52 protein-coding genes and 1 tRNA gene (2 of these 53 cut by a window edge) are annotated in these 56,456 nt (G+C 70.7%); 14 read left to right on the top strand and 39 right to left on the bottom strand.

Going from position 1 to position 56,456, the window contains the following annotated elements:
• Nucleotides 1-990: the beginning of an immune inhibitor A domain-containing protein gene (locus tag ABCR94_RS05795; protein WP_347118474.1), read on the bottom strand. 1,368 nt of this gene lie to the left of the window's left edge; only the first 990 of its 2,358 coding nucleotides appear in the window; the start codon lies at nucleotides 988-990; its stop codon lies beyond the left edge, outside the window.
• A 486-nt stretch (nucleotides 991-1,476) separates the two neighbouring features.
• On the opposite strand from ABCR94_RS05795, the gene ABCR94_RS05790 reads away from it, so the two are divergent.
• Nucleotides 1,477-1,797, top strand: coding sequence for a hypothetical protein (locus tag ABCR94_RS05790; protein ID WP_347117933.1), 321 nt, complete (start codon nucleotides 1,477-1,479; stop codon nucleotides 1,795-1,797).
• Here the strand turns inward: ABCR94_RS05790 and ABCR94_RS05785 are convergent.
• Nucleotides 1,786-2,499, bottom strand: a complete 714-nt coding sequence (locus tag ABCR94_RS05785) for an RDD family protein (protein WP_347117932.1) — start codon at nucleotides 2,497-2,499, stop codon at nucleotides 1,786-1,788. The genes ABCR94_RS05790 and ABCR94_RS05785 overlap by 12 nt on opposite strands.
• A 122-nt stretch (nucleotides 2,500-2,621) precedes the next feature.
• Nucleotides 2,622-4,280: an RDD family protein gene (locus ABCR94_RS05780; protein ID WP_347117931.1), complete on the bottom strand. Its 1,659-nt coding sequence runs from the start codon at nucleotides 4,278-4,280 to the stop codon at nucleotides 2,622-2,624.
• 413 nt (nucleotides 4,281-4,693) lie between these two features.
• Between ABCR94_RS05780 and ABCR94_RS05775 the strand changes: the two genes are divergently transcribed.
• Entirely contained in the window at nucleotides 4,694-5,170 is a 477-nt protein-coding gene (locus tag ABCR94_RS05775; protein WP_347117930.1) for an SsgA family sporulation/cell division regulator, read from the top strand.
• Between the two features lie 2 nt (nucleotides 5,171-5,172).
• Here ABCR94_RS05775 and ABCR94_RS05770 read toward each other — a convergent pair whose 3' ends face one another.
• Nucleotides 5,173-5,553, bottom strand: a complete 381-nt coding sequence (locus ABCR94_RS05770; RefSeq protein ID WP_347117929.1) for a VOC family protein — start codon at nucleotides 5,551-5,553, stop codon at nucleotides 5,173-5,175.
• A 168-nt stretch (nucleotides 5,554-5,721) separates the two neighbouring features.
• The gene (locus tag ABCR94_RS05765; RefSeq protein ID WP_347117928.1) at nucleotides 5,722-7,089 is read right to left on the bottom strand and encodes an FAD-binding oxidoreductase; all 1,368 of its coding nucleotides are present in this window, start codon (nucleotides 7,087-7,089) and stop codon (nucleotides 5,722-5,724) included.
• Nucleotides 7,090-7,187: 98 nt separating this feature from the next.
• Here ABCR94_RS05765 and ABCR94_RS05760 point away from each other — a divergent pair, with 98 nt between their 5' ends.
• Nucleotides 7,188-8,735, top strand: a complete 1,548-nt coding sequence (locus ABCR94_RS05760; protein ID WP_347117927.1) for a tetratricopeptide repeat protein — start codon at nucleotides 7,188-7,190, stop codon at nucleotides 8,733-8,735.
• A 104-nt stretch (nucleotides 8,736-8,839) separates the two neighbouring features.
• On the opposite strand, the gene ABCR94_RS05755 is transcribed toward ABCR94_RS05760, so the two are convergent.
• Together ABCR94_RS05755 and hppD are read right to left on the bottom strand one after the other, a co-directional pair.
• The gene (locus ABCR94_RS05755; protein ID WP_347117926.1) at nucleotides 8,840-9,790 is read right to left on the bottom strand and encodes a phage baseplate protein; all 951 of its coding nucleotides are present in this window, start codon (nucleotides 9,788-9,790) and stop codon (nucleotides 8,840-8,842) included.
• 88 nt (nucleotides 9,791-9,878) lie between these two features.
• The gene (gene hppD / locus ABCR94_RS05750) at nucleotides 9,879-11,024 is read right to left on the bottom strand and encodes a 4-hydroxyphenylpyruvate dioxygenase (RefSeq protein ID WP_347117925.1); all 1,146 of its coding nucleotides are present in this window, start codon (nucleotides 11,022-11,024) and stop codon (nucleotides 9,879-9,881) included.
• A gap of 123 nt (nucleotides 11,025-11,147) precedes the next feature.
• On the opposite strand from hppD, the gene ABCR94_RS05745 reads away from it, so the two are divergent.
• The 7 genes from ABCR94_RS05745 (at nucleotide 11,148) to ABCR94_RS05715 (ending at nucleotide 16,353) form a co-directional block, all read left to right on the top strand.
• Nucleotides 11,148-11,627 carry an Lrp/AsnC family transcriptional regulator gene (locus ABCR94_RS05745; protein ID WP_283516034.1) on the top strand — a complete coding sequence of 160 codons (480 nt, stop codon included), beginning with the start codon at nucleotides 11,148-11,150 and terminating at the stop codon, nucleotides 11,625-11,627.
• Nucleotides 11,628-11,671: 44 nt separating this feature from the next.
• Nucleotides 11,672-12,319, top strand: a complete 648-nt coding sequence (locus tag ABCR94_RS05740) for an ABC transporter permease (protein WP_347117924.1) — start codon at nucleotides 11,672-11,674, stop codon at nucleotides 12,317-12,319.
• A complete protein-coding gene (locus ABCR94_RS05735) occupies nucleotides 12,312-13,556 on the top strand; it encodes a betaine/proline/choline family ABC transporter ATP-binding protein (protein ID WP_347117923.1) in 1,245 nt (414 codons plus the stop codon). The genes ABCR94_RS05740 and ABCR94_RS05735 overlap by 8 nt, the downstream gene beginning before the upstream one ends.
• Nucleotides 13,553-14,431 carry an ABC transporter permease gene (locus ABCR94_RS05730; protein WP_347117922.1) on the top strand — a complete coding sequence of 293 codons (879 nt, stop codon included), beginning with the start codon at nucleotides 13,553-13,555 and terminating at the stop codon, nucleotides 14,429-14,431. Before ABCR94_RS05735 ends, ABCR94_RS05730 begins: the two co-directional genes overlap by 4 nt.
• Entirely contained in the window at nucleotides 14,428-15,408 is a 981-nt protein-coding gene (locus ABCR94_RS05725) for a glycine betaine ABC transporter substrate-binding protein (RefSeq protein WP_347117921.1), read from the top strand. The genes ABCR94_RS05730 and ABCR94_RS05725 overlap by 4 nt, the downstream gene beginning before the upstream one ends.
• 92 nt (nucleotides 15,409-15,500) lie before the next feature.
• Complete coding sequence (locus tag ABCR94_RS05720) at nucleotides 15,501-16,106, top strand: ArsR/SmtB family transcription factor (RefSeq protein ID WP_347117920.1); 606 nt, start codon at nucleotides 15,501-15,503, stop codon at nucleotides 16,104-16,106.
• A 49-nt stretch (nucleotides 16,107-16,155) separates the two neighbouring features.
• Nucleotides 16,156-16,353, top strand: coding sequence for a hypothetical protein (locus tag ABCR94_RS05715; RefSeq protein WP_347117919.1), 198 nt, complete (start codon nucleotides 16,156-16,158; stop codon nucleotides 16,351-16,353).
• Between the two features lie 22 nt (nucleotides 16,354-16,375).
• Here ABCR94_RS05715 and ABCR94_RS05710 read toward each other — a convergent pair whose 3' ends face one another.
• The 7 genes from ABCR94_RS05710 to ABCR94_RS05680 form a co-directional block, all read right to left on the bottom strand.
• Nucleotides 16,376-17,167, bottom strand: a complete 792-nt coding sequence (locus ABCR94_RS05710; RefSeq protein WP_347117918.1) for a S16 family serine protease — start codon at nucleotides 17,165-17,167, stop codon at nucleotides 16,376-16,378.
• 31 nt (nucleotides 17,168-17,198) lie between these two features.
• A complete protein-coding gene (locus tag ABCR94_RS05705; protein WP_347117916.1) occupies nucleotides 17,199-18,092 on the bottom strand; it encodes an IS982 family transposase in 894 nt (297 codons plus the stop codon).
• A gap of 112 nt (nucleotides 18,093-18,204) precedes the next feature.
• Nucleotides 18,205-18,846, bottom strand: coding sequence for an IclR family transcriptional regulator (locus ABCR94_RS05700; protein WP_283516040.1), 642 nt, complete (start codon nucleotides 18,844-18,846; stop codon nucleotides 18,205-18,207).
• A 405-nt stretch (nucleotides 18,847-19,251) separates the two neighbouring features.
• A complete protein-coding gene (locus tag ABCR94_RS05695) occupies nucleotides 19,252-21,033 on the bottom strand; it encodes a DEAD/DEAH box helicase (RefSeq protein WP_347117915.1) in 1,782 nt (593 codons plus the stop codon).
• A gap of 132 nt (nucleotides 21,034-21,165) precedes the next feature.
• A complete protein-coding gene (locus tag ABCR94_RS05690) occupies nucleotides 21,166-21,549 on the bottom strand; it encodes a type II toxin-antitoxin system death-on-curing family toxin (RefSeq protein WP_347117914.1) in 384 nt (127 codons plus the stop codon).
• Entirely contained in the window at nucleotides 21,549-21,746 is a 198-nt protein-coding gene (locus ABCR94_RS05685) for a CopG family transcriptional regulator (RefSeq protein ID WP_347117913.1), read from the bottom strand. The genes ABCR94_RS05690 and ABCR94_RS05685 overlap by 1 nt, the downstream gene beginning before the upstream one ends.
• A gap of 41 nt (nucleotides 21,747-21,787) precedes the next feature.
• Complete coding sequence (locus ABCR94_RS05680; protein WP_347117912.1) at nucleotides 21,788-23,335, bottom strand: MFS transporter; 1,548 nt, start codon at nucleotides 23,333-23,335, stop codon at nucleotides 21,788-21,790.
• Nucleotides 23,336-23,728: 393 nt separating this feature from the next.
• Here ABCR94_RS05680 and ABCR94_RS05675 point away from each other — a divergent pair.
• Nucleotides 23,729-23,803: transfer RNA gene (locus ABCR94_RS05675), tRNA-Cys, on the top strand.
• 150 nt (nucleotides 23,804-23,953) lie between these two features.
• On the opposite strand, the gene ABCR94_RS05670 is transcribed toward ABCR94_RS05675, so the two are convergent.
• From ABCR94_RS05670 to ABCR94_RS05620, 11 genes are all read right to left on the bottom strand, one after another.
• Nucleotides 23,954-25,150 carry an SUKH-4 family immunity protein gene (locus ABCR94_RS05670; RefSeq protein ID WP_347117911.1) on the bottom strand — a complete coding sequence of 399 codons (1,197 nt, stop codon included), beginning with the start codon at nucleotides 25,148-25,150 and terminating at the stop codon, nucleotides 23,954-23,956.
• Nucleotides 25,151-25,238: 88 nt separating this feature from the next.
• Nucleotides 25,239-26,429: a lactonase family protein gene (locus tag ABCR94_RS05665; RefSeq protein WP_347117910.1), complete on the bottom strand. Its 1,191-nt coding sequence runs from the start codon at nucleotides 26,427-26,429 to the stop codon at nucleotides 25,239-25,241.
• Between the two features lie 19 nt (nucleotides 26,430-26,448).
• A complete protein-coding gene (locus tag ABCR94_RS05660) occupies nucleotides 26,449-28,764 on the bottom strand; it encodes a xanthine dehydrogenase family protein molybdopterin-binding subunit (protein ID WP_347117909.1) in 2,316 nt (771 codons plus the stop codon).
• Nucleotides 28,761-30,245, bottom strand: coding sequence for a (2Fe-2S)-binding protein (locus tag ABCR94_RS05655; protein WP_347117908.1), 1,485 nt, complete (start codon nucleotides 30,243-30,245; stop codon nucleotides 28,761-28,763). The genes ABCR94_RS05660 and ABCR94_RS05655 overlap by 4 nt, the downstream gene beginning before the upstream one ends.
• Entirely contained in the window at nucleotides 30,242-31,141 is a 900-nt protein-coding gene (locus ABCR94_RS05650; protein ID WP_347117907.1) for an FAD binding domain-containing protein, read from the bottom strand. Before ABCR94_RS05650 ends, ABCR94_RS05655 begins: the two co-directional genes overlap by 4 nt.
• 390 nt (nucleotides 31,142-31,531) lie before the next feature.
• On the bottom strand, nucleotides 31,532-33,181 hold the full coding sequence (locus tag ABCR94_RS05645; protein ID WP_347117906.1) for a beta-N-acetylhexosaminidase: 1,650 nt from the start codon (nucleotides 33,179-33,181) through the stop codon (nucleotides 31,532-31,534).
• Between the two features lie 4 nt (nucleotides 33,182-33,185).
• Nucleotides 33,186-34,046, bottom strand: a complete 861-nt coding sequence (locus ABCR94_RS05640; RefSeq protein WP_521976239.1) for a carbohydrate ABC transporter permease — start codon at nucleotides 34,044-34,046, stop codon at nucleotides 33,186-33,188.
• A complete protein-coding gene (locus ABCR94_RS05635; RefSeq protein WP_347117905.1) occupies nucleotides 34,043-35,014 on the bottom strand; it encodes a carbohydrate ABC transporter permease in 972 nt (323 codons plus the stop codon). The genes ABCR94_RS05640 and ABCR94_RS05635 overlap by 4 nt, the downstream gene beginning before the upstream one ends.
• 5 nt (nucleotides 35,015-35,019) lie before the next feature.
• A complete protein-coding gene (locus tag ABCR94_RS05630; RefSeq protein ID WP_347117904.1) occupies nucleotides 35,020-36,324 on the bottom strand; it encodes an extracellular solute-binding protein in 1,305 nt (434 codons plus the stop codon).
• A 213-nt stretch (nucleotides 36,325-36,537) separates the two neighbouring features.
• Nucleotides 36,538-36,846, bottom strand: a complete 309-nt coding sequence (locus tag ABCR94_RS05625; RefSeq protein ID WP_347117903.1) for a DUF3039 domain-containing protein — start codon at nucleotides 36,844-36,846, stop codon at nucleotides 36,538-36,540.
• Between the two features lie 63 nt (nucleotides 36,847-36,909).
• A complete protein-coding gene (locus tag ABCR94_RS05620) occupies nucleotides 36,910-37,518 on the bottom strand; it encodes a YqgE/AlgH family protein (RefSeq protein ID WP_347117902.1) in 609 nt (202 codons plus the stop codon).
• Nucleotides 37,519-37,764: 246 nt separating this feature from the next.
• Here ABCR94_RS05620 and murA point away from each other — a divergent pair, with 246 nt between their 5' ends.
• A complete protein-coding gene (murA, locus tag ABCR94_RS05615; RefSeq protein ID WP_347117900.1) occupies nucleotides 37,765-39,105 on the top strand; it encodes a UDP-N-acetylglucosamine 1-carboxyvinyltransferase in 1,341 nt (446 codons plus the stop codon).
• 301 nt (nucleotides 39,106-39,406) lie between these two features.
• On the opposite strand, the gene ABCR94_RS05610 is transcribed toward murA, so the two are convergent.
• The 4 genes from ABCR94_RS05610 to ABCR94_RS05595 are packed head-to-tail and all read right to left on the bottom strand — an operon-like array spanning nucleotide 39,407 to nucleotide 43,321.
• Nucleotides 39,407-40,465, bottom strand: a complete 1,059-nt coding sequence (locus tag ABCR94_RS05610; protein ID WP_347117899.1) for an ABC transporter ATP-binding protein — start codon at nucleotides 40,463-40,465, stop codon at nucleotides 39,407-39,409.
• Nucleotides 40,462-41,268: an ABC transporter permease gene (locus tag ABCR94_RS05605; RefSeq protein WP_347117898.1), complete on the bottom strand. Its 807-nt coding sequence runs from the start codon at nucleotides 41,266-41,268 to the stop codon at nucleotides 40,462-40,464. Before ABCR94_RS05605 ends, ABCR94_RS05610 begins: the two co-directional genes overlap by 4 nt.
• Complete coding sequence (locus tag ABCR94_RS05600; protein WP_347117897.1) at nucleotides 41,256-42,206, bottom strand: ABC transporter permease; 951 nt, start codon at nucleotides 42,204-42,206, stop codon at nucleotides 41,256-41,258. The genes ABCR94_RS05605 and ABCR94_RS05600 overlap by 13 nt, the downstream gene beginning before the upstream one ends.
• A gap of 2 nt (nucleotides 42,207-42,208) precedes the next feature.
• Nucleotides 42,209-43,321: an ABC transporter substrate-binding protein gene (locus ABCR94_RS05595; protein ID WP_347118472.1), complete on the bottom strand. Its 1,113-nt coding sequence runs from the start codon at nucleotides 43,319-43,321 to the stop codon at nucleotides 42,209-42,211.
• Between the two features lie 305 nt (nucleotides 43,322-43,626).
• Between ABCR94_RS05595 and ABCR94_RS05590 the strand changes: the two genes are divergently transcribed.
• The gene (locus tag ABCR94_RS05590) at nucleotides 43,627-44,367 is read left to right on the top strand and encodes a GntR family transcriptional regulator (protein WP_347117896.1); all 741 of its coding nucleotides are present in this window, start codon (nucleotides 43,627-43,629) and stop codon (nucleotides 44,365-44,367) included.
• A gap of 54 nt (nucleotides 44,368-44,421) precedes the next feature.
• Complete coding sequence (locus ABCR94_RS05585) at nucleotides 44,422-45,054, top strand: HAD family hydrolase (protein WP_347117895.1); 633 nt, start codon at nucleotides 44,422-44,424, stop codon at nucleotides 45,052-45,054.
• 193 nt (nucleotides 45,055-45,247) lie between these two features.
• Here ABCR94_RS05585 and ABCR94_RS05580 read toward each other — a convergent pair whose 3' ends face one another.
• The 10 genes from ABCR94_RS05580 to ABCR94_RS05535 all read right to left on the bottom strand — a co-directional run.
• Nucleotides 45,248-45,529, bottom strand: coding sequence for an HU family DNA-binding protein (locus ABCR94_RS05580; RefSeq protein WP_003954777.1), 282 nt, complete (start codon nucleotides 45,527-45,529; stop codon nucleotides 45,248-45,250).
• 311 nt (nucleotides 45,530-45,840) lie between these two features.
• Nucleotides 45,841-47,274, bottom strand: a complete 1,434-nt coding sequence (locus ABCR94_RS05575; RefSeq protein ID WP_347117894.1) for an NAD-dependent malic enzyme — start codon at nucleotides 47,272-47,274, stop codon at nucleotides 45,841-45,843.
• 447 nt (nucleotides 47,275-47,721) lie between these two features.
• Nucleotides 47,722-50,172 carry a HelD family protein gene (locus ABCR94_RS05570; protein ID WP_521976232.1) on the bottom strand — a complete coding sequence of 817 codons (2,451 nt, stop codon included), beginning with the start codon at nucleotides 50,170-50,172 and terminating at the stop codon, nucleotides 47,722-47,724.
• 96 nt (nucleotides 50,173-50,268) lie between these two features.
• Nucleotides 50,269-51,024, bottom strand: coding sequence for an anti-sigma factor family protein (locus tag ABCR94_RS05565; RefSeq protein WP_347117893.1), 756 nt, complete (start codon nucleotides 51,022-51,024; stop codon nucleotides 50,269-50,271).
• Nucleotides 51,021-51,650, bottom strand: coding sequence for a sigma-70 family RNA polymerase sigma factor (locus ABCR94_RS05560; RefSeq protein ID WP_347117892.1), 630 nt, complete (start codon nucleotides 51,648-51,650; stop codon nucleotides 51,021-51,023). Before ABCR94_RS05560 ends, ABCR94_RS05565 begins: the two co-directional genes overlap by 4 nt.
• A gap of 71 nt (nucleotides 51,651-51,721) precedes the next feature.
• Nucleotides 51,722-52,306 carry a CGNR zinc finger domain-containing protein gene (locus ABCR94_RS05555; protein WP_347117891.1) on the bottom strand — a complete coding sequence of 195 codons (585 nt, stop codon included), beginning with the start codon at nucleotides 52,304-52,306 and terminating at the stop codon, nucleotides 51,722-51,724.
• A gap of 103 nt (nucleotides 52,307-52,409) precedes the next feature.
• Nucleotides 52,410-53,612: a uroporphyrinogen-III synthase gene (locus tag ABCR94_RS05550; protein WP_347117890.1), complete on the bottom strand. Its 1,203-nt coding sequence runs from the start codon at nucleotides 53,610-53,612 to the stop codon at nucleotides 52,410-52,412.
• Nucleotides 53,613-53,736: 124 nt separating this feature from the next.
• The gene (locus tag ABCR94_RS05545; protein WP_347117888.1) at nucleotides 53,737-55,068 is read right to left on the bottom strand and encodes a nitrate/nitrite transporter; all 1,332 of its coding nucleotides are present in this window, start codon (nucleotides 55,066-55,068) and stop codon (nucleotides 53,737-53,739) included.
• A gap of 105 nt (nucleotides 55,069-55,173) precedes the next feature.
• Nucleotides 55,174-56,409: an acyltransferase family protein gene (locus ABCR94_RS05540; protein WP_347117886.1), complete on the bottom strand. Its 1,236-nt coding sequence runs from the start codon at nucleotides 56,407-56,409 to the stop codon at nucleotides 55,174-55,176.
• Nucleotides 56,406-56,456: the 3' end of a bifunctional polysaccharide deacetylase/glycosyltransferase family 2 protein gene (locus ABCR94_RS05535; protein WP_347117885.1), read on the bottom strand. The gene runs 2,073 nt beyond the window's last position; 51 of the gene's 2,124 nt are visible here — the last part of the coding sequence; the start codon falls outside the window, past its right edge; it ends in the stop codon at nucleotides 56,406-56,408. The genes ABCR94_RS05540 and ABCR94_RS05535 overlap by 4 nt, the downstream gene beginning before the upstream one ends.

Below are 56,456 nucleotides of genomic sequence, written 5' to 3'. Positions count from 1 at the left end.
CCAGATCCCGGTGTCGCCGATCTGGGCGCCGCCCGCCTGGTTGTCCGCGGGGCCGGTCTTGCCCTGGTCGGTGCCGTACGCGTACCAGCGGTGCGCCCACAGGGCGTTCTCGCCCTGGGCGCCGCCGCCGGCCGACTCGTCCTCGCCGGCGTGCACCATCTGGAAGTGGTCGATGTAGCCGTCGGGCTCGTTGAAGTTGCCGTCGGCGTCGAAGTCGTAGCGGTCCCACAGGTCGTACTTGGCGAGCTGGGCCTTGATCTGGGCCGGGGTCTGGCCCTTGGCCTTCTGGTCGGCGGTCCAGGCGGTCACACCGTCGCGGACCGTGTCCCAGACGTTGGAGCAGTTGGTGTCGCCGCAGTAGTTCGAGCCGTAACGGGCCTCGTTGTAATCGACCTTGACCCAGTCGGAGACCTCACCGTCGACCGAGTAACGGCCCGACGAGGTCTTCTCGTAGTAGGTCTTGAGCGACTCCTGGCCCTTGGCCTTGCCGAAGTACAGGTCCTTGAAGTGCTTCTGGTTGTAGTCCTTCTGCCAGGCCGTGGAGTTGTCCTCCTTACGGTCCGGCTCGGCTATCGCGTTGTGCGCGGGGCCCGGGTCGCCGCCGTACTTCTTGACGGGCGGCTTGGGTCCTTCGCCGTCCGGGTCGTGCATCGTGGTGTTGTCGACCTTGTCGCCGAACTCCACCAGGATCGTGAAGATCTTGTCGGTCTTCTCCCGGCCGAGCTCGACGTACTTGCGGTCGTCGAGCTTCACGACCTTCGAGCCGCCGCGCTGCTGCACGGTGGCTTCGCCGGATATGACCTTTTCGAGCGCCGCCTGGCGCGCGGCGTCCTGCTGCTTGCTGAACGGGCCTTCGAGATCGTGCTCGATCTGGCCCTTGGCGGGCGCCGGGTCACGGCGCTCGGCCTCCGCCGATCCCGCTGCGGCCGGCGTCTTCTCGTCGGCCTGCGCGGTGGCGAACGCGGATGCGGTCGCGGCGGCTGTTGCCATGGCAACAACCATGGCGGCGGCTCTGATCCGCCCTCTGTTGGTGGTCACTTGACGTTGTCCTCCCCTGCGGCCGCACCAGCACGGACCGAAGGTGAGGGGTTCCGGGCGCGACACGCGTCTCAAGTGACGACATTTGACCGGAGTCTCAGAAGAAAAGACAGATCTTGACTTAAACGAGCCAAGTGCACTATGTAGATGCTCAGTTCCGCTATCCGAACACTTGGCGGATGCGGATCGCACGAGAATCGGCTCCCGAGCGGGCACGGACCGCCAGGGACCAGCGCCGTCGGTGGGCGCGTCGATCTCACCTGTTGGAATGCGGAATGACTCCGTGCGCCCCCCATGCCTCGGCACCGTGGGTTAGGTCACGCTTACTACCTGTTCCACGCGGGCAGTCACCGTCGTAGGGTCGCCTGCAGTGCGACCGCGTTGAGAGACACCCCCGATCGCTGCCCCCCGATCGCTGCTCCGAGGACGGATATCGCCATGCCGCGTCCCACTGCCGCACAGTTCGCCTACGGTTCAGCCACGGTCGTCTTCTCGACCCTCGCCATGCTCTTGCTGTCCCAGACGGCGACCGGCATCGGAATCGCCGTCATCACCTTCGCCGCGCTCGCGCTCGGCCTGCTCGTCGCTCTGACCGTGCCCATGCCGAAGGCGGCGCGCACAGCCCGGCGCACGAGCGAAACGACTCGTGCGCCGGACCGTGCGGCCGCCGTGGCCCTCTCCGAGGCCGAGAGTTACGAGTCCCGGGTGCCTGCCCCGCGCACCCGCTCGGCCGTCGGCGAGCATTCGCTACGTGGCTGACACCACCACGGTCTTGGCCGCCTTGTCGTGCAGGCCCTGCTTGTAGGGCTTGTCGACCAGGATCATGATCAGGTTGACCAGCCACCAGATGCAGAAGCAGCAGATCAGCGCCGGCACCCACAGCACGACGGCCCTCATCAGCGAGGCGCTGGTCTCCGGGACCGTGCCGCTGTTGAGCATCGCGACGCGCAGCCCCATCAGGCGCTTGCCGACGGTCTGGCCGTTCTTGTTGGACGTCATGTACGTGTCGTAGCCGACGTACACGACCATCGTGATCAGCTGCCAGAACAGCGACTTGCCGCCGCCTGCCTGGTCGGAGATGTCGTCCCAGTCGCTGCTGTAGCCGTCGAACATGCCGATGAGCCAGCCGAGCAGGCTCATCGGGATGCCGACGATCAGCGCGTCGACGATGCGGGCCACCAGGCGCGAGCCGGTGGGGGCGAGCGGCGGCATCCCGGCGAGCGGGTCGGCCGCGCCACCGCTGTAGGGCGGCGGCGGGGCGTTGCCGCCGTACGGGGGGCTGCCTTGCGGGGGACCACCGTACGGAGCGCCGCCGGAGGGGGCGTCACCGTACGGGGAGCCGCTCGGCGGTGGGGTCGGCGGGGTCGGTGGCGGGGTCGGTGGCGGGTCGTCCTGCGGCTTCTTGAGGAACGGATCGTCCTCCGGCGGCTGGCCGCCGGGCGGCGGCTGGTCGGTGCTCATAACCGCAGTCGACCGCGCCCGCCTGTGGTCCGCATCCGGTCGGGTGCCGTTCGGGGGACGGAGCGCCCTCCAGCGGGGCCTCGGCGCTCGTTTCAGCTGTTGCCGGCTCAGCTGTTGGCGGCTCAGCTGTTGCCGGCGACGAAGGTGTGGGCCGCCTTGTCGTGCCAGCACTGGCGCCACGGACGGTCGAACAGGCACCACGCGACGTTGACGATCCCGATGGCCAGCACCCCCAGCACGCCGTAGAGCAGCCAGCGGCGCAGTGCGGCGGCGAAGGTCGGGGGCTCGTGCTCCTCGATGTCCCGCACGTGCAGCCGGAACAGCTTCTTGCCGAGCGTCCGGCCCCACTTCGAGGTCGGGAACACCTCGTAGACCACTCCGAAGAGAAGAAAGGCGCCCAGGACGATGCCGAGGTAGCTGGCGGTGGTGCTGTCGATCAGCCAGACGGTGACGGTCTCGCCGGACAGCTTCGCCGCCTGCACCTTGTCGTCGATGTGCGTGAGCGCCTTCGATACGAGCGGTACGCCGACCGCGCCGACGGCGGCACCCAGGACGACCGTGTCGACCAGCCGCGCGGCCAGCCGCCTGCCGAGACCGGCTGGCCTGGCGGCCGCCTGGGCCTGGGCCGCCCGCAGGAAGGGGTCACTACTGGCCACCGGCTTCCACGGCACGACGGGCTGCTGCGGGTCCTGCTGCGACTGCGGCTGGTGCGCCTGCTGCTGGTGCGACTGGGCCCCGCCGTGCTCCTGCTGGGCGAGCCGGTGCACCTGCTGCGCCCAGGAGGCGGCGCCACCGCCGGACACGGAGGTGGCGGGCGCGGGGGCAGGGGCGGGAGCCACGGGGGCGGGCTGGGGCTGCGGTGCCTGCTGCTGGGGCTGCTGCGACTGGGGCTGCTGTGACTGGGCGGGGACCTGGGGGTTGCGGGCGCCGGGCGTCATGGTCCGGATCGCCATGGTGCCGTCGGCCCTGGCCGTACGGGCGGACTCCGCGGCGGCCGCGGCGCCCGTGGCACCCGCACGCAGGGCACGGATGGCCATGGTGCTGTCGGCAGGCACGGCCGGACCACTGTCCGCACGCCCCTGCCCCTGAGCCGGCCCCGGTACCTGACCGTGGACCTGGCCCGGCCCCTGCGCCTGGCCGTGGACATGCCCCGCCCCCGGCGCCTCGCCGTGCGCCTGGCCCGGCCCCGGTGCCTGGCCGGCGGAACGGACCCCCGGCAGCGCGCCCCGGCTGGGGTCGCCGGTGGGACCGGCCGGGCTCCCGGCGCCGGGGCCGGCCTGCGCCGCACCAGCACCGGCACCCGCACCCGCATCGGCGCCCGCCGAGCGCGGGTCGCGGGCGGCCGATGCGCCCTCGCCGCTTCGCGGGGTCCACCCCGAACCGCTGTCGCTGTCGCCCGCCGCGCGCGGGTCCTGCGACGGCGATCCCCACGAGACCCGCCGGTCGCGCTCACCGCCGAAGCCCGTCTGGCGCGAGGTGTCGGCCTGCCAGGCGGAGGCGGGTTCCGGGGCGCTGCCGTGCAGATGCGCGCCCTCGGGCTCCTCGTCGAAGAAGACCGGCCCGGTCTCCTCGACGGACGGGCGCCGAACGGCGGCCGGGGCGGGCGCGACGGCTCCCGCGCCAGACCCCGCGGGCATCGCCTCGCCGGTCGCGGGGGCGGGACGGCTGGTACCCGGCACCCAGGCCGCACCGTTCCAGTACCGGACATATCCGGGGATGGAAGGATCTGGGTAATACCCTTCCCGGGCTACGTCCGTACCGTCGCCAGGAGAGGCCACCATGTCCCCAACTCCGTTCATGACCAACACACTTGACCTGTCCGTGGGAGCCCACGGCGACGCTCTCCGAAGCTGGACCCGGCTACAGGCTGTACGGCGTACGCCCCCGGCGACCGGGCGCGCGTCTCCGCCTGTCCAAGGAGGACATTAACGAAGAACGCGGGGCCCCGAAGAGGGAGACCAGCAGAAAGACCGGGTTCGGGCGACAGAGCACAGCTTTCGAAACAGAGCGCAAGGCTTTGGGCAGAGTCAGTTCGCCAGCGCGTACGAGAAAACGAACAGACGCCCGGTCGAATGTCCGGGCGGATGCCCCGGCGTCAAAATAATTCGCGAAAGTCGCGTAATCAACGGCGGGCAGGCCCCTCTCCCCAGTACGGCCCGCACCAGGGCCGCGTACAGGAGAGGAAGGGCATCCCATGAACACCGTGGTGGAACGCGAGCTGGAACTCAATCTGGTGCTGTCGCCCGAGCGCAGCATCCCCGTACCGGCCCGGCTGACGTACCGCACCGGCGATCCGTACGCCGTGCACGTGACCTTCCACATCAGGTCCGAATCCCCCGTCTACTGGACCTTCGCCCGTGAGCTGCTCGTCGAGGGGATCTTCAGGCCGTGCGGGCACGGCGATGTGCGGATCTGGCCGACCAAGGTCAACTCGCGCAGCGTAATCTGCGTGGCGCTCAGCTCCCCCGACGGCGACGCCCTGCTCGAAGCGCCCGCGGTGGCCGTGTCCGCCTGGCTGGAGCGCACGCTGCGGATGGTTCCGCCCGGCACCGAGTCGGAGCAGCTCGGCATCGACGAGGGACTCGCCGAGCTGCTCACCCCGACCCCCGCCGACGATCTGTGGCTGCGGGACCCGTGGCCGTCGGACGAGTCCCAGGACGGGGAGGGGTGACCTCAGTCGGTCACGTAGGTGTGGGTGATGAATTCGATGGAGTGCCCGTCGGGGTCGTCCAGGTAGAACCCGCGGCCCAGGTACTCGTGGTTGATCTGCTGCGGCTTGTGGTGGTACGGGTCGGCCCAGTACGGGAGTTCACGCTGCTCGACGCGCGCGAAGATCTTGTCGAACTCGTCGTCGGGGACCAGGAACGCCAGGTGTTGCGAGACGATCCGGCCGTCGTCGTCGGCGTAGTCGAGGGTGACGCCGTTCTCCAGGGGGACGCTCGCGAACGGGCCGAAGGGCTTCGCCTCCGGAGCTCCGATCAGCTCCGTGAGGAAGGCTGCGGCCGCGAAGCGGTCACGGCTGTGGACGATGGTGTGGTCAAGACGCGCGGGCATGGGTCCTCCTCGTCGAGGTGGCTGCTGATCTGGCTTCCCCCTCACGCTATGCGGCCCGCCGGGTCCGCGAAATCGGGCTTTCGCCCTACGCCTGAGGTCCCGCTCCCGGCGTCCCGGACGCGCCCGCGGTCCCGGATGCGCCCGGCGTCCCCGGACGCGCCCGGTGGCTCAGAAGAGCTTGCCCGGGTTGAGGAGGCCCAGCGGGTCGAAGGCCGCCTTGACGGAACGTTGCAGGTCAAGCCCCACCGGGCCGAGTTCGCGGGCCAGCCAGTCCTTCTTGAGTACGCCCACTCCGTGTTCACCGGTGATCGTGCCGCCCAGCTCCAGGCCGAGCGCCATGATCTCGTCGAAGGACTCGCGGGCGCGCCGCGACTCGTCGGCGTCGGCGTGGTCGAAGCAGACGACCGGGTGGGTGTTGCCGTCGCCCGCGTGGGCGCACACGCCGATGGTCAGGTCGTACTTCTCGGCGATGGCGGCGGTCCCCGCGATCATGGCGCCGAGCCGGGAGCGCGGTACGCAGACATCGTCGATCATCGTGGCGCTCTTGACCGCTTCGAGCGCCGTGAGCGACATCCGCCGGGCCTGGAGCAGCAGTTCGGACTCGGCGGCGCTCTCGGCCGGTACGACCTCGGTGGCGCCCGCCGCCAGGCACAGCTTGCCGACGGCGGCCAGGTCGGCGGCCGGGTCCGGGGTGTCGAAGGCGGCGAGCAGGAGTGCCTCGGTGGATTCCGGGAGGCCCATGTTGGCCATCTTGTTGACGGCGCGCAGGGTCGTACGGTCCATGAGTTCGAGCAGGGACGGGGCATGGCCGCGCGCCATGATCTCGCAGACCGCCTCGCAGGCGGCGCCAGCGGAGGGGAATTCGGCGGCGAGCGCGAGCTGCTGCGGCGGGGCGGGCTTGAGCGCCAGGACCGCCTTGACGACGATGCCCAGGCTGCCCTCGGAGCCGACGAACAGCCGGGTCAGGTCGTAGCCCGCGACGCCCTTGGCGGTGCGGCGCCCGGTGGTCAGGAGGCGGCCGTCGGCGAGGACGACGTCCAGGCCGAGGACGTACTCGGCGGTGACCCCGTACTTCACGCAGCACAGGCCGCCCGACGCGGTGCCGATGTTGCCGCCGATGGTGCAGGTCTCCCAGCTGGAAGGATCCGGCGGGTAGTACAGCCCCTGTTCGGCGACGGCGCGCGAGACGACGGCGTTGATGACGCCCGGCTCCACGACCGCGATCCGGTCGACCGCGCTGATCTCCAGGATGCGGTCCATCCGGACCAGCGACAGGACGATGCACCCGTCGGTGGCGTTGGCGGCGCCGGACAGGCCCGTGCGGGCGCCCTGCGGGACCACCGGGACGCGCAGGGCCGTCGCCGTGCGCATGACGTGCTGGACCTGCTCGACGGTCCGGGGCAGGACGACCACGGCCGGGGCGCCCGCGTCGCAGAAGCTCGCCATGTCGTGGGCGTACGAAGCCGTGATGTCCGGGTCGGTGATCAGAGCCTCGGCCGGGAGGCCCGCGCGCAGCTGTGCGAGAAGATCGTCCATAGTCCCAGCCTGACACTCGGGGGCCATCGGTGTGAACCCGTCTGCGATCCACATCGCGGGTCCCGATGGGCTCTTCGTACTGGCGCACAGTGAGCGCCATGGAGACGGATGCAGGGGCAGCGGAAGCGGAAGCACCGGCGAAGGGCGCGGAGACGAAGCGGCAGGCCTGGCGGCGGCGACCCGCCGTCGCCGCCCTCGCGGGCGCGGCGGTGCTTGTCGCGGGGGTGGCCGGGATCCTCACGTTCGTGGCTGGGAGTGGCGACGAAGGGCCGCCGCCCGCCCCCGGTCCTGTCGGGCGGGCGATGGCCGCCGTGGGCGCGGTGGGCGCCGGGGTGCCCGCGTCGGCCGGGGACCTGACCGCGCTGATCGGCGACCGTGAGAAGTGGCTGCGGAAGAATCCGGGCGACGACAACTCCTGGGCGGTGCTCGGCTCCGCTTATCTGGAGCGGGGGCGCTCCCGGGCCGACTCCGCGGACTACCCGCGGGCGGAGCGCGCGCTGCGCCGCTCGCTGGCCGCCCGGCCCGCGGCGAGCGGGAATTCGGACGCGCTGGTGGGACTCGCCGCGCTCGCCCAGGCGCGGGGCGACTACCGGAGCGCGAAGAAGTGGGGCGAGACGGTACGGGCGAAGTCGCCCCGGCGCTGGACCGCGTACCCCGTGCTGATCGACGCGTACGGCCGCCTCGGCGACGGGAAGGCTGCGGCTAAGGCCGTCGAGAAGCTCCAGGAGCTGCGGTCGGGTGCGCGGGTGCAGCAGCTGGCGGCGCAGGTGTACCGCGACCGGGGATGGCGGGAGGACGCGGCGGCGACCTTGTCCGACGCGACCGCGCGGGCCGGTGCGCCGGCCGAGCGGGTGGCCGGTCTTTACCGGCTGGGTGAGCTGGCCTGGGAGCGCGGGGAGCCCGAAGTGGCCTTGCGCTACTACGAGTCGGCGTTGCACACCGATCGCGGACACGCGGGGGCGCGGGCGGGACGGGCGCGGGCGTTGGCCGCGCTGGGGCAGACCCCGGACGCGGAGCTGGAGTACCGGGCGGTGCTCGCAGCGGCGCCGGGGGGTGGATACGCCCTGGAGTACGGGGAGTTGCTCGAATCGCTGGGCCGGGTCGCGGAGGCGCGGGAGCAGTACGTGCTGGTGCGGGCCCATGTCGCCCTGCAGCAGCGCCGCGGGGTCGGCCCCGACGAGCTGCTGCTCGGCCTCCTGGACGCGGATCACGGTGACCCGAAGGCGGCGGTGCGGCGGCTGTCGGCGGAGTGGAAGCGGCATCCCGGCGCGGAGGTCGCGGACGCGCTGGGGTGGGCGCTGCACCGGGACGGGGACGGGAAGGCGGCCTTGAAGTGGGCGCGCAAGGCGACGGATCAGGGGGTGCGGAGCGCGCTGTTCCTCTACCACCTGGGGGCGATCGAGCGCGGGCTCGGTGAGTACGGGGCGGCTCGGCGGCATCTGGACGAGGCGTTGCGGATCAACCCCGGGTTCTCGCCGCTGCTGGCCGCGCGGGCACGGGAGGCGCTGAACGCGCTGGGAGAGCCGCCGTCGGGCGGGCCGCGGGATGTGTACGGGGCGCGGGCGACGGGGGCGCGGGCGGTGCCGGGGGCTGCGGCGCGGCGGGGGGCGGGGGTGGGGGGTGCGAAGCCGGGGGGTGGGTGGTGACGGGGGCCGCTGCGCGGGGCTGTCCCCTACCCGCCCCTTCCCGAAACTGGGGCTCCGCCCCAGACCCCGGTCCTCAAACGCCGGACAGGCTGAATTGAGCGTGTTCACCCCCGCTCCTTGTAGTAGATCGAATACCTCCTCGCCCCCACCGCTCCCGACGCCAGCCCCATGCACAGCCTCGGCTTCGCCGTGCGTTGCACGGCCAGGCCCTCCGGTTCGCGGTAGTCGAGGGAGTGGCCCGCCTCCGTTCTTGTCCGCTGGACCTGCCGGCCGGTGCGGATGTCCGTGCAGGAGACGTGCATGTTGCCGTGGTCCGAGGGCGGGTTGGCGGGGCCGTACGCCGTACCGACCACTTGGTAGAGGTAGTTGCCGTGCAGGGCGAAGCCCTGGAGGCCGATGTTCGGGTCCGGGTGCGTGGCGGTCTGTGCGAAGTCGTGGAGCGGGACAGTGAAGTCGCCCTCGGCCGCGTCCGCCAGGGCGTACACCCGGTAGCGGAGCCTGCTGCCGATCCGGTGGCGTACGGCGAGCCTCTTGAACTCCATGTCCACAGACGGCTGGTTGGCGGTGGAGCCCGCGACCGGATAGCTGGTGGCCGCCGCCGTGCTTCTGCGGGTCTCGCCATTGACGAAGGCGAAGCGCGATATGCCCCGGCCGAACGCGGCCGTCCCGCCCGCTCTCGCGTCCGCCTCGGTCCAGATCCAGGCCGAGCCCGGCGGTCCGGTCTCCACGCCGAGGCCGACCCCGTGGCCGAAGCCGAGGAGGTACATGTGGTTGAGCCAAGTGCCTTGGTAGTCGAGCTGGTTGAGGCACAGGTCGCCGCGGTGGCGGCGCTCGTCCGCGGTGTACGCGCGGGGCTCGCCCGCCAGTCTGAGGCCGCCCTGCATCACCTGCGCGACGTACAGCCTCAGCCCTACGTCGTCGAAGGCGAAGGACTGCAGGACCGTTGTGTGCCGCAGTCGCTTCTCGAACTGCCAACGGGTCGATCCGACCGCCAGGTTGATGTGCTCGTTGCTCGCTGTGCTCGTTGTGCTCGTTGTGCTCGCCGTGTTCACCATGTCTGTGGTTTACCCACGAATAAACGGGCGGGCGCGGCACTGCGGCCCCACGGCGTCAGGTCCGTGGGGCCGCGGAACGGGCGGTGGGCTACAGGTTGCCGCGCTTGTCCTGCTCGCGCTCGATCGCCTCGAACAGGGCCTTGAAGTTGCCCTTGCCGAAGCCCATGGAGCCGTGTCGCTCGATCATCTCGAAGAAGACGGTCGGCCGGTCCTGGACCGGCTTGGTGAAGATCTGCAGCAGGTAGCCGTCCTCGTCACGGTCGACGAGGATCTTCTCCCGGCGCAGGATGTCGACGGGGACGCGGGTCTCGCCGGCCCACTCGCCGAGGGTGTCGTAGTACGAGTCGGGCACGTCCAGGAACTGGACACCCGCGACCCGCATGGCCTGGACCGTCGCGACGATGTCGTTCGTGGCGAGCGCCATGTGCTGCACGCCGGGGCCGCCGTAGAACTCCAGGTACTCGTCGATCTGCGACTTCTTCTTCGCGATCGCCGGTTCGTTGATCGGGAACTTCACCTTCTTGGTGCCGTCCGCGACGACCTTGGACATCAGCGCCGAGTACTCGGTCGCGATGTCGTCGCCCACGAACTCCTTCATGTTGGTGAAGCCCATGACCTCGTTGTAGAAGGCGCACCACTCGTTCATCTTGCCGAGTTCCACATTGCCGACGCAGTGGTCGATGGCCTGGAAGGTGCGCTTGGCGGGGGGCGCGACGATCGGCTCGGCGGCGACGTATCCGGGCAGGTACGGGCCGTCGTATCCGGTGCGCTCGACGAGCGTGTGGCGGGTCTGGCCGTACGTCGCGATGGCGGCCAGCACGACTATGCCGTGCTCGTCCTTGACCTCGTGCGGCTCGGTGAGGCCGGTGGCGCCGTGCTCGGTGGCGTAGGCGTACGCGGCGCGGGCGTCCGGCACCTCGATCGCGAGGTCGACGACACCGTCGCCGTGCTCGGCAACATGGCCTTCGAGGAAGCGGCCGTGGTCGGTGGACACCTTGATGACGGAGGTGAGGACGAAGCGGGCGGCGCCGTTCGTCAGCACGTAACTGGCGGTCTCGCGGCTGCCGTTCTCCGGTCCGGAGTAGGCGACGAGCTTCATGCCGAAGGCGGTGGAGTAGTAGTGCGCGGCCTGCTTGGCGTTGCCGACGGCGAAGACGACCGCGTCCATTCCCTTGACCGGGAAGGGGTCGGCCTTGCGCGCGGTGCTGGGGGTGTTCTGGATGGTCTCAGTCATGGCCGCAGAGTCCCTCTGTATCGCAAGCTGCGCAATAGTTCGCTGGAATGGTGGGCAATATGTATAACAAGCTGTGATTATGGCCGGGCGATGCGTACAAGATGACCACCAGGAGGCCGGTGCATGCCAACCGAGGGAATCGACGAGCTGGACGGCCGGCTGATTGTGTTGCTGGCGCGCGAGCCGAGAATCGGGATGCTGGAGGCGTCCCGGCGGCTCGGTGTGGCGCGCGGGACGGCACAGGCCCGGATGGACCGCCTTCAGTCCAATGGAGTCATCCGCGGCTTCGGTCCGGACGTCGATCCGGCGGCGCTGGGCTACCCGGTGACGGCCTTCGCGACGCTGGAGATCAAGCAGGGCCAGGGGGCCGACGTACGGGCGCATTTGGGGGGTGTGCCGGAAGTCCTTGAGCTGCATACGACGACCGGGCACGGCGACATGCTGTGCCGCCTGGTGGCCCGGTCCAACGCCGACCTTCAACGGGTGATCGACCGGGTTGTAGGTTTTGATGGCATCGTGCGGGCTTCCACGGCGATCGTGATGGAGAATCCCGTTCCCTTGCGGATCATTCCGCTCGTGGAGCAGGCGTCGGGCACCTCCTGACGCCATGCGGGGCCCGCCGCGTCCCTCACCGAGGAGTGGGCCCGTTGAATTTCTGGGAATACCTCGGCAGTCGCCACCAGCAATTGCTGGCGGACGCCTACCAGCACGCCAGCGCCGTCTTCCAGTGCATGGTCGTCGCCACGCTGCTTGGTGTGCTGATCGGCGTGGTGACGTACCGCAGTGAGTGGGCCGGCAATCTCGCCACCACCGTCACCTCCACCATCCTGACCATCCCGTCCCTCGCGATGATCGGCCTGCTCATCCCGCTGGTTGGCCTCGGCGTCGCCCCCACCGTCATCTCGCTGGTGCTGTACGGACTGCTGCCGATCGTGCGTAACGCGATCGTGGGTCTGCGCGGGGTGGATCCGACCCTCGTCGACGCGGCGAAGGGCATCGGGATGTCCCGCACGGCCCGCATGTTCCGGATCGAACTGCCGCTGGCCTGGCCGCCGATCCTCACCGGCATCCGGGTCTCCACCCAGATGCTGATGGGCATCGCCGCCATCGCCGCGTACGCCTCCGGGCCCGGCCTCGGCAATGAGATCTTCCGCGGGATCTCGTCCCTGGGCAGCAAGAACGCGATCAACCAGGTACTCGCCGGCACCTTCGGCATCATCGTCCTGGCGCTGATCTTCGACGCCGCGTACGTCCTCATCGGACGCCTGACCATCCCGAGGGGGATCCGTGTCTGACACCGCCGTCGGTGGCGCTGCCATCGAGCTGGAGAATCTGACGAAGCGCTATCCGGGGAGCCCGTATCCCGCGGTGGACAACGTCAGTCTGGAGATCAAGGCGGGCGAGATCGTGATCTTCGTCGGCCCGTCGGGCGGCGGCAAGACCACCCTGCTCAAGATGATCAACCGGCTGATCGAGCCGACATCGGGGCGGATCAGGATCGGCGGCGAGGACGTCACCGACATGGACCCGGTGAAGCTGCGCCGCAAGGTCGGTTACGCGATCCAGTCGTCCGGTCTGTTCCCGCACATGACCGTCGCGCAGAACATCGCGCTCGTGCCCAAGATGGTCGGCTGGCCGAAGGCGAAGATCAAGGACCGGATCGAGGAGATGCTCGACCTGGTGGGGCTCGACCCGGGCGAGTTCCGGGGTCGCTATCCGCGCCAACTCTCCGGCGGACAGCAGCAGCGTGTGGGCGTGGCGCGGGCGCTGGCCGCGGACCCGCCCGTACTGCTGATGGACGAGCCGTTCGGCGCCGTCGACCCGATCACCCGCGACCACCTCCAGGACGAGCTGATCCGCCTCCAGCACGAGCTGCACAAGACGATCGTCTTCGTCACCCACGACTTCGACGAGGCCATCAAGCTGGGCGACCGCATCGCGGTGCTCCGCGACCGGTCGCACATCGCGCAGTTCGACACCCCCGAGGCGATCCTGACGAACCCGGCGGACGACTTCGTGTCCGGGTTCGTGGGCGCGGGAGCCGCACTGAAGCGGCTCAACCTGACGCGGGTACGGGACGTGGAGATCGTCGATTTCCCGACGGTGACCATCGACGACCCGCTCCAGGAAATCTTCAACAAGCTGCGGGACGCGCAGACCAACGAGCTGCTGCTGCTCGACAAGCGGGGCCGCCCCTACAAGTGGCTGCGGCGCGGTGATCTGATGCGCGCCAAGGGGTCGCTGGCACGGGCGGGCACCCTGGTGCACGACACCGTGACCAGGGACGCGACGCTGCGCGACGCCCTGGAGGCGGTGCTGACCGACAACGCGGGCAGAGTCGCGGTCACCGGGCGGCGCGGCGAGTACACCGGCGTCGTGGACATGGCGACGCTGATGAACTCCGTGCAGGAAATGCTGGAGGCCGACCGGCTCGACGCCTCGGAGCACCAGCACCAGCTGGAGGAGCAGCGCGCCCGCCAGACCCGGCTCGCCCAGGAGGGCGTGACCGGCGCCGCGGAGGATCCCGCATGAGCCCGGCACGGCGCGAGCGCGACGAGCGCGAGCGGCCCGGCCGGCCACGCGGCGCGCACGAGGTGCAGGGTGTGACCTTCCGCGACGAGGGCGAGGTGGTCGAGGAACCGGCCGCCGCGACCGTGGAGTTGCAGCCGCGGCGGGTGAGCTGGCAGAAGATGGTCGTGCTGCCGGCCGTCCTCGCGGTGGTGCTCCTTGCCACCTGGCTCTGGTACCACAACGCGGATCTGGATTCGATCGCGAGCAACGCGCTGGGCGACGGCAATGTGTGGCTGCGCTTCAAGCAGCACGTCGAACTGACGGTGATCTCCACCTTCTTCGTGCTGATCATCGCGATCCCACTGGGCATCGCGCTCACCCGCCCCGGCCTGCGCCGGGCGGCGCCGTTCGCGACGGCGCTGGCCAACATCGGGCAGGCGACTCCGGCGATCGGGCTGCTTGCGCTGCTGGTGATCTGGCTGGGCATCGGGAAGAAGGCGGCGCTGATCGGCATCATCGCGTACGCCGTCCTGCCGGTGCTCTCCAACACCATCGCGGGGCTCAAGGCGAACGATCCGACGCTCCTGGAGGCCGCGCGCGGCATCGGGATGTCGACCGCGGGGGTGCTGGCGAAGGTCGAACTGCCGCTGGCCGTCCCGCTGATCCTCGCGGGCGTGCGCACGGCGCTGGTCCTGAACGTCGGCACGGCCACGCTCGCCACCTTCGGCGGCGGCGGCGGTCTCGGCGACCTGATCACCACCGGGATCACCACTCAGCGCATGCCGGTGCTGGTCCTTGGCTCCGTACTGACCGTTGCGCTGGCGCTGTTCGTGGACTGGCTGGCGTCGATCGTGGAGCTGCTGTTGCGACCGCGCGGTCTGGAGGCAGGCGCATGAGGCGTACGCGAATGGGTTCGGCCGTAGTGGCCGCGCTGGGTACGGGTGTGCTGCTGGCCGGGTGCGGGCTGACGAGCGGCAGTCCGCTGGTCGACGACGTACAGCCGGGCACGATCGGCAAGGGTCTGCCGCTGAAGGGCGCGGAGCTGACGGTGACGTCGAAGGAGTTCACCGAGCAGCTGATCCTCGGGCAGATCCTGGGCCTGGCATTCAAGGCGGCGGGCGCGAATGTGCTCGACCGGACCGGGATCCAGGGGTCCATCGGCGGGCGCGAGGCCGTCAGGAACGGCGACGCGGATGTGATGTACGAGTACACGGGCACCGCCTGGATCACCTACCTCGGCAACGACAAGCCGATCGCCGACCCGCAGCAGCAGTGGGAGGCGGTGCGTGACGCGGACGCGAAGAACGGCATCACCTGGCTGCCGCCGGCCGAGCTGAACAATACGTACGCACTGGCGCTGAACCCGGCCAACGCGAAGAAGTACGGGACGAAGACACTCTCGGACGTGGCCGCCCTGTCGAAGAAGGACCCGTCGGCGGCGACGGTGTGTGTGGAGAGCGAGTTCGCTTCGCGCGACGACGGGCTCAACGGCATGAAGAAGGCGTACGGGATGAACATCCCGGCGTCCGGCGTCTCGAAGATGGACGGCGGAATCATCTACACCGAGGTGTCGAAAGGCTCGGCCTGCACCTTCGGCGAGGTCTTCACCACCGACGGCCGGATCAAGGCGATGGACCTGACGCTGATGGCCGACGACCGGCACTTCTTCCCGAACTACAACGTGGCGCCGGAGATCAACACCAAGGCGCTGAAGAAGTACCCGGCGATGGCGAACGTCCTCGAACCGATCACCAAGAAGCTGAACAACACGACGGCGCGGGAGCTGAACGCCAAGGTCGACGTGGACGGCGAGGACCCGCACGCGGTGGCGAAGGAGTGGATGGTCAAGGAGGGCTTCATCAAGGAGGGCTAGCCGCCCTCACCGCTGACCCGCTCCACCGCACGCAAAGAACCCGTTGCAAAGAATCCATTGCAACGGGTTCTTTGCAAGTCTAGGGTGGGGGCATGCCCGAACAGGAGCCCGACATCCCGAAGCCCGACATCCCGAAGGCCGAGACGTCCCGCACCCTGGACGCCCGCTCCCTGCGCGGTCTCGCCCACCCGCTGCGGATCCGCCTGCTGAAGACCCTCAGGCACGACGGACCGGCCACCGCCTCCCAGCTGGCCGATCGCCTCGGCGAGTCCAGCGGCGCCACCAGCTACCACCTGCGCCAGCTCGCCACGCACGGGTTCGTCGAGGACGACCCGGAGCGCGGCAAGGGCCGCGAGCGGTGGTGGAAGGCGGCGCAGGAGGGGACGCGCTTCGCCGAGGAGCTGCACAACAGCAGCGACCCGGAGGTGCGCGGAGCCGCGGACCTGTTCATGCACGAGATCGCGAACATCCACACCCAGGAGCTCGGCACCTGGCTGGGCACCTCACGCGAATGGCCCGAGGAGTGGGCCAGGAGCGCGGACATGAGCGACTTCACGCTCCAGCTGACCGCCGAGCAGCTGAGCGAGCTGAACCACAGGATGCACGACCTCGTCGACAGCTACCGCGGGCTGAGCGCCGAGGGCTCCGCCCAGATCCGCGTGCACACGCATTCCTTCCCGCGCCGGACGACGGACTGAGCCGGACCACGGACCGAGCCGGCCCACGGACCGAGAGGAAATCCCTGCCATGCACCCCGACATGCATCTTCAGCTGCACACCCTGCGCGCCGCCGAACTGCGGCGCGAGGCGGCCGAGTACGCCCTGCTCCCCCGCAGCAAGCAGCACCCCGTCCGCACCAGCCTCGGCTGGACCATGGTCGACCTCGGCCTGCGCCTCGCCCATCAACAGCCCCTCGGCGCGGCCCGCGCCGCCCGCGCCGCCTGAACGTCAGAGGTGAAGGAGACGGTCAGCAGCTCGGGACCTTGCCGTCCTTCTTCGCCAGCTCCCGCAGCGCACCCACCGCGTCCGTGAGTGTCGTGACCGGGACCAGCCGCAGCCCGTCGGGCAGTTCGGCCTGAGCCATCGAGCACTCGTCGCGCGGTACGAGGAAAGCACTCGCCCCGTCGCGCCTGGCGGCCTGGGTCTTGAGCGGTACGCCGCCGACCGCGCCGACCGTGCCATCGGGGCTGATCGTGCCCGTACCGGCGATGTTGCGGCCACCGGTGAGATCGCCGCCCGCGCCGTCGCCGTCCAGCTTGTCGACGATGCCCAGCGCGAAGAAAAGACCGGCGCTGGGGCCGCCGATGTCGGCGAGGCTGAGGTCGACCTTCACCTCGTCCTGGTCCTTGTCGAGGTAGTTGAGCGCCGCCTGCGCCGCGACGTTCTGCGACTTCTTCATCTCGGCGGCATTGTGCTGCTCGACCTGCGCGTCGGTGTCCCCGGTCGGGTACACCGCCTCCTTGGGCATCACGGCCCGGTCGGTCCTGAACCACGCGTCGACGATCTGCCCCAGGTCGATGTCGACGGAGGGGCCGGTTGCCACGATCGTCGTCATCCGCAGCTGGCCGGTCGTCTCGCGGGTCTGCGCCCCGGTCACGGTGATCACCGGCCTGCCCTTGTCGTCGCCCAGGACGTTCGCGGTCGTGCCGGGCTGCGCCAGGACGTAGGGCAACGGCGTGAAGACGGCCACGGCGAAGAGGGCGAGCACGGGGGCCGCGCAGACGGCGAGGACGCGGGGACGGGAGTGACGTGAGAGCACGCCCCCAATCTAGACGAGTCATTCCGAATGATCAGTGGTCGTAAGCGATCAGTGACCGTGTGATCGGCTGGCGGGTCTGGTGGTTGTGCCAGATCGCTGCGGCCATCGCGAGGATGCGCTGGGCGACGCGAACAGCGACGCCCTCGAAGGTCCGCCCGCCGTGTTGTTCCAGGTCGAGCTGGCCTTTGAGGGTGTCGTTGACCGACTCGATGAGCTGTCTCACCGACTTGAGGAGGCTCTCGCCCCTGCGCTTCTTCTCGCGCTTGAACGACGGCCGCAACAACTCCGCGCCCCGCAAGGCCAGATCGGCTTCGAACTCCTTGGAGGCGAAACCCTTGTCCGAGATCACCAGCAATCCCGGACGGTCCGTAACCGTCTCCGGTTCACGGTCGAGCATCGCGGTAAGTACCTCCCGCTCGTCGATCTTCGGGTTCGCCAGGGCCCACAGGATCGGCATCCCGGTCGGGGTGCAGACCAGGAACAGGCGCAGGCCCCAGAAGAACCGGCTGTGGCTGGCGCAGTACCCGTAACCGGCCCAGCCGGCCATGTCCGACCGCTTCACCGTCGGACGCGAGCGACCGCACTCCACCGGCGTGGAGTCGACGATCCAGTGCGGGTCGAACCAGAAGTCCGTGTCCACTGCCAGCAGCCGTATCGCCTTCTTGACCAGCGGCAACGCGGCCCTCAGCCGCTTGTTCCAACCCGGCTGCTTGGGCACGTACGGGAACATCGCCCCCAGACGGGAGTCCACAAACCGCAGCCACCGCGACTCCGAGGTGAAGCCCAGCAGCGCCTGTGCGACGGCGAGGCAAACAAGCTCGGAATCCGTCAGCTGCGGCGGTCTGCCCAGCCACCGGGTGCCTCCGATCTCGTCGTCGATCTTCACGTAAAGTGCGGTCAGCAGGGCGTCTAGGTTGTTCGTCACACAACGATCTTGGACGCCCTGTCTGCGTTCCCGGACACACCGTCAGCATTCGGAATGACTCGTCTAGTGGGCGGCCCGGCGGCCGATGTCCCCGCCCGCGCCCGCGCCACGGTCAGCGCAGTGCCTCCGCGACCTCATTGGCCGCGTCGACCACCCGGGGGCCCACCCGCTCCGGGACGGAGTCGGACAGCATGACGACCCCCACGCTGCCCTCCAGGCCCGTCACCCCCACCAGCGGCGCCGCGGCCCCGCTCGCGCCCGCCTCCAGCTCACCGTGGGTGAGGGTGAAGCCGGGGTCCGACAGGTCGCCCCGGCGGGCGGCGAGGATGGCCCGGCCCGCCGCGCCCCGGTCCAGGGGGTGGCGGAAGCCCGTGCGGTAGGCCACGTGATAGTCCGTCCAGGTCGGTTCGACGACCGCGACGGCGAGTGCCTCCGCGCCGTCGACCAGCGTCAGATGCGCCGTCGCGCCGATGTCCTCGGCGAGCGAGCGCAGCGCGGGAAGCGCCGCTTCGCGTACCAGCGGATGGACCTGGCGGCCCAGCCGGAGCACGCCCAGGCCGACCCTGGCGCGGCCGCCGAGGTCACGACGTACCAGGGCGTGCTGTTCGAGTGTGGCGAGCAGCCGGTAGACGACGGTGCGGTTGACGCCGAGTTTGTTGGACAACTCGGTGACGGTCAGCCCGTGGTCGGTGTCGGCGAGCAGCTTGAGGACTCTTAGTCCCCGGTCGAGCGTCTGGGAAGTCTCCGCGGTCACGACGCCCACTCCTCTGTGGTGGTGCGGCGGCTCTCTCACGGGGTGTGCGGCGCCGGTCCCACCGGCGTCGCTCGCAGAGGCCACCGGCAGGCCATGGCACCGGCTGCGCTCCGCGGCGGCGCTGCCACGGGGCGTATGCGTTGCCGGAAAGGTAGCGATCGGCACCGCTCAGCGGAAGGCCTCGTCCAGAATCCGGGCACGGAAGGGCAATTGATCCCTGTTCGGGACTTAAATCACCTTCACCGGGGACTTTCGGCGCCATACGCGTCTTACCGGGATATTATGGTGACCCATGGGCGGGGCCCGGGGTCGCAATCTCCGGGCCCCGCCTTCTCACGTCCATGCCGTACGGGCTCGCACGTCCATGCGGTACGGGCTCGCACGTCCATGCCATCCGGGCGGACGTCACCGCATCCGCGTGGCCCACTCCTGGACCTTCTTGATCCGGTCCTGGAGCTGCCCCGCCGTCGCCTCCGCGCTCGGCGGCCCGCCGCACACCCTCCGCAGCTCGGTGTGGAGCACGCCGTGCGGCTTGCCGCTCTGGTGGGAGTACGCCCCGACCATCGTGTTCAGCGATTTGCGCAGCCCGAGCAGCTGCTTGTGGGTGACGACCGGGCGCGCGTCGGCGGGCTTCTCCAGCAGGTCGGCCTCGGCGGCCGGCTTCTGGCGGCTGTGCGCGATCTGCCGGGTCTGCCGCTTCTGGAGCAGCAGCTGCACCTGGTCGGGCTCCAGGAGGCCCGGGATCCCCAGGTAGTCCTGCTCCTCCTCGCTGCCGGGGTGCGCCTGCATGCCGAACTCGGCGCCGTCGTAGAGCACTCGGTCGAACACGGCGTCGGATTCGAGGGCCTCGAAGGGCAGTTGCTCCTCGGTCTCCTCGTCCTCCGCCTTCTCGGCGTCGGCGAGGAGCTTGTCCTCCTCGGCGAACGGGTTCTCGTTCTCGTCGGCCTTCTTCGGCTTGTCGAGCACATGATCGCGCTCGACCTCCATCTCGTTCGCGAACTCCAGCAGCATCGGGATCGTCGGCACGAACACCGACGCCGTCTCGCCGCGCCTGCGGGAGCGCACGAAGCGCCCGACGGCCTGCGCGAAGAACAGCGGAGTGGAGATGGTCGTGGCGTACACGCCGACCGCGAGGCGCGGCACGTCGACGCCCTCCGACACCATCCGGACGGCCACCATCCAGCGGGATCCGTCGTCAGTGAACTGGTCGATCTTCTTCGACGCGGCCCTCTCGTCGGACAGTACGACGGTGGGCCGGTCCCCGGTGATCTTCTTGAGGATCTTCGCGTACTCGCGGGCCGTGTCCTGGTCGCTGGCGATGACCAGGCCGCCCGCGTCCGGGATGCCCTTGCGGACCTCGGTGAGCCGCTTGTCGGCGGCGGCCAGCACGCTGGGGATCCATTCGCCGGTGGGCGCGAGCGCGGTGCGCCAGGCCTGACCGATGGCGTCCCTGGTCATCGGCTCGCCGAGGCGGGCCGCGAGCTCGTCGCCCGCCTTGGTGCGCCAGCGCATGTTGCCGCTGTAGCTGAGGAAGATCACGGGCCGGACGACGCCGTCGGCCAGCGCGTTGCCGTAGCCGTAGGTGTAGTCGGCGGAGGAGCGCCGGATGCCGTCGCGGCCCTCTTCGTACGCGACGAAGGGGATCGGGTTGGTGTCCGACCTGAACGGGGTGCCGGTGAGCGCGAGCCGGCGGGTCGCCGGGTCGAACGCCTCCTGGCAGGCCTCGCCCCAGGACTTGGAGTCACCGGCGTGGTGGATCTCGTCGAGGATGACCAGCGTCTTGCGCTGCTCGCAGCGGTTGCGGTGCAGCATCGGCCGTACGCCGACGCCCGCGTAGGTCACCGCGATGCCGTGGTAGTCCTTGCTCAGCGGACCGGCGCTGTAGTCCGGATCGAGCTTGATCCCTATCTTGGCCGCCGCCTCCGCCCACTGCTTCTTGAGGTGCTCGGTCGGCGCGACGACCGTGATCTGCTGCACGACGTGGTGGTGCAGCAGCCAGGACGCGAGCGTCAGGGCGAAGGTGGTCTTGCCTGCGCCGGGCGTCGCGACGGCGAGGAAGTCACGGGGCTGCTCCTGGAGGTACCTCTCCAGGGCACCCTCCTGCCAGGCACGCAGCTTGCTGGCGGTGCCCCAGGGGGCGCGGCCGGGGAAGGCGGGTGAGAGGTGGTGGGAGGCGGTAGTAGTCACGGTCTCCGATTCGAGGCTCTCGGGTACGCGGTGGGATCGTGGGTCGTCGTCAAGACAACCGGGCCACCCTACCGGCGCTCCGCGCGGATCCTCGTATGAACGGGCCGGAGGTCCGCGCGGGTGCGACTCAGCTCACACGCCGTCGTGCAGGGACCGCAGCCGATGAGCGATCTGACCGACGTCATCCAGACTGCCCATCGCAACCTCGATAACGAGCTTGTACGACTCATCCTGATCGACATCGACCATTTCCGAGCCGTTGAAGTCGAGGAACACGACGGTGCACATCCAGGCCATGCGCTTATTGCCGTCCACCAGAGGATGGTTCACGGCGAGCGACTGGAGCAGCGCCGCAGCTTTCTCGAAGAGGTCCGTGTACGCCTCGATGCCGAACATCTGCGACTGGGGACGGTGCACCGCCGAGCTGAGCAGCCCCAAGTCGCGAACCGCGAGCTGCTGCCCCCCACAGGCCAGCTCCGCCAAGTCCAGGACTTCCTGGACCGTCAGGTACTTCACTACTCTCCCAGCCTCCGAAGCAGGTCGGCGTGGCGCACCGCGTACTTGGCCCCGAGTCGGCGGACTTCCTGCCGGTCCGACTCCTGCTCGAGATAGCGGTCGATCGCCTGAAGCGCTATGGCGTGCATGCTGCGCCCCTCCGCTTCCGCGCGGAGCTTGAGCGCCTCTTGCTGGTCGTCACGTAGACGCAGGTTCATGGCCATACCAAAACGGTACCACTAGTGGGGTCAGTACGGTACTAAATCAGGGGCTGTCGCTCCCGCAGCCTGGTCGCCACCCACGCCCCCACCAGCGCCACCGCCGCCATCGGCATGAACACCGCCGCGAACGCCGCGGGGTGGGAGCCCGCCGCACCGGTGGCCGCCGGGTGGGCCGCGCCCACCGCGCCCCCGCCGAGCGCCACGAACACCGCGCCGCCGATCGCCAGGAGTATGACGTTCGACAGGCCGTCGGAGATCTGGAGGGCGGCGGAGTTGGCGCCCGCCTCGTCCGGAGCGGAGAGCTTGAGCAGCAGCACGCTGGTCGAGGCGATGACCGTGCCCATCCCGAAACAGCCGAACGCCCAGGCGACGCCCACCACCCACACCGGGACGGCCGCGATCAGCACGCTGGGCGCGGTCGCGATGGCCGCGGCGACCAGCACCATGCCGCCGGACGCCATCCGCTCCCGGTACGGGGCCATGCGGGGCCGCGACTGGACGAACGAGCCGAGCGCCCAGGTCGCGCCGCCGACCGCCAGCGAGAGCCCCGCCATGGTCGGGGAGAGCCCGCGCTGGGTGACCAGCATCAGCGGCACGAAGGACTCGGCGGCGATGAACGAACCGGCCGCGATCCCGCGCAGCAGCACGACCGACGGCAGCCCCCGCGCCGCCCGGTAGGTGCCGCGCGGCAGCAGCGCCAGGACGGCGGGCACCAGCAGGGCCAGGCCCGCCGCTGCCGGGATCAGCGACAGCCAGCGAAGGTCCTGCGCGGCGTACTGGAGGAGTCCCGCGCCCAGCGAGATGCCCAGGGCGAACCGGATCCGGCGGCGGTCGAAGGGCCCGGCGGGCGCGTCCGGGTCGGCGGGCCCCGACGCCATCCGGCGGATCGCGGGCAGCGCGATGGCAAGCGGGAAGACGACCAGGAGGGGGATGCCGATGAACACCCAGCGCCAGCCGAGGTGCTCGGTGACCGTCCCGGACACCAACGGCCCGACGACGGACGGAACGACCCAGCTTGCCGCGAAGGCCGCCAGGATCGAGGGCTGCAGCCGGCCCGGATAGGCGCGGCTGACGACCACGTACAGCGCGACGATCACCAGGCCGCCGCCGAGCCCCTGGACGGCCCTGCCGACGATGAACAGCCACATCGCGTCCGCCGTGCCGGAGAGCAGCAGCCCGGCGCCGAAGGCGCTGATGCCGGTGGCGAGGGGCCACAGCGGTCCCCTGCGGTCGGCCCACTGCCCGGACAGCACCATGGCGAACAGGCTGGTGGTGAAGAACGAGGAGAACGCGAAGGCGTACAGCGAGATCCCGTTCAGCTCGCGGGCCGCCACCGGCATCGCGGTCCCGACGGCCGTTGCCTCGAAGGCGATCAGCAGCACGACGGAAACGATGCCGATGCTCAGTGCGCGGTGCGTCCGGCCGAGGATGCCGCCCTGTTCCGCGAGCTGTTCCTTGGGCTGTTCCGTGAGCTGCTCCGTGAGCGCCGCGGTATCCGTCGCGGGCAGCCGTATGTCGGCAGGTGTGCCGGATGTCCCGGCAGGTTCGGGCGCGACCTCGGCGTCGCGCGGTTCCAGGGCGGTCATCCGCCCAGCGTAAGGGGCATACCGCGAGGTGACCCCTGTCTCAAGGAGGGACGAGAGTCAGCCTTTGGTCGTACGCCCGGCTCGACGGGGAAGGCGTACGGACATGCCGCACTTCCGCACGTACGACGAAGCCGACGCCGAGTGGCGGCGCCTGGCGGGCGTCGGGCACTAACCGTGGGTGGACGGGGACCCGGCGGCGTTCCGCACGGCGGTGGCGGGTTTCCTGGCCGCGCTGTGAACGCACCGGACGCGGAAGGGCGCGGCAGCGCACCGGGTGAACCCGCTGGGTGAACGCGGCGCTGTGTGAACGCGGCATGGCAGTCGCGTTGCACAGCGCCCGGATCCCTTGAGCGGGCTCCTCGACCGGCTTACGGTCAAGGAGTTCCAGCACATGGCCGTGTGCCCGAGTGGCTTAGGGGCTCGCCTGCAAAGCGGGTTACGTCGGTTCGATTCCGATCACGGCCTCCAGCTCCCCGACCAGGGGCTACGGATAGGGCGGTATCCCCCACGGGGTGCCGCCCTACTGGCGTCCGGCGCACTCCCGACCCGGCCGACCGGAGCGCCCCCGCCCGGATCGCGCCCGCCACCCCGGACCCGGACCCGGCCCCGGACCCAGCGTCAGAGGGCGCCGCCCGCCTCGTCGTCGAACGCCTCCGGCCAGTACCGCCAGCCGTCGTCGCCCCGGCTCCCGCCCGCCGCATGGCCGCACGCGACCGGGTCGACCTCGGCCAGAACCTCCCGCATCGTGGCCGCCAGGACGGCGTACGACTCGTCGGTGACCTTGTGCTCGGCGTCCACCGCCCGAGCCCGGCGCAGCAGCCACAGGGTGAAGGCCAGCGTCGACACATCCGCGTTGACCGGCCGCAGCCCGGCGTCCTCGACATTCCGGCCCAGGATCAGGCCGGTGGCCCCGTCGACCACGAGGTCGATGTCCTCGACCAGATAGCCGAGGCAGATGAGGCGGTCCGACCCGTCCGGCAGCAGGTCCTTGCCCTGGTGCGCGTACACCTCCGCGAGGGTCCGCGCGGGCCGGTCGTCGTCGAGCGTGAACATGCCCCCGTCCACCGGCAGCCCCACGTCCCGCAGGAACCGCCGCGTCGGTTCGTGCGTGAGCGCGGCCGGCAGATCCGCGTCCGCGAACCGCGCCACCCCACCCGTCCCGGAGCCAGCTCCGGAGCCCGCCCCCGGCCTCACGCCGGACTCCGCCCCCAACTCCGCCCCGGACTCCGCCCCGAACTCGTCGTCGAGCAGCCCCTCGGGCAGCTGGAGCCGCAGCCCGTCGCCGGGTCCCGCTATGCGCACCAGGGGCCGTATCAGGACCGCGATCGTCCAGTAGTCGCCGTCCGCGTCCGCGACCTCCCGGAGGGCCTCGGTGAGCCGCGTGACCGCCTCCGGGCCGTACTGCCCGGCGAACCGTCCCCCGAACTCCCCCACCCCGGAGCCCAGTTCCTCGACCGCCCCGGCCATGCGCAGCAGCGTGTCCAGGTCGGTGGCGAGCGGCCGTGCTTCGAGAAAGCGGCTTTCGAGGTCGGCCAGCGCGACCCGCCCGGTCCGCCCGTCGAGGACGATCTCCTCCAGCTCCTCGCCGTCCGCGTCGAGGAGATGCCCGATCACGAGCATCTCCCCGACCCCGTCCGGCAGCTTCACCGCGTGCTCGTACTGCTCAGCGACCGTCGCCAGGTGCCCCTCGGCGACCGGTCCGAACCCCAGCAGCGCGGTCTGCCTCGGCACCCCTTCGCCGGACAGCCGCGCCCGCGTGAGCCCGTGCACCACCAGCGGATGCAGTTCCTCCTGGACAACCCTCACGACCTGCATGGCGTTCCTCCCCCGAGCCGATGTCACCACGTGCAAAGAAGGCTAGCCGCCACCACTGACAACGCCGGGAGGGCATCGGCCCGAGCACCTACCCGGGCAGCACGCACACCGGGATCGGGGCCGTCAGCGGCGCTCCCGCCGAGGACAGCCGGCCCGTGGCGCGGTTCACCCGGAAGGTCGTCACCGTGCCGGACTTCTGGTTGGCGGCGAACAGCAGCGTGCCGGACGGGTCGAGTGCGATGTGCCGCGGATACGAGCCGCCCGACGGCGTGACGGACACCGGGCGCAGGGCCGCGCCGCCGCACTCGACGGCGAAGACGGCCAGGCTGTCGTGGCCGCGGTTGGAGACGTAGAGGTACCGCCCGTCCGGCGAAACCAGTACCCCGGCCGGGTAGTTGCGCTCCGGGGGCTCGGTGCCGGGCGGCAGTGTGGGCCGTGGTGTGCCCGGGGTCAGTGTCCCGGTGCGGTGGTCGTAGTCGCAGACCACGATCGTGCTGTCGAGCTCGTTCACGACGTACGCGTGCCTGCCGGACGGATGGAACGCCAGATGGCGCGGCCCAGCCCCCGGTCGCATCGCGGCGCGGCTGCGCTCCTGGAGGCGCCCGCTGCCGGCGTCGAGGCGGTAGGTGTGGACGGTGTCGGTGCCCAGGTCGACCGCGAGGACGTACCGGCCGGCCGGGTCCATGACCACCATGTGCGCGTGCGGGCCCTCCTGCCGCTCCGGGTCGGGCCCCGACCCCCTGTGCTGTACGACGTCACTGGCCTCGCCCAGTGCGCCGTCGCGCCCGACGGGGTGCACGCAGACGCTGCCGCCGGTGTAGTTCGCGCTGAACACGAAGCGCCCGTCGGGGTGCACGGAAAGATGGCAGGGGTCGGCCCCGCCGCTGCGTCGGCTGCCGAGCACCTCGGGCGCGCCGCGCCCCAGCCGCACGGCGGTGACCGCGCCCTCGGCCCGCTCGTCGACGGCGTAGAGCGTCCTGCCGTCGGGCGAGAGCGCGAGGAACGACGGGTTGGCCACGTCGCCGAGCACTCCGGTCGGGGTCAGCCCCCCGCTGCCGGGCCGGTAGGCGGCCAGCCCGATCCCGGTGCCGCCGCCCGGCTGCGAGGTGTACGTACCGAGATAGGCGGGGCGTACGGCCGGGGCCGCACGCGCGGCGGTCCCGGGGAGCGCGGCGGCGGCGACACCCACGCCGGCCAGCACCGCGAACCGCCGCCGGCTCAGGCCCCTACCGCCGCCCGCACCGGAGTCCGTAACGGTGGTGCTCGTGTCGCTGCTCATGTCACTGCTCATGAAGCCCTTACGTGTTGGCCACGCCCACGGCCGCCTGCGGCCTGATCGGGAGGCGGTTGATCGGGCGGCCGGTCGCGGCCCGGACCGCCGAGGCGACCGCCGCCGGGGAGGTGACGACCGGGATCGCGCTGGCGGCCTTCGCGCCGAAGGGGGCCACCACGTCGCGTTCCTCGACGAGTTTCACGATGCGGATGTCCGGGGCGTCCAGGGACGTCGGCAGCGCGTAGTACGTCAGGTCGGGGTGGCGGACCAGGCCGCGGGGGGTGCGGAGGTTCTCGGTCAGCGCCGCGCCGACGCCCTGGGTGACACCCGCCTCGATCCGGGAGACCAGCTGCGCCGGGTTGAGGATGCGGCCCACGTCCTGGGCAACCGCCATCTCGACCACCCGGATGGAGCCCAGCTCGATGTCCACGTCGACGATCGCGCGGATCGCGCAGAAAGCGAGGCCGACGAAGGCGTCGCCCTGGCCCATCTCGTCGAGGGGCTCGGTCGGGTGCGGTCTGCATTGGGCGGTGGCCCACAGTTCCTTGCCGTCCATCGCCTCGGTGACGGTGGTGGAGAGGACTCCGTCGTACGAGGTGATCTTGCCGTCGGCGATCTGGAGCAGCTCCGTGGACATGCCGAACTTGTGGGCCAGCGGCTGCAGAAGCTGGGTGCGGACCATCTTCGCCGCGCGTTCCACCGCGCCGCCGGACACCCAGGTGTGGCGGCCGTGCGTCGCGGGGCCCGCCGGGGGCTGGTCCGTGTCGACCGAGGCCACGTGCACCTCTTCGATGCCCAGGGTCTCCTGGACGATCTGGCGGGCGAGCGTGGTGAAGCCCTGGCCGGTCTCGACCGCCGCGCAGATGACCGTCGCCACGCCGTCGTGGACCTTCACCGTCGCGGTAGAGACCTCGTCGGTGCCCTCCGCGCCGAGCATATGGACCATGCCGAGCGCGTAGCCGACTCCTCGGCGTACGGCGCCGGGCTCACCCGCGCCCTCCGGGCCGCCCGGCAGCAGCCAGTCGTCCTCCGGGGAGTCCTTGGGGAGGGTGGGGAGGCGGAAGTCCCGTACCGCGCGCAGGAGTTCGGCGACGGGGGCCGGGCAGGTGACCGTCTGTCCGGTGGGCAGCAGGTCGCCGGTGGCCAGCACATTGCGCAGGCGCAGCTCGGCCGGGTCCAGGCCCAGTTTCGTCGCGAGCTTGTCCATCTGGCCCTCGTAGGCCGCGCAGACCTGGAGGGCGCCCTCGCCGCGGACATGGCCGGACGGGGGGTTGTTGGTGCGTACGGCCCAGCCTTCGATGAAGGCGTGCGGGACGACGTACGGGCCGCAGGCGAAGGCGACCGCGGCGGCCAGCGACTCGGATGAGGAGTCGGCGTAGGCACCCGCGTCGAGGAGAATCTGCGCCTCCACCTTCACCAGCCGGCCCTCGGTGTCCGCGTGGTGGCGGTAGCGCAGCAGGGTCGGGTGGCGGTGGGCGTGGCCGAGGAAGGACTCCTCGCGGGTCGCGGCGAGCTTGACCGGGCAGCCGGTGCGCAGCGCGAGCAGGCCCAGCGGGATCTGGAAGCTGCCGTCCTCGCGGTCGCCGGTGGCGCCGGGGACGCCCGTCACGACGACCTTCACGCGCTCCTGCTCCAGGCCGAAGCAGGCCGCCGCGCGGTCGCGGTCGGTGTGCGGGTCGGTGGACGCGGTGTAGATCTCGACGCCGCCGTCGGGGCGGGGGACCGCGAGGCCCGCTTCCGCGCCGATGGGGGCCGGGTCCTGGCGGCCGATGCGGTACAGGCCCTCGACGATCACCTCGCCGACGATCTCGGGGTCGCCGAAGCTCAGCGGGATATGCCGGATCAGGTTGCCGTCGGGGTGCAGGGGTTCGGCGGCGAACGCCTGCTCCGGGTCGGTGACCGGGTCCAGGATCTCGTACTCGACGGCGATGGCGGCGGCGGCGAGGCGCGCGGTGTCGGGATGGTCGGCGGCCACGGCGGCGATGGCCTCGCCGTGGTGGCGTACCAGCACGGAGGCGAAGACCGGGCGGTCGGCGACGGTCCGGCCGTGCGCGGGGTCGCCGGGCACGTCCTCGTGGGTGACCACGACGCGGACACCGGGCATCTCGGACGCGGCGGTGGTGTCGATCGAGACGATACGGGCGGACGCGTGCGGGGAGCGCAGCACGGCGGCCCACAGCAGTCCCTCGGCCCACAGGTCGGCCGCGTAGGGGAAGGTGCCCTCTGTCTTCGCGCGGGCGTCGGCCGGCGGGAGCGAGGCGCCGAGCCCGTGGGCGGGCGGCTCCTGCGGAGCGCCCCCGCCCGCCGGGCTGCCGGTCGCGGTGGCCGCGTCGTTGGTCACGCCATGCCTCCGTCGTGCGGGTGGGGCTGCTGGACACTGCCGGCGCCCGGCGGTGCCTGGTGCGGGATGCGCGCTTCGTCGGAGGCGGCGGTCGCGCTGCGCTCGGCGACCACTTCGCGTACGGCTTCGAGTACGCCCCGGTAGCCCGAGCAGCGGCAGAGGTTGCCGCAGAGGGCCTGGCGGGTCTCCAGCTCGCTGGGGGCGTGGTTGCCCTCAAGGAGGTCGTGGACGGTCATGGCCATGCCGGGCACGCAGAAGCCGCACTGGACGGCGCCGCAGGTGGCCAGGGCGCGCTGGACGTCGGACGGTTCGCCGTCGATGGCCAGGCCCTCGACCGTACGCACCTCACTGCCGGCGGTGGTGGCCGCGGGCACCAGGCAGGAGGCGACGAGGCGGCCGTCGACCTGGACGGCGCAGGCGCCGCACTCGCCCTGGGAGCAGCCGTCCTTGGCGCCGGCGAGGCCGAGGCGCTCGCGCAGGACGTACAGGAGGGACTCGCCGATCCAGGCCTCGGTGACGGGCCGGTCGGCGCCGTTCACCCGTAGGACGTAGGAGGCGTGGGGGTGTTCGCTGGGTACCGGTTCGGCGGGGGGTGCGGCCGGTTCGGGCGCGGCCTCGGCGACGGCTTCCGTCCCGGGGGCGATGTCCGCGTCGGGTGCGGTATGCCTGACCGCGTCCGAGGGCTGCTCGGCGGCGCCGTCCGGGTGCTGCGGCGGCTCCTGTACGGACAGCGGCGGCATCGGGATCGCGGACGACTCCGAGTCCCGCGCCGACTCCGAGTCCTGCGCCGTCTCCTGCGCCGGCGCGTGTTCCTGCGCGAGCGCCGCGGCCCAGGGGGCGGGCGCCCCGCCGGGCAGCGTCAAGCCCGCGTCGTCCGTGTTCGCCCACGGCGCGCTCGCACCGCCGGGCAGGGTCACCGGGGGGTGCCCTCCGGACCACTGGGAGGCGAGGGCCGAGGTGGTGAACTCGCCCGATTCGTCCGGGAGATCACCATTGGCCACCGGGATGGTCCACTGGCCGGTGAGTTCGGACGCGGAAACGGCCGGGGGGCCCACGTCGCCGGCGCTTCCGGCCCCGGCACCACTCCCGCTGTCGCCGAAGCTCCACTGGCCCGTGACGCCCGATTCGTGCGGGGGCAGGGGGGCTGGGGCGGGTGCGGCTCCCGGCTCCGGCCAGCGCAGCTCGCCGGACATCGGCGGCAGGCTCCAGGTCCCGGTCGCGCCCGGGTCGGTGTCCGGGCCCCGCGCAGTGTCGTGGGGGGCGCCCTGAGGCGTGATGTGCGGCGGCGGTACGTAGTCGTGGCCCGGCGCGGCCAGTGGCTCGCCGATGCCCGTCATGCCCTCGGGCAGCTGCACGAACGCCGTGGCGTCCGCGTCGTACTCGCCGCCCTGCGGGATCGGCTGCCAGCCGCCGGGGGCGCGCGGGGCTCCGGGGGCTCCGTGCCCGTTCTCGCGCTCATTGTCGTGCTCGTACTCGGTCATGACAGTGCCCTCCCCAGCGCCCTTCGGGCCAGCGCGGCGACCGTGCGCCGCAGGTGCAGTACGGCGGGCAGCAGCGCGGGGGGTGCCTCTCTCCCGTCCACCGCCGGCGCCGGGTCCGGGATGCAGGCCGCGGCGACGTACTCGCCGAACGCGGCGCACGCCTCGGGCGCCAGCTTGCGGTCCGCGTCCCACTCGATGAGCGAGGCGATCCAGCGCTCCGCGTCCATGGGCCGCAGCGGCATCGGGGCGATCGCGCCGACCGCGCAGCGCACCTCGCGCCGCGCCGGGTCGAGGACCAGGGCGACGGACGCGGTGGCGCGGCCGGGACCGGTGCGCCCGGTGGCCTTGAAGAACACCTGCGGGGCGTGCAGCAGCGGCACCCGTACGAAGCCGATGAGCTCACCGGCGCCGAGCATTTCGCGGCCGGCCAGCAGATGGGACACGGGGATCGTGCGGCGCGCGCCGCCCGGTCCCGCGATCACCAGCGTGGCTTCGAGCGCGGCCAGGACGGGCAGGGCGTCGCCGGTCGGGGCGCCGGTGACGATGTTGCCGCCGAGCGTTCCGGCGTTGCGGATCTGGGGCGGGCCCGCGGCGCGCGCGGCGGCGGCCAGCGCCGGGATGAGGGCCGCGAAGTCGGGCCGTCCCATCCGGGCGTGGGTGAGGCCGGCGCCGAGGAGTGCGTGGCCGTCCTGGTACTGCCAGCCGCGGATCTCGCTGATCCGGCCGAGCCCGACCAGGGCGGCGGGCCTCAGCTGCCCGGAGTTCACCGAGGCCATCAGGTCGGTGCCGCCCGCGACGGGCACGGCGGCGGGCATGGCGGTGAGCGCCGCCACGGCCTCGTCGAGCGAGGCCGGGAGCGTCACGGACTGCGCTGCCTGCGGTGCGTGCGTGGTCAACCCAGCTGCCCCTTCCCGGTGTCCCGGCTGTGCCCGTCTGTTGCGCCGTACGGTACGTGCTCACAGCCCGGACGTGGCAACTCTGGCACATCTTGCGAACCGTCCGACGCGAGGGTCCACCAGGGGACTCTCGTCCCCGACCAGGGCCTTGGTCCGCTTTCGCACATCATTGGCGGTGCGTGCGATTTGCCACTCTTCAGTGACCGTTGTACGACTTATCCCATCCGGGGCTACGACTTGTCCCGTCCGGGGCTCCGGCTTATCCCGTCCGGGGCTCCGACTTGGACCGGGCCGGGGCTTCGGCGTGCACGGCCGGGGCCCCGACCAGGACCGTCCGGGGCCTCCACGGTCCCAGGCCCCGGACGGCACGGCACTCACCATTCGGGCCGCTCACACGTTTGGGGGCGCTCCCTCGATCGGGCGTCCGAGACTGGCCGTCATCCCTTCGGGAGCGGGCCGCTTCTGCCACGGCAACGGGCCTCCCGGCGGGCGGTAGCCGACCCCCATGGCGTCAAGTCGGGCGTAGTGCCCGGTCATCCGGGTCTCGAAGCCGGCGAAGTCGCGGTCCGCGGGGGCGGGCAGCGCCGACCAGGCGACCTCGGCGAAGGCGGCGAGGCGCGGGAACATCTGGTAGTCGACGCGGCTCTGGTTCTCCATCACCTCGGTCCAGACATTGGCCTGGGTGCCGATGACGTGGCGCGCTTCCTCCTCGGTGAGCTGCGGCGGTACGGGCTCGAAGCGGTAGACGTCCTCCAGGGTGCGTACGTACCCGATGGGCATCGGCTCGTCCGGGCCGCCGTCCTGCCGGTGGTCCAAGTAGACCTGCTGCTCGGGGCACATGACGACGTCGTGGCCTGCCTTGGCCGCAGCGATGCCGCCCGCGTACCCGCGCCAGGACGACACCGCGGCGCCCGGCGCGAGGCCGCCTTCGAGGATCTCGTCCCAGCCGATGAGCCGGCGTCCGCGCTCGGCCAGCCAGGTGTCGAAGTGCCGGATGAACCAGGACTGCAGCTCCTCCTCGTCGGCCAGGCCCAGTTCCTTCATACGGGCCTGGGCGGCCGGGGACGCCTTCCACTGGTCCTTCATCGCCTCGTCGCCGCCGACGTGGATGAACGTGGAGGGAAAGAGTGCGAGGAGTTCCTCGAAGACACCCTCGTAGAAGCGCAGGGTTTCGTCGGTGGGCGCCAGGACGTTCGCGTTGATGCCCCAGGTGTCCCAGACCTCGATGGCCGCCGTGTCGACGACATCGGTGTTGCCGAGCTCCGGGTAGGCGGCGATCGCGGCCTGCGAGTGGCCCGGGATGTCGATCTCGGGGACGACGGTGATGTGCCGCTCGGCGGCGTACGCGACGATCTCGCGGATGTCGTCCTGGGTGTAGTAGCCGCCGTGCGGCGTGTCGGTCCACAACTCCGAGGCCCGGTGGCCCCATTTGGTGCGCGCGCGCCACGCGCCGACCTCGGTGAGCTTCGGGTGGCGCTTGATCTCGACGCGCCAGCCCTGGTCGTCGGTGAGGTGGAAGTGGAAGACGTTGAGCTTGTGCGCGGCGAGCAGGTCCAGGTAGCGCAGGACGCCGTCCTTGGGCATGAAGTGCCGTGACACGTCGAGCATCAGGCCGCGCCAGCCGAAGCGCGGCTTGTCCTCGATGGCCACCATCGGCACCGACCACTCGCGCGCCGGGTCGAGGGGCGCGCGCCGGTAGGCGTCGGGGCCGAGCAGTTGGCGCAGGGTCTGCGCGCCCCAGAAGACGCCCGCCGCGCTGCCGCCCACCAGGAGCACCAGGTAGCCGTCCACGACGAGCCGGTAGCCCTCCGGGCCCAGCTCGTCCTCGACCTCGGGGTCGATCCGCAGCTCGATGCGGCTGCTGTCGTCGCCGTCCGGCAGCGGCAGCCCGGTCGCGGCGCCGACCGTGGCACGCAGCCAGCGGGCCACGCCCTCGGTGCCGGGGTGCGCGACCAGAACGGTGTCGCGGCCGAGGGGGTAGTGGCCCTGGGCGGGGGGCGCCCAGGCGGCGGCGGGGGGCGCCGGGACCAGATCGAGCATGGCGTCAGTCCTTAACCGCTCCGCCCAGTCCGGAGACGAGGCGTCGCTGTACGAGTACGAAGAAGACCAGTACCGGGACGGTCATCACCGTCGAGGCTGCCATGATCCCTCCCCAGTCGTTCTCCTCGGGTTTGAAGAAGACCAGGAGCGCCATCGGCAGGGTCGACTGCGAGGTGTCGCTGATGATGAAGGACTTGGCGAAGAGGAAGTCGTTCCACGTCGAGATGAACGAGAAGACGCTCGTCGCGACCAGGCCGGGGAAGACCAGCGGGAAGAGGATCTGCCACAGGAAGCGGGTGCGGCTGGCGCCGTCGATGTACGCCGCTTCCTCCAGCGCCTCGGGGACCGCCTTGACGAAGCCGCGCAGCATCCACACCGCGAACGGCAGCGAGAAGGCGATGTGCGGGAGGATCAGCGAGCCCAGCGTGTTGAGCATGCCCAGGTCGCGCATCTGGAAGAACAGCGGGATCGTCAGCGCCTCGATCGGCACCATCTGCGCCACCAGGAACATGATGAGCAGCGTCGTGCGGAACTTGAAGCGGAACCGGGTCACGGCCGTCGCCGCCAGGAACGCGATGAGCGCGGACGCGATGACCACGGTGCCTGCCACCAGCAGGCTGTTGAGGAAGTAGCGGCCGAATTCCTCCTGTTCGAAGACGCGCCGGAAGGAGTCCAGGGACGGCGACAGCGTCCAGGGCTTGGCGTCCGTCGACTGGATCTCACCGGCCGACTTGAAGGCGGAGAGGACCATCCAGTAGAGCGGGAAGGCCACGGCCACCGCGATCAGCAGCGCCGAGACCTCGGCCGCCAGCCGCCAGGGGCGGCGGACCCGTACCCGTGCACGTACAGAAATCGAGGAGCTCACAGCTCTTCCCCCTGGCGTCGCAGCAGCCGCAAGTACACGAGGGTGACCGCCAGCAGGATCACCAGCATCACCACCCCGATCGCCGCGCCCAGGCTGTACTGCGAGGACGCGAAGGCCTGTTGATAGGCGTAGACATTGAGTACGAGGTTCTGGCCGGCGATGCCGCCGCCGTTGGTCATGACGTAGATCTGGGTGAAGACCTTGAAGTCCCAGATGATCGACTGGATGGTGACGACCACCAGGATCGGCCGCAGCATCGGTGCGACGACCGACCGCCAGGTCCGCCACTGCGAGGCCCCGTCGAGGGAGGCCGCCTCCAGGACCTCACTGGGGATCGCCTTGATTCCCGCGTACACGATCACCATCACGAACGGGAACGAGCACCAGACGACTTCGAGCAGTACGAGCGCGAAGGCGCTGTAGCGCTCGTACGTCCAGGAGAAGTCGCCCAGGCCCAGGACCCTGTTGACCGGGCCGAAGTCCGGGTCGAAGAGGAACACCCAGACCGTCGACCCGGTGATCGCCGGGGTGGCCCAGGCGCCGAGGGCGGCCATCATCAGGATGAGGCGGGGCAGGGCCCTGATGCGGGTCAGCAGGACGGCGAGGGTGCAGCCCACCCCCAGCGTGGTGAGCACGCAGGCCGCGGCGAAGAGCACGGTGGCGAGCAGGACCTGCCAGAACTGCGGGTCGTTGAAAAGCTCCTGGTAGTTGCCCAGGCCCTTGAAGGTGGTCGGTTCGCCACCGCTGACCTGGGCCTGGGTGTACTCCAGGAAGGAGATCAGGCCGAGCTGGTAGATGGGGTAGATGAGCAGCCCGCCGAGTACGACGAGGGCGGGCGCGAGGTAGAGCCAGGGGGTCCAGCGGCTGCCGTGCCGCCCGGACCGCTTGCGCGGTGCGGGCGACGGGGCGGCGCTCTTGCGGACCGCGGCGGGTGCGGGGGGTGGGTCCGCCGTCACGTTCTGCGTCATCGGGCTCAACCTGCGGACCCGAAGGCGTCGTTCATCTTCTTCGCGGCGTCGTCGGATGCGGCGGCGACGTCCTTGCGACCGCTGACGACCTCCTGGAACATCGTCGGCAGGACCAGCGAGGAGTCGATCTGCGCCCAGCCCGGGGAAGCCGGGGCCGCCTTGGCGCCCGCGTCGAGCGTCGCGATGAAGGGCTCGATGAACGGCTGCTTGAGCGCGGCGTCCTTGCGGACGTCGGTGTACGTCGGCAGGAAGCCCATCGCCTCGAACAGGTCGGCCTGCGTCTTCTTGCCGGCCAGGGACTTCATCAGGTCGACAGCCAGCGTGCGGTGCGAGCTGCTCTTGAGTACGCCGAGGTTGTTGCCGCCCGCGAAGGCCGGGGCGATCTCGCCCGCCTTGGTGCTGGGCAGCGGCACGACCGCGTACTTGCCCTTCACACTGCCGGCCTCGACGGCCGCGTGGCTGAAGTCGCCGCCGATCGCCATGGCCGCCTTGCCGGAGGCGAAGGCGGTGACGGTGTCGTTGCCGCCCATCTCGGCGCACTTGGCGGCCGGGCAGTTGTCGGCGCCGAAGAGCGAGGTGTACACCTTGATGCCCTTCTGCGCGGCCGGGCTGTTGATGGCCGCCTTGTAGCTGCCGCCGTCCCCCTCGGCCAGCTCGCCGCCGTTGGCCCAGATGAAGGGCATCGCGCCGTACGTGTAGGCGCCGCCGACCGCGATCCCGTACAGCGCCGGCTTCGCCTTGTGGATCTTCTTGGCGGTGGAGACCAGCTCGGCCTGCGACTTGGGGGGCTCGATACCCAGGTCCTTGAAGACGTCGGTGCGGTAGTAGAGGGCGCGTACGCCGACGAAGAGCGGGGCGCCGTAGATCTGGCCGTCGACCGTCACCGACTCCTTGGCGGTCGGGTCGGTGTCCTCGGCCTCGTCCCAGGCGCCGAACTCCTCGGTGACGTCGGCGAGTCCGCCGTCCTTGACGTAGCCGGCGGTGTCGGTGTTGCCGTACTCGATCAGGTCCGGTGCGCTCTTGGGGTCGTTGAAGGCGGCCTTGATCCGCTGGGCGCGGGTCTCCACCGGTATGTACTCGATCTCGACCTTGGCGTCCTTGTTCTTGGCCTTGAACGCGTCGACTGCCCGGTCGACCACCTTCTCCTTGGGCTTGTTGGCGACCTCCTGGAAGAGCCAGACGCGCAGGGTGCCGCTCTTTTCGTCCTTCGTCGCGCTGTTGTCGGAGGTCTGCGGGGCGCAGGCGGTGGCGGTGAGGCCCGCCAGGACAAGTGCGGCGGCGGGCGCTGTGATTCGGGCAGAGAGCTTCATCCGGGACTCCTGTGAGTCGGCGTTGCATCATATGCAACGGCGGTTTCGCACTGCACAACAGCAGGAGGCTAAAGCCGCCCTCACCCGCGAACAAGAGGTCTCTACCACCTTGTGACCAGGGGAAGCACCCCATGCAACGCAATGCAACGCAAAAGGCCCCCGCGGAGCGCGCTCAGCGCTCCGCGGGGGCCGTACGAGCCCGGTGTCCCGCAGCTACTTCTTGTCGCCCTTGCCGTCCTTGTCCTTGCCACCGCCCGCGCCGAGATCCTCGAAGATCTCCTTGCACATCGGGCAGACCGGGTACTTCTTCGGGTCGCGTCCCGGGACCCAGACCTTGCCGCACAACGCCACGACCGGGGTGCCCTCCAGGGCACTCGCCATGATCTTGTCCTTCTGGACGTAATGGGCGTAGCGCTCGTGGTCGCCATCCCCGTGGGACGTCTGCGGCGCCGGCTCGACGAGGGTCCCCGTACCCGTGCCTCGGTCGGGCTGGGGCTGGGGCTCGGGCTCAAGAGTGCTCATGGCATCCAAGGGTACCCACGCTCGCGCGGCGACGGGAGCGCAGGCCGCCGCCGCTCGGGACGGCTAGTTGAGCGAGGCGTCGTCCGGGTAGGTCGCGATGACCGCGAGCTTGTTGCGCTGCCTGCGCAGTACGTTGCGCCACAGGCTCTCCGGGTCCGGTGACGACACGTCCCCGGGCTCGGACTCGACGACGTACCAGGCACCGTCGCTCAGCTCCTCCTCCAGTTGTCCCGGACCCCAGCCCGAGTACCCGGCGAAGATCCGCAGCGAGCCCAGCGCCGCGGCGAGCAGCTCCGGCGGGGCCTCCAGGTCGACCAGGCCGATGGCGCCGTGGACACGTCGCCAGCCGAGGGGGTCCCGCCCGCCCTGGCGCGGCCGGGGGCCCGGGGAGGCGGCTTTGTCGCCGGGGACCACCGCCACGCCGAGCGCGGAGTCGAGTGAGACAGGTCCGCCCTGGAAGACAACGCCGGGAGAACCGGCGAGGGCGGCCCAGGGCAGCAGGATGTCGCCGACCCGCACCGGGGTCGGGCGATTGAGGACCACGCCAAGGGAACCCTCATCGTCATGGTCGATGAGGAGCACCACCGCACGGTCGAAATTCGGGTCCGCGAGCGCCGGCGTGGCCACCAGCAGCCGTCCTGTGAGCGAGGACACCTCCGTCATGGCAGACATGATCCCGCATCTTCGCCCTCCTGGGGGAGCAGACTGCGATGAGCAGGCACGCGCAGCTCAGGGCGCACCGGAGCAGAAGGAGCGCACCGGCCGCGGGCAGTGACACTGCGCCGACGGCCCGGAGCAGAGCGTGTTGTGGCGAACCCATGACGTGCCGGAGCGGCCCTTTGCCTTACGGGAACAGGGGGGAAGCCCATTACCCTTGCCCCTTGGCCACCTGTCCGACGACACCGGAACGCGAGATTCATGACCGGCACTGACGATGTACTGCTTGTCCACGGCGGCACCCCGCTCGAGGGCGAGATCCGTGTCCGCGGCGCGAAGAACCTGGTGCCGAAGGCGATGGTCGCCGCGCTGCTCGGCAGTGGCCCCAGTCGGCTGCGCAACGTGCCCGACATCCGCGATGTGCGCGTCGTACGTGGGCTGCTGCAGCTGCACGGTGTGACGGTACGTCCCGGTGACGAGCCGGGTGAGCTGATCCTCGACCCGTCGCACGTCGAGAGCGCGAACGTCGCCGACATCGACGCGCACGCGGGCTCCTCGCGCATCCCGATCCTGTTCTGCGGCCCGCTGCTGCACCGCCTCGGCCACGCCTTCATTCCGGGCCTGGGCGGCTGCGACATCGGCGGCCGGCCGATCGACTTCCACTTCGAGGTGCTGCGCCAGTTCGGCGCGACGATCGAGAAGCGCGAGGGCGGCCAGTACCTGGAGGCCCCGCAGCGACTGCGCGGCTGCAAGATCCGGCTGCCGTACCCGTCGGTAGGCTCGACCGAGCAGGTACTCCTGACGGCCGTACTGGCCGAGGGCGTCACCGAGCTGTCGAACGCCGCCGTGGAGCCGGAGATCGAGGACCTCATCTGCGTACTGCAGAAGATGGGCGCGATCATCTCCGTGGACACCGACCGGACCATCCGGATCACCGGTGTCGACAAGCTCGACGGCTACACGCACCGCGCGCTCTCGGACCGCCTGGAGGCGGCCTCCTGGGCGTCCGCGGCGCTCGCCACCGAGGGCAACATCTATGTGCGCGGCGCGCAGCAGCGCTCGATGATGACGTTCCTGAACACGTTCCGCCGGGTCGGCGGCGCGTTCGAGGTCGACGACGAGGGCATCCGCTTCTGGCACCCGGGCGGCCCGCTCAACGCGATCGCGCTGGAGACGGACGTGCACCCCGGCTTCCAGACGGACTGGCAGCAGCCGCTGGTCGTGGCGCTGACGCAGGCCTCGGGTCTGTCGATCGTCCACGAGACGGTGTACGAGTCGCGCCTCGGCTTCACGTCCGCGCTGAACCAGATGGGCGCGCACATCCAGCTGTACCGCGAGTGCCTGGGCGGCTCCAACTGCCGTTTCGGCCAGCGCAACTTCCTGCACTCGGCGGTCGTCAGCGGCCCGACGAAGCTGCAGGGCGCGGACCTGGTCATCCCCGACCTGCGAGGCGGCTTCTCGTACCTGATCGCGGCACTCGCCGCGCAGGGCACGTCGCGGGTGCACGGCATCGACCTGATCAACCGTGGCTACGAGAACTTCATGGACAAGCTGGTGGAGCTCGGCGCGAAGGTGGAACTGCCGGGCGGGGCGCTGGTCTAGCGACCGGCATGCGTGGGGGGGCGGGTGCGTGGGCCGGGTGCGGGTTGCCTGCGGCGCTGTCCCCTACCCGCCCCTTCCCACAACCGGGGCTCCGCCCCGGACCCCGGTCCTCAAGCGCCGGACGGGCTGAATAGTTGCCGCACAGCTGAAGACCTGCGGCACTCTGCAAGCGCAGCCGCAGAAAATCAGCCCGTCCGGCGCTTGAGGACACGCCCGAAGGGCGTCCGGGGTCCGGGGCCTGCCCCGCCACGCGGCGGCAGCCGCAAAATGTCACAGCGGGAAGGGGCGGGTAGGGGAACGCTCAGCGCAGCGCCACCAGCACCGGATTCTCGTGCGGCGTCACCGTGCACCGCGCCCCCACGCCCAGCTCCCCCGCCTCCCAGCTCGGCAGATCCGCCTTGAAGGCGACCCCCGAGTCGGTGACCAGGTGCAGCCGGGTCGTGGCCCCGAGGAACGTAGCGACACGTACGGTCGCATCCTGACCGCCACCGCCACCGCCCTTCGCCGACGCGCCAACCGCGAGCCCCTCCGGCCGCAGCAGCACATCCACCTCGACGCCGACGCCCGGCACATCCCCGTGCACCGGCAGGCGCCGCCCGAAGAGCTCCACGACGCCCCCCTCCCGCACCGTCCCCGGCAGCCGGTTCATCGTGCCGACGAACTCCGCGACGAACGGGGTCGAGGGCCGCTCGTACAACTCCGATGGCGCCGCGCACTGTTCGAGCCGGCCGTCCTTCATCACGGCGACGCGGTCCGCCATGGACAGCGCCTCCTCCTGGTCGTGGGTGACGAAGACCGTGGTGATGCCCAGCTCCAGCTGGATGCGCCGGATCTCCTCGCGCAGCGACAGCCGCACCTTCGCGTCCAGCGCCGACAGCGGCTCGTCCAGGAGCAGCACGCGCGGCCGGATCGCCAGCGCGCGGGCCAGCGCGACGCGCTGCTGCTGGCCGCCGGAGAGCTGGTGCGGGTAGTGGCCGCCGCGGCCGGGCAGGCCGACGAGGTCGAGGAGTTCCTGCGCGCGCGTCCTGCGTTCGGCGGCGCCGGTCCCCCGTACCCGCAGCCCGTACGCCACGTTCTCGGCGGCCGTCATGTTCGGGAAGAGGCTGTACGACTGGAAGACCATGCCGATGTCGCGGCGGTTGGCGGGCAGCGCCGTAACGTCCTTGCCGTCCATCAGCAGCTCGCCGCCGTCGGCGGTCTCGAAGCCCGCGATGATGCGCAGCGCGGTGGTTTTGCCGCAGCCCGACGGGCCGAGGAGAGCGACGAGTTCGCCGGGCGCGATGTCCAGGTCGAGGCCGTCGAGAGCGACCGTGGAGCCGAACTCCCGGCGCAGGTTCTTCAGTTGCACGGGAACGCTCATGACGCGGGAATCCTTCGGTTGCGGCCACCGGCCAGGGTGGTGAGCAGGAGCAGCAGCCCCCAGGTGATCAGCAGGCTCAACATGGCCGCAGCGGCGGACAGTTGGGCCTCGGTCTCGCCGACCTCCACCATCCACACCGCGAACGGCGCGAAGCCCAGGACAGACGCGACGGTGTACTCGCCGAGCACCATGGCCAGGCTGAGCACCGCCCCGCCGACCACCGCGGTCCGCAGGTTCGGTACGACGACCCGCAGCAGGGTCTGGATGCGCGAGGCGCCCAGGCTGCGGGACGCCTCGACGAGGGTGCGCAGATCGACGGCGCGCAGCCCCGCGTCCAGCGAGCGGTGCAGGAACGGCAGCGACATCACGGTGTACACGAGGACCAGGATCAGCGGGAAGTCCTTGTTGAGCAGCGCCTGGAACGTCCCGTACAGGGGCGTCGCGGCGAGGTCCGTCTGCCAGGACAGGACCGTGCTGACGCCCGCCACGAGCGCGATCGGCGGCACGACCAGCGGCATCATCGACAGCACCCCGACGACGGAGCGCAGCTTGGGGAAGTACAGCGCGACGGCGACCGTGGTCGGCACCATCAGCAGCAGCCCGAGCACCACCGTGGCGAGCCCGAGCGAGACGGACAGCAGCAGGCTGCTGATCATCCCTTCGGAGCCGAGGCCCTGGGTGTACGCGTCGAAGCTGATGCCGCCGGGGTTGTCGACGGTGTACCAGAGCGAGGCGCCCACGGGCACCAGAAAGTAGAGCGCGGCCAGCGACAGCACCGGCCCGCGTGAGGTCATCCGAGCCATCGGGCACTCCGTCGCTGCAGCGGGATCTGAACGGCCATCACGAGCAGCGCGATCACGACCATGTTGAGGCTCATCGCGAGCGCCAGGTTCTCCTGGCCGACCAGCACATTGCCGTTCAGCGCGTTGGCGATCTGGATGGTGATCAGCGGTACGGAGCTGCCGGTCATCACGGCCGCGGTGGCGTGCGAGGCGAAGGCGGTGCCGAACATCAGCACCGCGCCGCCGAGCAGCGCCGGGGTGAGCACCGGGATGCCGATGTGCCGCCAGAACTGGCCGCGGGTCGCGCCGCACGAGGCGGCGGCCTCCTGCCACTGGACGCGCAGCCCGTCGAGCGCGGGCAGCACGGTGACGACCATCAGCGGGATCATGAAGTAGAGGTACGCGAGGACCAGGCCGGTGAAGCTGTAGAGGCTGAAGCCGGTGGACTCCAGCGACAGCAGCTTGGTGAGTGTGCCGGTGGTGCCGAGCGTCGCGATGAACGCGAAGGCGAGCGGCGCGCCGCTGAAGTTCGCGAGGACGCCGGAGGCCGAGACGACGAGCTTGCGCAGCGTGGGCCGCTTCGATGTGACGACCGCCTGGGCGATCAGCGCCCCGAAGACGGTCGCGAGGAGCGCGCTGAACAGCGAGAGCTTGACGCTGCCGACGAGCCCGGTCGCGTACGCACCGGAGAGCGAGCCCTGGATGTTGGTGAGGCTGTACGCGCTGGCGCCGGTCACCGGGTCGGTGACGACGAACGCGTTGTACGCCATGGTCCCGGCCGGCAGGCCGAAGCAGAGCGCGAGGAAGAGGAAGTACGGGACGACTGCGGGCCAGCGGTGCCGGCGCCTGCGGCGCACGGCCCGGTCGCGGGGGCGGGCGGCGCCGTCCGCGAGAACGGCGCCGCCCTTCACCGCGTCGGCCTCGGCCACCGGGGCCGTGGGGGCGACTTGGTCGGTCATGCTCAGCTGACCGCCTTGCCCCAGCCCTGGACGACGGCCTCCTTGGCCTTCGCCTCCTGCTGCGGCGTCACGGTCTTGGGTGTGCCCTTGACCTCGGGGATCTTGGCGGCGGCGGCCTTGTCGGCGGTGCCGTCCTTGTCCATGACCTCGAACAGGGCGGGGCGGGAGAAGCCCTTGAGCCAGATGTTCTGGCCGGCGTCGCTGTAGATGAACTCCAGCCACAGGCGGGCGGCGGCCGGGTGCGGGGCGTGCTTGTTGACGCCCTGGTTGTAGTAGTTCGAGTACTGGCCGTCCGAGGGGACGGTGACCTTCCAGTCGACGCCCTTGGCCTTGAGCTTCTCGCCGTACCCGAGGTTCAGGTAGTCCCAGTCGATCGAGATCGGCGTCTCGCCCTTCTGGATGGTGGCGAGGGTCGACTCGGCGGGGACGTAGTTGCCCTTCTCCTTGAGCTTCTTGAAGAAGTCGAGGCCGGGCTGGATGTCGTCGAGCGAGCCGCCGTTGGAGAGCGAGGCGGCGAAGACCGTGGCGAGCGCGGAGCTGGACTCGGTCGGGTTGCCGTTGAGGGCGACCTTGTTCTTGTACGCCGGGTCGAGCAGTTCCGCGAAGGTCTCGGGGCACTTCTTGACGGCCTTGGCGTCACAGCCGATGGAGACGTAACCGCCGTAGTTGTTCAGGTACGACGCGTCGGGCTGCTTCTGCGCGGCGGGTATCTTGTCCCAGCCCTGGACCTTGTACGGGGTGAGGAGCTTCTGCGCCTTGGCGTTCTGCATGTACGCGGTGCCGAGGTCCAGCGCGTCGACGGCGCGGTCCTGGCCCTTGCGCTTGGCGGCCGCGTTCAGCGCCTGCTGGCTGCTGCCGCCGGGGTTCTCGTTGTTGACCTCGATCTTGTACTTCTTCTCGAAGGTCTCGATCATCTCGCCGTAGTTGGCCCAGTCGGGAGACAGCGCGTAGACGTTCAGCTCGCCCTCCTTCTCGGCCGCGGCGACGAGCTTGTCCATCCCGCCGAGGTCCGCGGCCGAGCCCGCCGTCGCGGCCTTGCTGCCGCCACCGACGGTGTCGGGGGCCGCACCACAGCTGGTGGCCAGCGTGGCGGTCGCGAGCGCGGCCCCCACCAGGAGGAGCGAGCGGCTGGGGCGGGACGAACGGGATGGGTGCACGTTGTACTCCTGGGTCCTCGGCCGGCCACCTGTATGTACAAGCCGACAGCACTAAGCCAGCGCAAACTAGCAGCACTCCACCGCTTCGACCAAGCGTTCGCATCAATAAAACCGCAGGTCAAAAGCGTTATGCAGAGGGAGGTTTAAGGCTGGGGGAAGTGGTAAGAAGCAGACCTCCCGCCCCAGCGGGATGCATGATGCTGCGCACAGATGCCATGATGCAGCACCCGGCCCCACCAGCGGCGGGGAGCATGAGGAGCACAGTGACCCGACGGCATCAGCAGATCACCGAGGCCCTGCGCCACGCCATCGCCGACGGCCGGTACCCGGTGGGCAGCGCACTGCCCTCGGAGTCCGAACTGACCGCCCTGTACGACGTCTCGCGCGGTACGGTCCGGCACGCACTCGGCACCCTGCTCGACGCGGGGCTGATCGGCTCCCGGCAGGGCGCCAGGCACGTCGTGATGTCCACCGCGCCGAGCCAGAGCTTCAGCGAGCTGCGTTCCTTCGCCCAGTGGGCCAGGGCCGGCGGGCACGTCCCCGGCGGCCTGGTCCTGGACTCGGCGCGCGGCGCCGCGGACGGCGAGGAGGCGGCCCTGCTGCGGCTCGCGCCGGGCGACCCGGTGCTGCGCGTACGGCGGCTGCGGACCCTCGACGGGGATCCGGTGCTGCTTGAGCGCACCGTGTACGCGGGCTGGGTGGCCGACGCGGTGGCGCGGCTGCCCGCCGACTGCGAGTCCGTCACGACGGCCCTGCGGGACTCCACCGGCCTTGTCTTCGCGCACGGCGAGCACCATCTGGACGCGGTGGCCGCGGGCACCGTGGACGCCAAGGAGCTCGGTGTCCGGCGCGGCAGCCCGCTGCTGCGAGTGCGGCGCACCACCACCAGCGGCGACGGCCGCCCCGTGGAGACCTCGGACGACCGCTACCGGCCGGGCGCGGTGGTCTTCACCGTACGCAACTCCACCCGGGCCAATCCGCTGGCCCGCACCACCGTCGAGTGACCTCACTCGGCACGCCAGGTCATTTCCGCACTCTCCAGTGAACGTGAGCCGCACATGCCTTCCCCCGCTCTGCCCGCCGCCCTGCTGTGCGACATGGACGGCACCCTCGTCGACACCGAGCACCAGTGGCTCGGCGTGGTGGCCGCCCTGCTGCGCGAGCACGGCCTGCCCGCCAGCCCAGCGGAGCTGGCGCCGTTCGCGGGCGCCGCCGTGGGCAGCGCGGCCGGGCTGCTGGCCCGCGAGCACGGCCTCACCGGTATGGCCGAGCGGCTCGACCGGGACTTCACCGCCCGGGTCGCAGCCGGCATCACGGTCCAGCCCGGCGCGCTGCGCCTCCTGGACCGGGCCGGGGAGCTCGGCATACCGGCGGCCCTGGTGACCGCGTCGGAGCGGCCGGTGGCCGATCTGGTGCTGGCCGCCCTCGGCACGTACCGCTTCGCCACTTCCGTGGCCTCCGGCGAGACACCGCGCGGCAAGCCCCACCCGGACCCGTATCTGGCCGCCGCGGCGGCGCTGGGCGTGGACCCGGCGCTCTGTCTGGCCGTGGAGGACACCCCGACCGGCGCCACAGCCGCCCTGGCGGCGGGCTGCAGGCTGCTGGCGGTCCCTTCGGTGCCCGGCATCGTCGCGGGCCCCCGCACGGTCCTGGTGGCGTCCCTGACGGACGTGGACCTCGCCACGGTCTGAAACCCCGGGCTGTACGGGGAGCCCGTATCCGGGCCGTACTGAGCGCCCACAGCCAGGTCGTACGAACACAGGTCCTAGAGGCGCGAGTACGCCGATGGGGCGCGCAGGCCCCCCGAAGGGGGCGGGCATGCCGAAGGGGGCGCCCTCCCGGCGTATTCCGGGTGGACGCCCCCTTCGGATGTGCCTAGGGGAATTACTTGCCCTTGGCGGCTTCCTTGAGCTTGGAGCCCGCGGAGACCTTCACGCTGTAGCCGGCCGGGATCTGGATCGGGTCGCCGGTCTGCGGGTTACGAGCGGTGCGAGCGGCACGGTGGGTGCGCTCGAAGGTCAGGAAGCCGGGGATGGTGACCTTCTCGTCGCCCTTGGCGACGATCTCGCCAACGGTCTCGGCGAGAGCGGCCAGAACGGCGTCGGCGTCCTTGCGGGTTACCTCGGCGCGGTCGGCCAGGGCGGCCACCAGCTCACTGCGGTTCATGTTGTTACTCCCGTGTTCTTCTTGCCTGTGAGGCGTGAGATCGAAGCCGATGCTGCCAGGGCCCTCGGACAGTCCCCGGACCCGGGTCTGTCGTCAGACCCTCGCGCCCGAATATGCATCCTGCCCCCACCAGCGGCGGGAAAGCCAATCCGGCACCCTCCGGAGTCACACGAAAAGCGCCACTGCCTCAACGTGGTGACGCTCCGTCTGCTTCCGGAAGCGGACCGCAGGGTTCTGCGGGGGCCGTCGGGCTCTTTGCCCGCCACCCTAGAGGGGCTCGCGGCACCCTGCGTTCCGCGACGCGCCGGGCGTCAGACGGAAGGCTGCGCGGACGTGGGACCTGTCACAGCCTTTGCGGCCGTACGGACCGCTCCGGCCACCGCGCCCGCGACCTTGTCGTTGAAGACGGACGGAATGATGTAGTTCGGGTTGAGCTCGTCCTCGGACACGACATCGGCGAGGGCCGTGGCCGCCGCCAGCATCATGTCCGTATCGACGGTGCGGGAGTGGGCGTCGAGCAGCCCGCGGAAGACACCCGGGAAGACCAGCACATTGTTGATCTGGTTCGGGAAGTCGGAGCGGCCCGTGGCCACAACTGCCGCCGTCTGACGGGCGATTGCCGGGTCGACCTCGGGGTCGGGATTCGCGAGCGCGAACACGATCGCGCCGTCCGCCATCGCCGCCACGTCGTCCCCGGAGATCACATTGGGGGCCGAGACACCGATGAAGACATCGGCGTCGACCACGGCCTCCTTGAGGGTGCCGCGTACGCCCTCCGGGTTGGTGTTGTCGGCGACCCAGCGCAGCGGCGACTCGGGCGCGGCGTCGACCAGGTCCTCGCGGTCCGCGTGCACGACTCCGTGAATGTCGGCGACGACCGCGTGCTTGACACCCGCGGCGATGAGCAGCTTCAGGATGGCGGTGCCCGCGGCGCCGGCCCCGGACATGACGACCCGTACGTCCCCGATCCCCTTGCCGACCACACGCAGCGCGTTGGTCAGTGAGGCAAGTACCACAATGGCCGTGCCGTGCTGGTCGTCGTGGAAGACGGGGATGTCGAGGGCCTCGCGCAGCCGTGCCTCGATCTCGAAGCAGCGGGGCGCCGAGATGTCCTCCAGGTTGATGCCCGCGAAGCCGGGGGCGATCGCCTTGACGACGGCGACGATCTCGTCGGTGTCCTGGGTGTCCAAGCAGATCGGCCAGGCGTCGATACCGGCGAAGCGCTTGAAGAGCGCCGCCTTGCCCTCCATCACCGGCAGGGCGGCCATCGGGCCGATGTTGCCGAGGCCGAGCACCGCCGAGCCGTCCGTCACGACCGCGACGGAGTTGCGCTTGATGGTGAGGCGACGGGCGTCCTCGGGGTTCTCGGCGATCGCCATGCAGACCCGGGCCACACCCGGGGTGTAGATCATCGAGAGGTCGTCACGGTTGCGGATGGGGTGCTTGGACGCCATCTCGATCTTGCCGCCGAGGTGCATCAGGAACGTACGGTCGGAGACCTTGCCCACGACCACGCCGATGATGCGGCGCAGCTCCTCGACGATCTCGTCGGCGTGCGACGTGGAGGAAGCGGCGATCGTGACGTCGATCCGCAGCTTCTCGTGGCCGGACGCGGTGACGTCCAGACCGGTCACGGAGCCGCCGGAGGCTTCGACTGCCGTGGTGAGCTGACTGACCGCGGTCCCGCTCGCGGGGACCTCCAGTCGGACCGTCATCGAGTACGAGACGCTGGGCGCCGTTGCCATGGCCGACTTCCTCTGCTTTCAATCAGCTTCATTGCTGCGCGGCCACGGCTGTTTGCCCGGCAACGCCTTCCGATCGTCGCACCTACCTGCCGGTAGCAGGTAATGCTCATTCCGCTTTCGGAAGTTACTTTCCACCATACGAGAGTTGATCGGCTCAGCGGAACCCCGGACGTGCGCCGGTCACGCAGAGGCACCCGTCGGGCACGCACCGGGCACGCAAAAGGTCCGCGCCACCCTGGGGTGACGCGGACCTTTCTATGAAGTTGTGAGTGGCACCGACCCGCCATGCTCGCCTCGCGGCAAGTGGTCGCTCGAAGCGACGAAGGTTGGGCCCGGGGGCTTGGATCGAATCGGCGCCACAGCCAGACTAACACTGTGCCCTTCTGGGGGATTCCCCCCAGACCCCGACTTCGGGCAGTGATTCCCGCATCGCACGTCGACTACGAATCAATCTCCCGGTCGGTCCCGCAGCAGTTCCGGCACGCCGTCCGCGTCCGGCCGGTCGCGCTCCTGCGACACCACCGTGAGCTGCTGCGTCGCGCGCGTCAGCGCCACGTAGAGCACCCGCAGACCCGCCGGGGACTCGTCCCCGATCTCCGCGGGCGAGACCACGACCGTGGCGTCGTACTCCAGACCCTTGGCCTCCAGGCTGCCGAGTGCCACGACCCGGTCGCCGAGCGGCGCCAGCCACTTGCGTGCCTGGGCGCGCCGGTTCATCGCGACGACGACACCCACGGTGCCGTCCACCCGGTCCAGGAGCCGCTGGGCCTCCTCGCGGACCGTCCGGGCCAGGTCCTTGTCCCGCACCACGGAGCTGTGTTGATTGTTCGTGGTCACAAAACGCGGCTCCACACCCGTCGAGCGCACCGCCGACGGCGACTCCATGCCCGGCATCGCGCGCGCCAGGACCTTGGCCGCCAGCGCGGCGATCTCCGCCGGGTTGCGGTAGTTCACGGTGAGCGTGAACTTGCGGCGGGGGCGCGAGCCGAGCGCCTCGTCGCGGGCCTCGGCCGCCTCGTCCGGGTCGGACCACGAGGACTGCGCCGCGTCGCCGACGATCGTCCAGGTGGCGGTCCGGCCGCGGCGGCCGACCATCCGCCACTGCATGGGCGTGAGGTCCTGCGCCTCGTCGACAATGACGTGCGCGTACTCCGTGCGCTCCAGCGCGAGGCGCTCGGCCCGCTCCCGCTGGGTCTCCTCGCGGTGCGGCATCAGCTCCTCAACGCCGGTGAGGTGCTCCAGAGGGTCGTACTCGCGCTTGCGCTTGGGCCGGGCCGGAGTGCCGAGCAGCAGATCGAGCTCGTCGAGCATCGCCACGTCGTGCACCGACAGGGGCCCCTTGCCGTCGGAGTCGAGCCGGCCCAGCGAGCGGGCCAGCTGTCTGATCTCGCGCGTGGACAGGATGCGGCGGGCCCAACTGCCCAGTTGCCGCTCGTCGGCCATTGCGGCGAGCACCCGGCGCGGGGTGAGCTCGGGCCACCAGGCGTTCAGGAATTCGATGAACTCGGTCTCCGTGGAGACGTCCTCGTCGAATCCCGAGCGCAGCTCCGCGGCCAGCTCGTGGTCGGTCCGCTGGTACTCGGCGGCGCGGTGGCGCCCGCTGGACTTGGACCACAGCCCGTCGAGGAGCAGCTTGCGCGCCCGCGGGCGCAGCAGGTTGACGGGCGTGGTGGCCCCGAGCACGGACTGCCGGATGCGGTCCAGGTCACCGGCGTCCAGCTCGGCGCGGGCGCCGAAGGCGACGACCCGCAGCCGGGTCGGCGTCACGGCGCCGGGCTCCTTTTCCTCCTCGTCGCCGAAGACGAGCTGCCCCTCCGGAGCCGCGGCGGCCGTCCCGGGGAGCTCAAGGGCGCCCCTGGCGGCCTTGCGGAGCACCTTCAGCATCCGCGAGGAGCCCTTGATGCGGGCGATGTTCGGTTCGTCGTACGTCGTGGCCTCGGCCCCGTCGACCAGTGAGCCCACCGCGCGGATCGCGACCTGGCCCTCCTCGCCCAGCGAGGGCAGCACACCCTCGGTGTACGCGACGAGCAGCGGCGTGGGCGAGACGACGAGGATGCCGCCCGCGTAGCGCCGCCGGTCCTGGTAGAGCAGGTACGCGGCGCGGTGCAGCGCCACGGCGGTCTTGCCGGTGCCGGGGCCGCCTGCGACCTCGGTGACCGAGGCGGCGGGGGCCCGGATCACCATGTCCTGCTCGGCCTGGATGGACGAGACGATGTCGCGCATGGTGTGGCTGCGGGCCTGCCCCAGGGCGGCCATCAGAGCGCCGTCGCCGATGACGGGCAGGCCGACGCCGTTCAGGGTCGCGGTCAGCTCGGGGCGCATCAGGTCGTCCTCGACGCCGAGCACCTTGCGGCCCTTGGACCGGATGACCCTTCGCCGTACGACCCGCCCCGGGCTCTTGGGCGTGGACCGGTAGAAGGGCGCGGCGGCCGGCGCCCGCCAGTCGATGACCAGCGGGCTGTAGTCCGAGTCGAGTACGCCGATGCGCCCGATGTGCAGGGTCTCGGCGATGTCGGCCGTGTTGTCGGGGCGTACCGCGTCGTCGGCCGTGTCGACCGATGTGAACGCACCGTCCGGGCCCTTCTGCCCGTCCTTCCCGCGCAACAGGTCGATGCGTCCGAAGAGGAAATCCTCGAACTCGTTGTTGAGCCGGTTGAGGTGAATTCCGGCGCGGAAGACCTGCGCGTCGCGTTCCGCGAGTGCGCCGGGCGTGCCGACCTGGCCGCGCTGGGCGGCGTCGTGCATGAGGAACTCCGCCTCGTGGATCTTCTCCTCAAGACGGCGGTACACCTGGTCCAGATGTGCTTGTTCGACACCGATCTCGCGTTCTCGTACCGGTTCCGGAGCGGAATCGGCGACGGAATCAACGGAATCGACAGCGGCATCCTGTACGGCCACCGAGGCCCCCTTCTGACGTGCTGCGAGCAGCCGTCAACCGTACGCGAAGGGAGCCCCGGTCTGCACCTGTCCGAACCGGCGCAATCGGTGGAAATGTCAGGCTTCGACCTCGACGAGTCGCTTCCCGTCGAACGTACGTACCTCGAAGTGGTCGATGTCGTTACGATCCATGGCCGCTCCGCCGTGGACATATAGCGGGCTCTTCGCGGCCTCGTTGGTGCTGTCGGGGATGCCGTAGCCCCACTTGGGGACGGCCCAGGTGGTCACGGTCTCCTCCTCGCCGCTCTTCGAGACGGCGATGAGGCTGCACTTGAGCGGGCCCTTCACATTCTTGAGCTCAAGGACCGTGTGGGTGCCCCAGGCCTTCTTCTCCATACCGACAGTCGCACTGACCTTCGTGGCGGCGTCGGTCGCGTCGACCTTCTCCTCCATGTGGTTGAAGAAGGCGTCCTCGGCCGGGCTGGTGGGGTGGGGGCCCGCGACGGTGGTGCGTGCGCCTTCGTCGCCCGATGTCGTCACGATCGCGACCGTGGGACCACCGACGACCAGTACGGCCGCGGCCGCCACCAGATACATCCCGCGTCGTTTTCGCCGGGCGCGTCCCGCCGCGACCTCGCCCGTGAGCCGGTCGAGGAGCTGAATGCTCGGCGGGGTGACACGTGCGGGTGGGCCCGGGTATTCGGCGAGCGCGGCGAACATCGGCTCCATGCCCGCGAACTCGTCCAGCTGGGAGGCGCAGTACTCGCAGCCCGCCAGATGCCTCTCGAAGGCGGTGGCGTCCGTGTCGTCCAGGATGCCCAGCACATATGCGCCGACGGCGTCATGCTCGGAGTGCCGGTCCTGCGTGGTCATGCCGTCACCCCTCGTTCCTCAAGCGCGAGCTTCATCGAGCGCAATGCGTAGAAGACCCGGGATCTGACGGTCCCGCTCGGTATACCGAGGACTTCGGCCGCCTCATTCACCGTACGTCCTCGGAAGTACGTCTCGACAAGTGCTTCCCGGTGAGCGGGAGTCAAATCATCAAGAGCGTCGGAGAGGGTCATCAGCCACAGCGCTCTGTCGATCTCGTCCTCCGCGGGCATGACTTCCAGCGGCGACGGATCGACCTCCTGCGGTCGGGCCTGCCTGCTGCGGTGGGCGTCGATGACGATGCGCCGGGCGACCGTCACCAGCCAGGGGCGTACAGAGCCGGTCGCCCGGTTGAGCTGACCGGCGTTCTTCCACGCACGGATGAGCGTCTCCTGCACCACGTCCTCGGCGCGCTGGCGGTCGCCGGCCACCAGGCGCAGTACGTAGGCGAGCAACGGTCCGGCATGTTCGCGATAAAGGGCACGCATCAGCTCCTCGTCGGGAGTCGGCCCTTCTGCGCGCGGTCCCACACTTCGATGTCGTGCCCTGTGCGGGCGGTCATCGGCCACGGCCGCATCCTTGCGCACACGATCCTCCTGGTCGAGACCCTGGCTGGCTCCCTCTCCCATCACTACGGGCCCGTGCGTCGATCCACTCAAAGAAACTTCAAGATCTTTTACGAAGTCTGGGTCAGTCGGGGTCAGGCCCGTGCCGCGACGGCCCGCCGGCGGTGGCGCGCGACCCGTTCCCGATTGCCGCACACCTCACTGGAGCACCAGCGCCTGCGCCGCCCCCGGGACGTGTCCAGGTACAGGCGGCGGCAGTTGTCACCCTCGCACTGGCGCAGCCGGTCACGTGCCTCGGGGTCGGTCAGCAGGTCCACGGTGTCGCGGGCGACGGCGGCCAGCAGCGCCGCGCATTCGGGGGCGCCCCCGAGCGTCCTGACCAGGGAGCCGTCCGCGGCGCGTACGGCGCGGATGCCGGGCGGCGGATCGGCGGCGAGCGCGTTGACGTGGTCCAGGGCGCGCGGGGCGGGGCGTCCGCCGAGTTCGGCGCGTACCAAGTCCGCGACGTACTCGCGCGCTTCGGTGAACCGGCGCACCCACTGCTCGTCCACGGCGCCGAGCGCGGAGCCGGGGGGCACGAGGCCGGCGCCGACGAGCCACTCCCCGAGCCGCCCAATGCCGTCGAGTTGCTCCTCCGGGGGCGCCGCGGTCGCCACCAGGTCCAGACAGAGCCGTCCTGAGTCGAACCGTAATGCGCAGGAGCTCGTGGCCACCGTCATGCGCGTGTCACCGCCTCGGGGGTTACCGGTGGGTGTCGTCCCACCCAGAGTGCCCGGCCGCGCCACAAGCCGGAACCCCTCCCACCGCTCCGCTTTCGGCCCCTCAGCCGTCTATGCAATGCCCGGCGGCCTTCGGGCCGGCCTCCGTGCCTGCCCCCGTGCCTGCCCCCGTGTCCGCCGCCGGGTCCAGCGCGAGCCGGTAGCCGCGCTTGACGACGGTGTGGATGAGTTTGGGGACACCGAGTGAGGTGCGCAGCCGGGCCATCGCCGTCTCGACGGCATGCTCATCCTTGCCGGAGCCCGGCAGGGCGCGCAGCAGGTCCGCGCGGGAGACGACCCAGCCGGGGCGCCGGGCCAGGGCCCGCAGCAGGGCCATGCCCGCGGGCGGTACGGGACGCAGCCCGCCGTCGAGCACCACGGCATGGCCGCGGATCTCGAAGCTGTGGCCGGCGACCGGCAACGTACGGGCGCGGGCGGGCAGTTCACGGCAGAGCGTCTGGACGAGCGGGCCGAGGCGGAAGCGCTCGGGCTGGACGGTGTCGATGGAGTGCGCCTGGAGCGGCAGCGCGGTGACCGGCCCCACGCAGACCACCAGGACGTCGTGCCGCAGGGCGGCGAGCACCTCGGGCAGCAGCCCCCGGTCATCGGCCCGCGACAGCAGCGAGGCGGCGGCCGGGGCGCTGGTGAAGGTCAGGGCGTCCAGGCCGCGCGCGACGGTCACGTCGATGAGGCGGTCGAGCGGCGCGATGTCCTGCGGCGGCATCCAGCGGTACACGGGCACGCCGACGACTTCGGCGCCCGCGTCGCGCAGCGCCTCGATGAAGCCCGGCAGCGGTTCGCCGTGCAGCTGGATCGCGATCCGGCGGCCGTCGACCCCCTGGGTCAGGAGCCGGTCGAGCACCTCGGCCATGGACTCCGACGTCGGGGACCAGTCCTCGGTGAGGCCCGCCGCGCGGACGGCGCCCTTGACCTTGGGCCCGCGCGCCAGGAGTTCGCTCTCGCCCAGCCTGCCGAGAAGGGCTTCGCCGATGCCCCAGCCGTCCGCCGCGGCCATCCACCCGCGAAAGCCGATCCCGGTTGTGGCGATCACCACGTCGGGCGGGGTGTCGATGAGGCCCTTCGTCGCGGCGAGCAGCTCGCTGTCATCCTCGACGGGGACGATCCGCAGCGCCGGGGCGTGCAGGACAGCCGCGCCGCGCCGGGTCAGCAGCGCGCCCAGCTCCTCGGCGCGCCTGGCCGCCGTGACGCCGACGGTGAAGCCCGCGAGGGGCCCATGGGCTTCGTGTTCTTCAGGTGTGGCGGACATTGGGGTACCCGGCTCTCGTCCCGCTCTGCTGGTGGTGCGGACAACCGAGCCTGTCAACAGCACATGACGGGCTCGGTTCCCCAGTATTTCCCAGCCGTTACGACCCCAGGGGGCGCCAGGCCGCTCACACCTCCGCATAGGTGAGCTGCGGCTTCGCCGGCACCGCGGCCGGCCGGCGAAGGTATACCGCCCAGGTGGCGGCGAAGCACGCGGCGTAGAAGGCGAGGAAGCAGCCGAAGGCCGCGGTGCCGGTCCCCGCGCTCTGGAAGGACTGTCGGAAGGCGAGGTTGATGCCGAGCCCGCCAAGGGCGCCCACAGCCCCGATGAGCCCCATGGAGGCCCCGGAGAGCCGCCGCCCGTACGCCGCGGCGGCCTCGCCCGTCATGCCCTGTGCCAGCGCCTTGGCCTGGAAGATCGCGGGGATCATCTTGTACGTCGAGCCGTTGCCGAGCCCCGTCAGGACGAACAGCGCGGTGAAACCGGCCAGGAACACCGGCAGCGACTCCGCCATGGACGCGTACACGACGACGGAGGTCGCGCCGGCCATCGCGGCGAAGTTCCACAGGGTGATGCGGGCGCCGCCGTAGCGGTCGGCGAGCGTGCCGCCGACGGGCCGGATCAGCGAGCCGAGCAGCGGCCCGATGAAGGTGAGCGAGGCGGCCTGCAGCGGCGTACGCCCGAACTGGGTCTGCAGCACCAGGCCGAAGGCGAAGCTGTAGCCGATGAAGGAGCCGAAGGTCCCGACGTACAGGAACGCCATGATCCAGGTGTGCGGATCGCGGGCGGCGGCCTTCGCCGCCCCGGTGTCGTTGCGTACGGGCGCCAGATTGTCCATCCGCAGCGCTGCGAAGACGGCCGCGACCAGGATCAGCGGCAGATAGACGCCGAGCAGGATCCGGGGGTGGGTCGCCCCGGCCACGCCGATGACCAGCAGCCCGACGAGCTGGACGACCGGTACGCCGATGTTGCCGCCGCCCGCGTTGAGGCCGAGCGCCCAGCCCTTCTTGCGCAGCGGGAAGAAGGAGTTGATGTTGGTCATGGAGGAGGCGAAGTTGCCGCCGCCCACCCCGGTGAGTGCCGCGACCAGCAGGAAGGTGCTGTACGAGGTGCCTGGCTCCATCACCGCGTACGCCGCCCCGGTCGGCAGCAGCAGCAACAGCGCGCTGACGACGGTCCAATTGCGTCCGCCGAAGCGGGCGACGGCGAAGGTGTACGGGACCCGGACGACGGCGCCGACCAGGGTGGCCGTGCCGATCAGGAAGAACTTCCCGGCCGGGTCGACGCCGTACTCGGGCCCCATGAAGAGGACCATCACCGACCACAGGGTCCAGATGGAGAACCCGATGTGCTCGGAGAGCACGGAGTAGAGCAGATTGCGCCGGGCGATCCGCTCTCCCGTGCTCTTCCAGAAGGTGTCGTCCTCCGGGTCCCACTGTTCGATCCACCGGCCTGCCATCACGCGCCTCCACGGGTATCGGGTCGTGGGAGCGACGTTAGGGACGGCGGATTTCAGGCCCGTGCCGGCAGGTCACCGGGGCGAAACCTTGCTCTCACCCTGCGGTCACGGCCGGTGTGAGCGGGTGCGCCCGTGGCCCTTCCTGCCGCGGGAGCGGCCGTCGGGCCACAGGCGCGGCCTGCGTTTGGCCGCGATGTCTTCCAGCCAGCCGACCGCGACGATCATCAGGGCGATCAGCGGCCAGACGGTGATCACGATCAGGACGGTGTACCAGTCCTCGATGAAGGAGTACGCCGGGCCGAGCCCCGGAATCTCGAAGAGCAGGTCGACGACGGAGAACGTCATCAGGATCAGCAGGTTGTGCCAGAGGTAGATCGTCACGGCCCGGTTGTTGGCGAGGGTGATCACCGGGTCGAACCTGGCGAGGCGGCGCGGGAGTTCCCGCCAGGCCGGGGAGTACTGGAGGAGGATCACGCAGAAGCCGAACGACCAGGCCGCCTGGGCGAGCGGGATCTCATTGAGGTCCCAGCCGTCAGCGGTGAGGTGCCCCGACGCCCACCACAGGCCGAAGGCCATCACCATCGTGGCCACCGACACCGTGAGGTAGCGCGGGACCTTCTGGAACATGCCGTCGTGGTGGGCGAAGCCGAGGATCCAGCAGGAGCCGTAGACGGCGAAGTCACCGATGGCCTCGCCCGCCTCGCCGGGGATCGTCACCAGGCCCGTGCCGATGACCGCGGTGACGGCGAGCGGGGCGAACAGCGTCGCCCACGGCAGCCTGCGGAACGCCCACAGCAGGACGGGCGACGCGATGACGAACCACAGATAGGTGCGGATGTACCAGAGCGGCCCGGCGGCCTGCTCCGCCCAGCTGGATTCGAGAACTCCCGCCTGGTCCCCGCTGCTCTCGGGGACGGGCGGGGCGCCGATCGGGACGAGGTAGTTGGCCAGCTTGAGGAACCACCAGACGCCGTCCTCCTTCACCGGCTCCCAGCCGAAGTGGAACATCAGCGGCAGGACGACGAGCGAGAAGCCCCACATGGGCGGCAGCAGCCGCCGGATCCGGCCGCGGATCACCCCGGCGGCGGGCCGCTTGAGCGAACGCGCCATCAGCGAGCCCGCGAGCGCGAACATCACGCCCATGGACGGGAAGAACAGCGTCAGCCAGGCCCAGCCGAAGACGTGGTAGACGACGACGCGCAGCAGCGCGACGGCGCGCAGTACGTCGAGGTAGCGGTCGCGGCCTGGACGGGCGCCGTCTTTTGGTGGGTGAGCGGGCGCGGCGATCGTGTCGGTGGCGCCGGGTGCCTCCGCGGCGGTGTGGGGAAGACCGGTGGTCATCCGACGGGCCTCTTCTCTTTCCCGCTCTGCCGCTGTCCCGGAATGGA

Source organism: Streptomyces changchenzhani (assembly GCF_039766235.1).
In the GTDB taxonomy this organism is placed as follows: Bacteria; Actinomycetota; Actinomycetes; order Streptomycetales; family Streptomycetaceae; genus Streptomyces.
The sequence above is the reverse complement of the archived record's forward strand: the minus strand, read 5'-3'. Positions and strand labels throughout refer to the sequence as shown.

Coding starts and splice junctions, on each gene's coding strand:
- ABCR94_RS05575 (WP_347117894.1), bottom strand. CDS start 47,274: ATGGCAACGGCGCCCAGCGTCTCGTACTCGATGACGGTCCGACTGGAG.
- ABCR94_RS05610 (WP_347117899.1), bottom strand. CDS start 40,465: ATGAGCGTTCCCGTGCAACTGAAGAACCTGCGCCGGGAGTTCGGCTCC.
- ABCR94_RS05600 (WP_347117897.1), bottom strand. CDS start 42,206: ATGACCGACCAAGTCGCCCCCACGGCCCCGGTGGCCGAGGCCGACGCG.
- ABCR94_RS05545 (WP_347117888.1), bottom strand. CDS start 55,068: ATGGCAGGCCGGTGGATCGAACAGTGGGACCCGGAGGACGACACCTTC.
- ABCR94_RS05550 (WP_347117890.1), bottom strand. CDS start 53,612: ATGTCCGCCACACCTGAAGAACACGAAGCCCATGGGCCCCTCGCGGGC.
- ABCR94_RS05720 (WP_347117920.1), top strand. CDS start 15,501: ATGCCCGAACAGGAGCCCGACATCCCGAAGCCCGACATCCCGAAGGCC.
- ABCR94_RS05630 (WP_347117904.1), bottom strand. CDS start 36,324: ATGAAGCTCTCTGCCCGAATCACAGCGCCCGCCGCCGCACTTGTCCTG.
- ABCR94_RS05620 (WP_347117902.1), bottom strand. CDS start 37,518: ATGTCTGCCATGACGGAGGTGTCCTCGCTCACAGGACGGCTGCTGGTG.
- ABCR94_RS05755 (WP_347117926.1), bottom strand. CDS start 9,790: ATGGTGAACACGGCGAGCACAACGAGCACAACGAGCACAGCGAGCAAC.
- ABCR94_RS05725 (WP_347117921.1), top strand. CDS start 14,428: ATGAGGCGTACGCGAATGGGTTCGGCCGTAGTGGCCGCGCTGGGTACG.
- murA (WP_347117900.1), top strand. CDS start 37,765: ATGACCGGCACTGACGATGTACTGCTTGTCCACGGCGGCACCCCGCTC.
- ABCR94_RS05730 (WP_347117922.1), top strand. CDS start 13,553: ATGAGCCCGGCACGGCGCGAGCGCGACGAGCGCGAGCGGCCCGGCCGG.
- ABCR94_RS05580 (WP_003954777.1), bottom strand. CDS start 45,529: ATGAACCGCAGTGAGCTGGTGGCCGCCCTGGCCGACCGCGCCGAGGTA.
- ABCR94_RS05765 (WP_347117928.1), bottom strand. CDS start 7,089: ATGGACGATCTTCTCGCACAGCTGCGCGCGGGCCTCCCGGCCGAGGCT.
- ABCR94_RS05790 (WP_347117933.1), top strand. CDS start 1,477: ATGCCGCGTCCCACTGCCGCACAGTTCGCCTACGGTTCAGCCACGGTC.
- ABCR94_RS05625 (WP_347117903.1), bottom strand. CDS start 36,846: ATGAGCACTCTTGAGCCCGAGCCCCAGCCCCAGCCCGACCGAGGCACG.
- ABCR94_RS05655 (WP_347117908.1), bottom strand. CDS start 30,245: ATGACCGAGTACGAGCACGACAATGAGCGCGAGAACGGGCACGGAGCC.
- ABCR94_RS05775 (WP_347117930.1), top strand. CDS start 4,694: ATGAACACCGTGGTGGAACGCGAGCTGGAACTCAATCTGGTGCTGTCG.
- ABCR94_RS05770 (WP_347117929.1), bottom strand. CDS start 5,553: ATGCCCGCGCGTCTTGACCACACCATCGTCCACAGCCGTGACCGCTTC.
- ABCR94_RS05565 (WP_347117893.1), bottom strand. CDS start 51,024: ATGACCACGCAGGACCGGCACTCCGAGCATGACGCCGTCGGCGCATAT.
- ABCR94_RS05785 (WP_347117932.1), bottom strand. CDS start 2,499: ATGAGCACCGACCAGCCGCCGCCCGGCGGCCAGCCGCCGGAGGACGAT.
- ABCR94_RS05555 (WP_347117891.1), bottom strand. CDS start 52,306: ATGACGGTGGCCACGAGCTCCTGCGCATTACGGTTCGACTCAGGACGG.
- ABCR94_RS05635 (WP_347117905.1), bottom strand. CDS start 35,014: ATGACGCAGAACGTGACGGCGGACCCACCCCCCGCACCCGCCGCGGTC.
- ABCR94_RS05645 (WP_347117906.1), bottom strand. CDS start 33,181: ATGCTCGATCTGGTCCCGGCGCCCCCCGCCGCCGCCTGGGCGCCCCCC.
- hppD (WP_347117925.1), bottom strand. CDS start 11,024: ATGACTGAGACCATCCAGAACACCCCCAGCACCGCGCGCAAGGCCGAC.
- ABCR94_RS05680 (WP_347117912.1), bottom strand. CDS start 23,335: ATGACCGCCCTGGAACCGCGCGACGCCGAGGTCGCGCCCGAACCTGCC.
- ABCR94_RS05745 (WP_283516034.1), top strand. CDS start 11,148: ATGCCAACCGAGGGAATCGACGAGCTGGACGGCCGGCTGATTGTGTTG.
- ABCR94_RS05670 (WP_347117911.1), bottom strand. CDS start 25,150: ATGCAGGTCGTGAGGGTTGTCCAGGAGGAACTGCATCCGCTGGTGGTG.
- ABCR94_RS05560 (WP_347117892.1), bottom strand. CDS start 51,650: ATGGGAGAGGGAGCCAGCCAGGGTCTCGACCAGGAGGATCGTGTGCGC.
- ABCR94_RS05685 (WP_347117913.1), bottom strand. CDS start 21,746: ATGAACCTGCGTCTACGTGACGACCAGCAAGAGGCGCTCAAGCTCCGC.
- ABCR94_RS05540 (WP_347117886.1), bottom strand. CDS start 56,409: ATGACCACCGGTCTTCCCCACACCGCCGCGGAGGCACCCGGCGCCACC.
- ABCR94_RS05605 (WP_347117898.1), bottom strand. CDS start 41,268: ATGGCTCGGATGACCTCACGCGGGCCGGTGCTGTCGCTGGCCGCGCTC.
- ABCR94_RS05665 (WP_347117910.1), bottom strand. CDS start 26,429: ATGAGCAGCGACACGAGCACCACCGTTACGGACTCCGGTGCGGGCGGC.
- ABCR94_RS05585 (WP_347117895.1), top strand. CDS start 44,422: ATGCCTTCCCCCGCTCTGCCCGCCGCCCTGCTGTGCGACATGGACGGC.
- ABCR94_RS05715 (WP_347117919.1), top strand. CDS start 16,156: ATGCACCCCGACATGCATCTTCAGCTGCACACCCTGCGCGCCGCCGAA.
- ABCR94_RS05780 (WP_347117931.1), bottom strand. CDS start 4,280: ATGGTGGCCTCTCCTGGCGACGGTACGGACGTAGCCCGGGAAGGGTAT.
- ABCR94_RS05760 (WP_347117927.1), top strand. CDS start 7,188: ATGGAGACGGATGCAGGGGCAGCGGAAGCGGAAGCACCGGCGAAGGGC.